The organism is Delftia sp. SD018 (assembly GCF_017355445.1).
In the GTDB taxonomy this organism is placed as follows: domain Bacteria; phylum Pseudomonadota; class Gammaproteobacteria; order Burkholderiales; family Burkholderiaceae_C; genus Comamonas; species Comamonas acidovorans.
This window is the reverse complement of sequence record NZ_JADDRN010000007.1, coordinates 54,612-108,129: the sequence shown is the minus strand read 5'-3', so window position 1 is coordinate 108,129 and position 53,518 is coordinate 54,612. Positions and strand designations below refer to the sequence as shown.

The 53,518-nt window shown below is 68.4% G+C and carries 59 protein-coding genes and 1 tRNA gene (2 of these 60 only partly in view); 25 read left to right on the top strand and 35 right to left on the bottom strand.

Features of this window, described 5'->3' with window-relative positions; translation table 11 throughout:
• The 3 genes from INR38_RS09660 to INR38_RS09650 form a co-directional block, all read right to left on the bottom strand.
• A protein-coding gene (locus INR38_RS09660; RefSeq protein ID WP_207442828.1) for a TlpA disulfide reductase family protein crosses the window boundary here: on the bottom strand, positions 1 to 978 show its 5' portion. 21 nt of this gene lie to the left of the window's left edge; only the first 978 of its 999 coding nucleotides appear in the window; it begins with the start codon at positions 976 to 978; its stop codon lies off the left edge, out of view.
• Between the two features lie 192 nt (positions 979 to 1,170).
• Positions 1,171 to 1,353: a hypothetical protein gene (locus INR38_RS09655; RefSeq protein WP_043821398.1), complete on the bottom strand. Its 183-nt coding sequence runs from the start codon at positions 1,351 to 1,353 to the stop codon at positions 1,171 to 1,173.
• 179 nt (positions 1,354 to 1,532) lie between these two features.
• Positions 1,533 to 2,762 carry an MFS transporter gene (locus tag INR38_RS09650; RefSeq protein WP_207442827.1) on the bottom strand — a complete coding sequence of 410 codons (1,230 nt, stop codon included), beginning with the start codon at positions 2,760 to 2,762 and terminating at the stop codon, positions 1,533 to 1,535.
• Between the two features lie 144 nt (positions 2,763 to 2,906).
• Here INR38_RS09650 and INR38_RS09645 point away from each other — a divergent pair, with 144 nt between their 5' ends.
• The 8 genes from INR38_RS09645 (at position 2,907) to INR38_RS09610 (ending at position 9,883) form a co-directional block, all read left to right on the top strand.
• A complete protein-coding gene (locus tag INR38_RS09645; protein WP_207442826.1) occupies positions 2,907 to 3,494 on the top strand; it encodes a TetR/AcrR family transcriptional regulator in 588 nt (195 codons plus the stop codon).
• 151 nt (positions 3,495 to 3,645) lie between these two features.
• Positions 3,646 to 4,308, top strand: a complete 663-nt coding sequence (locus INR38_RS09640; protein ID WP_012206042.1) for a response regulator transcription factor — start codon at positions 3,646 to 3,648, stop codon at positions 4,306 to 4,308.
• The gene (locus INR38_RS09635; protein ID WP_096916556.1) at positions 4,305 to 5,849 is read left to right on the top strand and encodes an ATP-binding protein; all 1,545 of its coding nucleotides are present in this window, start codon (positions 4,305 to 4,307) and stop codon (positions 5,847 to 5,849) included. Before INR38_RS09640 ends, INR38_RS09635 begins: the two co-directional genes overlap by 4 nt.
• 182 nt (positions 5,850 to 6,031) lie before the next feature.
• Positions 6,032 to 6,781: a c-type cytochrome gene (locus INR38_RS09630; RefSeq protein ID WP_207442869.1), complete on the top strand. Its 750-nt coding sequence runs from the start codon at positions 6,032 to 6,034 to the stop codon at positions 6,779 to 6,781.
• Between the two features lie 17 nt (positions 6,782 to 6,798).
• Positions 6,799 to 7,830: a c-type cytochrome gene (locus tag INR38_RS09625; protein ID WP_207442825.1), complete on the top strand. Its 1,032-nt coding sequence runs from the start codon at positions 6,799 to 6,801 to the stop codon at positions 7,828 to 7,830.
• Between the two features lie 303 nt (positions 7,831 to 8,133).
• Entirely contained in the window at positions 8,134 to 8,739 is a 606-nt protein-coding gene (locus INR38_RS09620; RefSeq protein ID WP_063325936.1) for a DUF2325 domain-containing protein, read from the top strand.
• Positions 8,736 to 9,239, top strand: coding sequence for a ferric iron uptake transcriptional regulator (fur, locus tag INR38_RS09615; protein WP_043821391.1), 504 nt, complete (start codon positions 8,736 to 8,738; stop codon positions 9,237 to 9,239). The genes INR38_RS09620 and fur overlap by 4 nt, the downstream gene beginning before the upstream one ends.
• Entirely contained in the window at positions 9,236 to 9,883 is a 648-nt protein-coding gene (locus tag INR38_RS09610; RefSeq protein WP_207442824.1) for a nitroreductase, read from the top strand. The genes fur and INR38_RS09610 overlap by 4 nt, the downstream gene beginning before the upstream one ends.
• Before the next feature lie 67 nt (positions 9,884 to 9,950).
• Here INR38_RS09610 and INR38_RS09605 read toward each other — a convergent pair whose 3' ends face one another.
• The 3 genes from INR38_RS09605 to INR38_RS09595 form a co-directional block, all read right to left on the bottom strand.
• Complete coding sequence (locus INR38_RS09605; RefSeq protein WP_207442823.1) at positions 9,951 to 10,838, bottom strand: class I SAM-dependent methyltransferase; 888 nt, start codon at positions 10,836 to 10,838, stop codon at positions 9,951 to 9,953.
• Between the two features lie 147 nt (positions 10,839 to 10,985).
• Entirely contained in the window at positions 10,986 to 11,594 is a 609-nt protein-coding gene (locus INR38_RS09600) for a cysteine hydrolase family protein (protein ID WP_207442822.1), read from the bottom strand.
• A gap of 227 nt (positions 11,595 to 11,821) precedes the next feature.
• Positions 11,822 to 12,328 (bottom strand): hypothetical protein, encoded by a 507-nt coding sequence (locus INR38_RS09595; RefSeq protein WP_043821388.1) that lies wholly within the window; start codon positions 12,326 to 12,328, stop codon positions 11,822 to 11,824.
• Between the two features lie 133 nt (positions 12,329 to 12,461).
• Between INR38_RS09595 and INR38_RS09590 the strand changes: the two genes are divergently transcribed.
• From INR38_RS09590 to INR38_RS09580, 3 genes are all read left to right on the top strand, one after another.
• Complete coding sequence (locus INR38_RS09590) at positions 12,462 to 12,824, top strand: hypothetical protein (RefSeq protein WP_197943614.1); 363 nt, start codon at positions 12,462 to 12,464, stop codon at positions 12,822 to 12,824.
• Between the two features lie 180 nt (positions 12,825 to 13,004).
• A complete protein-coding gene (locus INR38_RS09585) occupies positions 13,005 to 14,342 on the top strand; it encodes a hemolysin family protein (RefSeq protein WP_207442821.1) in 1,338 nt (445 codons plus the stop codon).
• On the top strand, positions 14,329 to 14,841 hold the full coding sequence (locus tag INR38_RS09580) for a hypothetical protein (RefSeq protein ID WP_097205134.1): 513 nt from the start codon (positions 14,329 to 14,331) through the stop codon (positions 14,839 to 14,841). Before INR38_RS09585 ends, INR38_RS09580 begins: the two co-directional genes overlap by 14 nt.
• Before the next feature lie 120 nt (positions 14,842 to 14,961).
• Here the strand turns inward: INR38_RS09580 and azu are convergent, their stop codons facing one another.
• On the bottom strand, positions 14,962 to 15,420 hold the full coding sequence (gene azu, locus INR38_RS09575) for an azurin (RefSeq protein WP_012206029.1): 459 nt from the start codon (positions 15,418 to 15,420) through the stop codon (positions 14,962 to 14,964).
• A gap of 328 nt (positions 15,421 to 15,748) precedes the next feature.
• Between azu and INR38_RS09570 the strand changes: the two genes are divergently transcribed.
• Positions 15,749 to 16,039, top strand: a complete 291-nt coding sequence (locus INR38_RS09570) for a hypothetical protein (protein WP_207442820.1) — start codon at positions 15,749 to 15,751, stop codon at positions 16,037 to 16,039.
• A gap of 28 nt (positions 16,040 to 16,067) precedes the next feature.
• On the opposite strand, the gene INR38_RS09565 is transcribed toward INR38_RS09570, so the two are convergent.
• Complete coding sequence (locus INR38_RS09565; protein ID WP_207442819.1) at positions 16,068 to 16,784, bottom strand: alanyl-tRNA editing protein; 717 nt, start codon at positions 16,782 to 16,784, stop codon at positions 16,068 to 16,070.
• A 392-nt stretch (positions 16,785 to 17,176) separates the two neighbouring features.
• On the opposite strand from INR38_RS09565, the gene INR38_RS09560 reads away from it, so the two are divergent.
• The 8 genes from INR38_RS09560 to INR38_RS09525 all read left to right on the top strand — a co-directional run bounded on the left by INR38_RS09560 (position 17,177) and on the right by INR38_RS09525 (position 32,866).
• Positions 17,177 to 20,119, top strand: coding sequence for a DUF4132 domain-containing protein (locus INR38_RS09560; protein WP_207442818.1), 2,943 nt, complete (start codon positions 17,177 to 17,179; stop codon positions 20,117 to 20,119).
• A 70-nt stretch (positions 20,120 to 20,189) separates the two neighbouring features.
• Positions 20,190 to 23,186 (top strand): DUF4132 domain-containing protein, encoded by a 2,997-nt coding sequence (locus INR38_RS09555; protein ID WP_207442817.1) that lies wholly within the window; start codon positions 20,190 to 20,192, stop codon positions 23,184 to 23,186.
• Positions 23,187 to 23,209: 23 nt separating this feature from the next.
• Positions 23,210 to 26,137, top strand: a complete 2,928-nt coding sequence (locus INR38_RS09550; protein ID WP_207442816.1) for a DUF4132 domain-containing protein — start codon at positions 23,210 to 23,212, stop codon at positions 26,135 to 26,137.
• Positions 26,137 to 27,261 (top strand): AAA family ATPase, encoded by a 1,125-nt coding sequence (locus INR38_RS09545; RefSeq protein WP_207442815.1) that lies wholly within the window; start codon positions 26,137 to 26,139, stop codon positions 27,259 to 27,261. The genes INR38_RS09550 and INR38_RS09545 overlap by 1 nt, the downstream gene beginning before the upstream one ends.
• Positions 27,251 to 29,653, top strand: coding sequence for a DUF5682 family protein (locus INR38_RS09540; protein ID WP_207442814.1), 2,403 nt, complete (start codon positions 27,251 to 27,253; stop codon positions 29,651 to 29,653). The genes INR38_RS09545 and INR38_RS09540 overlap by 11 nt, the downstream gene beginning before the upstream one ends.
• Before the next feature lie 47 nt (positions 29,654 to 29,700).
• Entirely contained in the window at positions 29,701 to 30,894 is a 1,194-nt protein-coding gene (locus INR38_RS09535; protein WP_199960394.1) for a VWA domain-containing protein, read from the top strand.
• Positions 30,891 to 32,555, top strand: a complete 1,665-nt coding sequence (locus INR38_RS09530; RefSeq protein ID WP_207442813.1) for an SWIM zinc finger family protein — start codon at positions 30,891 to 30,893, stop codon at positions 32,553 to 32,555. The genes INR38_RS09535 and INR38_RS09530 overlap by 4 nt, the downstream gene beginning before the upstream one ends.
• Complete coding sequence (locus tag INR38_RS09525) at positions 32,552 to 32,866, top strand: hypothetical protein (protein WP_043821378.1); 315 nt, start codon at positions 32,552 to 32,554, stop codon at positions 32,864 to 32,866. The genes INR38_RS09530 and INR38_RS09525 overlap by 4 nt, the downstream gene beginning before the upstream one ends.
• Here the strand turns inward: INR38_RS09525 and INR38_RS09520 are convergent.
• Together INR38_RS09520 and INR38_RS09515 are read right to left on the bottom strand one after the other, a co-directional pair.
• A complete protein-coding gene (locus tag INR38_RS09520) occupies positions 32,851 to 33,681 on the bottom strand; it encodes an isocitrate lyase/phosphoenolpyruvate mutase family protein (RefSeq protein ID WP_207442812.1) in 831 nt (276 codons plus the stop codon). The two genes, INR38_RS09525 and INR38_RS09520, sit on opposite strands and share 16 nt — an antisense overlap.
• A 20-nt stretch (positions 33,682 to 33,701) precedes the next feature.
• Entirely contained in the window at positions 33,702 to 34,871 is a 1,170-nt protein-coding gene (locus INR38_RS09515) for a hypothetical protein (RefSeq protein WP_207442811.1), read from the bottom strand.
• Positions 34,872 to 34,971: 100 nt separating this feature from the next.
• Between INR38_RS09515 and INR38_RS09510 the strand changes: the two genes are divergently transcribed.
• Both INR38_RS09510 and INR38_RS09505 read left to right on the top strand, forming a co-directional pair.
• Positions 34,972 to 35,298, top strand: coding sequence for a hypothetical protein (locus tag INR38_RS09510; RefSeq protein ID WP_225971107.1), 327 nt, complete (start codon positions 34,972 to 34,974; stop codon positions 35,296 to 35,298).
• A gap of 38 nt (positions 35,299 to 35,336) precedes the next feature.
• Complete coding sequence (locus INR38_RS09505; protein ID WP_207442810.1) at positions 35,337 to 36,302, top strand: hypothetical protein; 966 nt, start codon at positions 35,337 to 35,339, stop codon at positions 36,300 to 36,302.
• A 33-nt stretch (positions 36,303 to 36,335) separates the two neighbouring features.
• On the opposite strand, the gene INR38_RS09500 is transcribed toward INR38_RS09505, so the two are convergent.
• Positions 36,336 to 36,830 (bottom strand): hypothetical protein, encoded by a 495-nt coding sequence (locus tag INR38_RS09500; protein ID WP_207442809.1) that lies wholly within the window; start codon positions 36,828 to 36,830, stop codon positions 36,336 to 36,338.
• A 181-nt stretch (positions 36,831 to 37,011) separates the two neighbouring features.
• Between INR38_RS09500 and INR38_RS09495 the strand changes: the two genes are divergently transcribed.
• Positions 37,012 to 37,341, top strand: coding sequence for a hypothetical protein (locus tag INR38_RS09495; protein WP_207442808.1), 330 nt, complete (start codon positions 37,012 to 37,014; stop codon positions 37,339 to 37,341).
• 121 nt (positions 37,342 to 37,462) lie between these two features.
• Here INR38_RS09495 and INR38_RS09490 read toward each other — a convergent pair whose 3' ends face one another.
• The 7 genes from INR38_RS09490 to INR38_RS09460 all read right to left on the bottom strand — a co-directional run bounded on the left by INR38_RS09490 (position 37,463) and on the right by INR38_RS09460 (position 42,408).
• On the bottom strand, positions 37,463 to 38,641 hold the full coding sequence (locus tag INR38_RS09490) for a DUF1501 domain-containing protein (RefSeq protein ID WP_207442868.1): 1,179 nt from the start codon (positions 38,639 to 38,641) through the stop codon (positions 37,463 to 37,465).
• 68 nt (positions 38,642 to 38,709) lie between these two features.
• Positions 38,710 to 40,080 carry a DUF1800 domain-containing protein gene (locus INR38_RS09485; protein WP_207442807.1) on the bottom strand — a complete coding sequence of 457 codons (1,371 nt, stop codon included), beginning with the start codon at positions 40,078 to 40,080 and terminating at the stop codon, positions 38,710 to 38,712.
• Between the two features lie 48 nt (positions 40,081 to 40,128).
• Positions 40,129 to 40,686 carry a periplasmic heavy metal sensor gene (locus INR38_RS09480; RefSeq protein WP_242699020.1) on the bottom strand — a complete coding sequence of 186 codons (558 nt, stop codon included), beginning with the start codon at positions 40,684 to 40,686 and terminating at the stop codon, positions 40,129 to 40,131.
• Positions 40,687 to 40,688: 2 nt separating this feature from the next.
• The gene (locus tag INR38_RS09475; protein WP_207442805.1) at positions 40,689 to 41,216 is read right to left on the bottom strand and encodes a hypothetical protein; all 528 of its coding nucleotides are present in this window, start codon (positions 41,214 to 41,216) and stop codon (positions 40,689 to 40,691) included.
• Positions 41,213 to 41,821 carry an RNA polymerase sigma factor gene (locus INR38_RS09470; RefSeq protein ID WP_012206016.1) on the bottom strand — a complete coding sequence of 203 codons (609 nt, stop codon included), beginning with the start codon at positions 41,819 to 41,821 and terminating at the stop codon, positions 41,213 to 41,215. Before INR38_RS09470 ends, INR38_RS09475 begins: the two co-directional genes overlap by 4 nt.
• 41 nt (positions 41,822 to 41,862) lie before the next feature.
• Positions 41,863 to 42,126, bottom strand: a complete 264-nt coding sequence (locus INR38_RS09465; protein ID WP_207442804.1) for a hypothetical protein — start codon at positions 42,124 to 42,126, stop codon at positions 41,863 to 41,865.
• A 208-nt stretch (positions 42,127 to 42,334) separates the two neighbouring features.
• A tRNA-Gly gene (locus tag INR38_RS09460) sits at positions 42,335 to 42,408 on the bottom strand.
• A gap of 206 nt (positions 42,409 to 42,614) precedes the next feature.
• Between INR38_RS09460 and INR38_RS09455 the strand changes: the two genes are divergently transcribed.
• Positions 42,615 to 43,898: an integrase arm-type DNA-binding domain-containing protein gene (locus tag INR38_RS09455; RefSeq protein ID WP_207475934.1), complete on the top strand. Its 1,284-nt coding sequence runs from the start codon at positions 42,615 to 42,617 to the stop codon at positions 43,896 to 43,898.
• On the opposite strand, the gene INR38_RS09450 is transcribed toward INR38_RS09455, so the two are convergent.
• The 3 genes from INR38_RS09450 to INR38_RS09440 form a co-directional block, all read right to left on the bottom strand.
• Entirely contained in the window at positions 43,895 to 44,209 is a 315-nt protein-coding gene (locus tag INR38_RS09450; protein WP_207475931.1) for an AlpA family phage regulatory protein, read from the bottom strand. The genes INR38_RS09455 and INR38_RS09450 overlap by 4 nt on opposite strands.
• A complete protein-coding gene (locus INR38_RS09445; protein ID WP_207475929.1) occupies positions 44,206 to 44,343 on the bottom strand; it encodes a hypothetical protein in 138 nt (45 codons plus the stop codon). Before INR38_RS09445 ends, INR38_RS09450 begins: the two co-directional genes overlap by 4 nt.
• Before the next feature lie 84 nt (positions 44,344 to 44,427).
• Positions 44,428 to 46,266: a DNA cytosine methyltransferase gene (locus INR38_RS09440; RefSeq protein ID WP_207475927.1), complete on the bottom strand. Its 1,839-nt coding sequence runs from the start codon at positions 46,264 to 46,266 to the stop codon at positions 44,428 to 44,430.
• A gap of 91 nt (positions 46,267 to 46,357) precedes the next feature.
• On the opposite strand from INR38_RS09440, the gene INR38_RS09435 reads away from it, so the two are divergent.
• A complete protein-coding gene (locus INR38_RS09435) occupies positions 46,358 to 46,621 on the top strand; it encodes a hypothetical protein (protein WP_207475925.1) in 264 nt (87 codons plus the stop codon).
• Here the strand turns inward: INR38_RS09435 and INR38_RS09430 are convergent, their stop codons facing one another.
• The 14 genes from INR38_RS09430 to INR38_RS09365 form a co-directional block, all read right to left on the bottom strand.
• A complete protein-coding gene (locus tag INR38_RS09430; RefSeq protein ID WP_207475922.1) occupies positions 46,622 to 47,482 on the bottom strand; it encodes a DNA adenine methylase in 861 nt (286 codons plus the stop codon).
• Entirely contained in the window at positions 47,479 to 47,727 is a 249-nt protein-coding gene (locus INR38_RS09425) for a hypothetical protein (RefSeq protein WP_207475920.1), read from the bottom strand. The genes INR38_RS09430 and INR38_RS09425 overlap by 4 nt, the downstream gene beginning before the upstream one ends.
• A gap of 333 nt (positions 47,728 to 48,060) precedes the next feature.
• Positions 48,061 to 48,273, bottom strand: coding sequence for a hypothetical protein (locus tag INR38_RS09420; RefSeq protein WP_207475918.1), 213 nt, complete (start codon positions 48,271 to 48,273; stop codon positions 48,061 to 48,063).
• 170 nt (positions 48,274 to 48,443) lie between these two features.
• Positions 48,444 to 48,734 carry an H-NS histone family protein gene (locus INR38_RS09415; protein WP_207475943.1) on the bottom strand — a complete coding sequence of 97 codons (291 nt, stop codon included), beginning with the start codon at positions 48,732 to 48,734 and terminating at the stop codon, positions 48,444 to 48,446.
• Positions 48,735 to 49,074: 340 nt separating this feature from the next.
• Positions 49,075 to 49,257 (bottom strand): hypothetical protein, encoded by a 183-nt coding sequence (locus INR38_RS09410; protein WP_207475916.1) that lies wholly within the window; start codon positions 49,255 to 49,257, stop codon positions 49,075 to 49,077.
• The gene (locus tag INR38_RS09405) at positions 49,254 to 49,487 is read right to left on the bottom strand and encodes a hypothetical protein (protein ID WP_207475914.1); all 234 of its coding nucleotides are present in this window, start codon (positions 49,485 to 49,487) and stop codon (positions 49,254 to 49,256) included. The genes INR38_RS09410 and INR38_RS09405 overlap by 4 nt, the downstream gene beginning before the upstream one ends.
• A gap of 1 nt (position 49,488) precedes the next feature.
• Positions 49,489 to 50,691 (bottom strand): recombination-associated protein RdgC, encoded by a 1,203-nt coding sequence (locus INR38_RS09400; protein WP_207475912.1) that lies wholly within the window; start codon positions 50,689 to 50,691, stop codon positions 49,489 to 49,491.
• Positions 50,692 to 50,697: 6 nt separating this feature from the next.
• On the bottom strand, positions 50,698 to 51,111 hold the full coding sequence (locus INR38_RS09395; protein WP_207475910.1) for a hypothetical protein: 414 nt from the start codon (positions 51,109 to 51,111) through the stop codon (positions 50,698 to 50,700).
• Positions 51,112 to 51,173: 62 nt separating this feature from the next.
• Positions 51,174 to 51,461: a hypothetical protein gene (locus tag INR38_RS09390; RefSeq protein ID WP_207475908.1), complete on the bottom strand. Its 288-nt coding sequence runs from the start codon at positions 51,459 to 51,461 to the stop codon at positions 51,174 to 51,176.
• A gap of 5 nt (positions 51,462 to 51,466) precedes the next feature.
• Positions 51,467 to 51,763 (bottom strand): hypothetical protein, encoded by a 297-nt coding sequence (locus INR38_RS09385; protein WP_207475906.1) that lies wholly within the window; start codon positions 51,761 to 51,763, stop codon positions 51,467 to 51,469.
• Positions 51,764 to 51,869: 106 nt separating this feature from the next.
• Positions 51,870 to 52,181: a hypothetical protein gene (locus INR38_RS09380; RefSeq protein WP_207475905.1), complete on the bottom strand. Its 312-nt coding sequence runs from the start codon at positions 52,179 to 52,181 to the stop codon at positions 51,870 to 51,872.
• Positions 52,169 to 52,366: a hypothetical protein gene (locus tag INR38_RS09375; RefSeq protein WP_207475904.1), complete on the bottom strand. Its 198-nt coding sequence runs from the start codon at positions 52,364 to 52,366 to the stop codon at positions 52,169 to 52,171. The genes INR38_RS09380 and INR38_RS09375 overlap by 13 nt, the downstream gene beginning before the upstream one ends.
• Positions 52,367 to 52,624: 258 nt before the next feature.
• Positions 52,625 to 52,921: an excalibur calcium-binding domain-containing protein gene (locus INR38_RS09370; protein WP_207475903.1), complete on the bottom strand. Its 297-nt coding sequence runs from the start codon at positions 52,919 to 52,921 to the stop codon at positions 52,625 to 52,627.
• Positions 52,922 to 53,291: 370 nt separating this feature from the next.
• Positions 53,292 to 53,518, bottom strand: the 3' portion of a protein-coding gene (locus INR38_RS09365; protein ID WP_207475902.1) for a hypothetical protein. The gene runs 124 nt beyond the window's last position; 227 of the gene's 351 nt are visible here — the last part of the coding sequence; its start codon lies off the right edge, out of view; its stop codon occupies positions 53,292 to 53,294.

Below are 53,518 nucleotides of genomic sequence, written 5' to 3'. Positions count from 1 at the left end.
CTGGGCCAGGCTGGCGCGCGACAGCTCGCCCATGCGCATGCCGCACAGCCGGCCGTCGGCGCCATAGAAATAGGTGGAAGGCAGGCCCCGCTGGCGCCAGTGCCGGCCGGCCTGCTGCTGCGGGTCGAACAGCACCTGGGCCAGCGGCAGCGGGGCTGCTGCCTGCTCGCGCTGCAGGTAGCCCATCACGGCCTCGGCAGACTCGCCCTGATTGATCCAGATGAAGCGCACATCGGGCCGCTGCTGCTGGGCCTGGGCCAGCACCGGCATCTCGCGCCGGCAGGGCGGGCACCAGGTGGCCCAGAGGTTGATCACCATGGGCTTGCCATCGGCCTGCTGCAACTGCTGCAGCGAGACCGGCTGCGCCTGCCCGTTGACCAGGGTGAAGGCCGGCAGGGCCGGTGCATCTGCGGAGGGCAGCGCCTGAAGCAGGCTGCCCAGCACCAGCAGGGCCGCCCCCGCGCCCAGCGCCAGCCCTGTGGCGCGGCGCAGCACCGGGGAGCGGCGGCTGCGCCACAGCATGTACAGCAGCGCGGCCAGCAGGCCGGCCCACAGGTTCCATCCCCCGTCGCGGATATCGACGACACGGCCTGCGAAGGCCGGCATCCCGCTCCAATCCCAGGGGGCAGGCGCGACCTCGGTCCACCACTGCGCGACATAAGCCAGGCGCGCCGCCAGCAGGCCGGCCAGGGTGCTTTGCCACAGCAGCGCATCCACGGCCTGGCCTGTGCGCCTTTCGTTCCTGCGCGCCAGCCACTGCGCCAGCAGCCAGGCCAGCATGGCCACCACCACGCCCGTCGGCAGGACCAGCGGCCCCAGCGCCAGGCTGGCGGGCAGGTGCAGCCAGGCGCCCAGCGCCGATAGCGCTGACGGCCCGCCAGGCTCTGCCGCTCCGGCAAGAACAGGCGAAGGCGCCAGCAGCAGGCCGGCAAGCAAGGGCAGGAAGGACGAAAGAAGAGGGGATGACCGGAGATGCATGGAAGGGAGTTTCAGCCATGCGGGCTGACAGGCCGTGGATGCTGGCAGCGGGGAATTAACGGGGGGTTAACGGCCTCATGGCCTCACGGCCTCACGGCCTCACCTGGCTTGCCGGGCGGCAGCGCCACCTCTTGCGCTCGCAGGAAAAGGATTTTCTGCAATCGCAAGAAAATCCATCTCATCGATCGAGGGTCAGAACTTATTCCAGAGTGCTGCAAATGCCCCGAAAGAAATGGCAATGAAGAGGGATGCCTTGAAAACCAGCTTGTTTTTTGATGAAGTCGATGGCTTCACTATCTCGTATTTGGAAACGAGCATGACGACGACAAGGGTCAGCACGCACACGACGATAAGCCGTGTCTGAAGTTCGTTCATTGCATATCCTTCCATCAAGCGGAATACGGGGTCGCGAGCGATGCGAATCCGTGAGGGCAAGGCCTGGATTGTGCATTGGTAATTGCGCGAATTTCCGCTGTGGAAGACAAGGAGAATTCCGAAATATTTCAGGATATTTCCGAGGTGGCATAGGACTTGTCCTGAAGTTTCTGCGGAATTCAGACTTGGTGATTCTTTGCCTGTTGATGGCCGCAATCCGCTTTGCTTCCAGTCCCAACCAATCCCATGGCCGCAGACAGCAGCAAGGCCGCAGCGGCAAATCCGCCAGACAGCCAGAGCGTGGCGTGCAGCCCCCAGCCATCGACCAGTTGGCCGCCTGCCCATGAGCCCAGCGCAATACCGATGTTGAAGACGCCAACGTACAGCGCCGTGGCAATTTCCACGGCGCGTGGCGCAGCCTGCATCATCCAGGTCATCAGTCCCACCGATACGCCGCCGTAGGCCAGGCCCCAGACCAGCAGCACGGCGCCCCCACCGGTTGGCGAGTCGCCCACGGACAGGAACAGCACAGGCGCCAGCAGCAGGCCCATGGCGATCGCCGCCAGACTCGGCGCCGTGTGGCGCGCCGCGATGATGCCCGCCAGGAAGTTGCCCGCAATGCCCGCGATGCCGTAAGCCAGCAGCAGCGCGCTCATCCATCGCGCATCGAACCCCGACACCGTCAACAACAACGGGCGCACGAAGGTGAAGGACATGAAATGCCCGGCCACCAGCAGCAGCGTCAGTGCCAGCCCGGCCTGCAGCCTGCGGTTGGCCAGCTGATGGCTGAACTGGCGCAGGCTGGCCGAGCCTGTGGCAGGCAGGGCGGGGAGAACGGCCACGTGCAGCGCCAGCACCAGTGCGCTGAAGCCTGCCATGCCACCAAAGGCCCAGCGCCATCCCGCGAAATCGCCGATCAGCGCGCCCAGCGGCACGCCCAGCACCGAGGCCGCCGCCACGCCGCCAAAGATGATGGAGGTTGCCAGGCCCATCGACGCCTGGGGTACCAGCCGTGCCGCCAGCCCGCCCGCGATTGCCCAGATGCCGCCCATGCAAAAGCCCACCAGGACGCGCGCGGCCAGCAGCCAGATCAGCGACGGCGCCAGCGCCGAGGCCAGGTTGGCCAGCACGAGCAGGGCCAGCAGTCCGCACAGGATGCGGCGCCGGTCCATGCCGCCCGCCGCCATCACCACCAGCGGCGCGAACAGCGCGGCCAGCAGCGCCGGCAGCGAGAGCATCAGGCCGGCCCTGCCCATGGAGGTGCCCAGGCTGCCAGCAATGGATGTGAGCAGGCCGACCGGCAGCATTTCCGTGGTCACCACGGAAAAGGTGGCCAGGCCCACGGCGGACACGGCCAGCCACGGGCGGCGCGCGGCGGGTTCGGGCCGCGTGGAGGAAGACGAATTCATGGTCCAGATCCCTTCAAACAGGTGGGGGGTGTTGCACCGCCGTCGCGGGACAGAGAAAATACATACGCTGCGTATGAATAGAATCCTATATACATACGCGGCGTATGTAAATAATCATGCACGCCGTATGTAAGGAGATTGGCCATGGTTCGCCGCACCCGCGCCGAGATGGAAGCAACCCGCGCCACGCTGCTGGCCACGGCCCGCAAGGCCTTTGGAGAGCAGGGCTACGCCGATGCCTCCATGGACGATCTCACCGCGCAGGTGGGCCTGACGCGGGGCGCGCTGTACCACCATTTCGGCGACAAGCAGGGCCTGCTGGCGGCCGTGGTCGAGCAGATCGATGCCGAGGTGGATGAACGCCTGAAGGCCATCACCGCCCATGCCCAGGATCCCTGGCAGGGCTTTCGCAGCCGCTGCCGGGCCTACCTGGAAATGGCGCTGGAGCCTGAAATCCAGCGCATCGTGCTGCGCGATGCGCGCGCGGCTTTGGGCGGTGCGCTGCCGCAATCGCAGCGCCACTGCATTGCGTCCATGCAGGCACTGATTGCGGACCTCATGGCCCAGGGCATCGTGGCCCGGGCCGATCCGCAGGCGCTGGCATCGCTGATCTACGGCAGCCTGGCCGAAGCGGCTTTCTGGATTGCCGAGGGCGAGGACGCCGACCTGCGGCTGGAGCGCGGCGCGGCGGCGCTGGACCTGCTGCTGGGCGGGCTGCTGGCCCGGCCCTGAGCGGGCCGCCTGGCCGCATTCTTGTGCGCGTGCCTGCGAGATTCGGCATGCTGGCGCACACCTCGCTACAAATCTGCGATGCTCAGTCGCTTTTCGTTCCCGACTTGGATACAGACGGCGGGGCCTGGCGCCAGGCCCTGCGGACAACAACATGCATGTTCTCTTGGTGGAAGACAACGCGCTGGTGGCCAGCGGCGTGCGAGCCGGCCTGCAGCTGCAGGGCTTCGGCGTGGATACCGTGGCCTCGGCCGGGCAGGCGGATGCGGCCATCCGTTCCTCGCATTTCGATGCCTGCGTGCTGGACCTGGGCCTGCCCGACGAGGACGGCCTCTCGCTGCTGGCGCGCTGGCGCGGCCAGGGCCTGCAGGTGCCCGTGCTGGTGCTGACGGCGCGCGATGCCGTGTCACAGCGCATCGAAGGCCTGCAGACCGGCGCCGACGATTACCTGGTCAAGCCCTTTGACCTGCACGAACTGGCGGCGCGCCTGCATGCGCTGCTGCGCCGCGCGGCCGGCCGCAGCGTGGACTGGATCGAGCTGGGCGAGGTGCGCATCAACCCCGCTGCAGGCCACATCCAGCGCCAGGGCCGCACGGTGGAGCTGTCGCGCCGCGAGTGGTCGCTGCTGCGCGCGCTGCTGCAGTCGCCGGGCCGCATCCTGAGCACCGAGCAACTGCGCGACAGCCTCTACGGCTACAGCCAGGACGTGGAGAGCAATGCCGTCAACGTGCATGTGCACCACCTGCGCCGCAAGCTGGGCCATGAACTGGTGGAGACGGTGCGCGGCGAGGGCTATCGCCTGGGCCTGCACCCATGATGCGCAGCCTGCGCGTGCGCCTGCTGGCATGTCTGTGCCTGGCGCTGTGCACGCTGTGGGGCGGGGTGGCGGCCTGGATGTTCTCGGACATGCGCAACGAGCTGCGCACCGTGCTGGATGACCGGCTGATCGCCTCGGCGCGCATGGTGGCCGGCATCGTCCACCAGTTCCGGCCTGCCCGGGAGCTGCCGCAGGACTGGAGCCCCATGCTCAACGTGATCGCGCGCGACGGCGTGGCCTGCGAGGTCAGCCTGGTGCGCGGCGAGGTCCAGCCCGTGCGGCCCGAATCGGCCCTGCCGCAGGTGCTGGCCAAGACCGAGGGCAGTCCCGTGTTCCCGCAGAGCATGCCGCTGGGCTTCTCGACCATCATCAAGGGCGGCAAGCCCTGGCGCACCTATGTGCTGGAGGACCACGGCGTGCGCATTGCCACGGCCGACCGCATCGATGTGCGCGAGGGCCTGATCCACGGCTTTGCCTACACCATCGTCCTGCCCTTCGTGCTGGCGCTGCTGGCCAGCATGGGGCTGATGTGGTGGGCCGTGACCCAGGGCCTCAGGCCGCTGGAGGCCCTGCGGCGCGAACTGGCGCGCCGCCCGCCCGGCGACGACTCGCCCGTCGCCCAGGGCCTGCAGACGCGCGAGCTGGCGCCGCTGGTGGGCACGCTCAACCAGCTGCTGCACCGCGTGCGCGCCGCCATCGACCGCGAGCGCCGCTGGAGCGACGACGCCGCCCATGAGCTGCGCACGCCGCTCACCGCCATCAAGACCCATGTGCAGGTGGCGCAGATGGCGCTGGCGGCGCCCGGCATGCCTGCCGGCCTTCTGGCCGCGCCGCCCGGCTCCATGGCCCGCGATTCGCTGGCCCAGGCGGGCGAGGGCGTGGAGCACCTGCAGCACACGCTGGAGCAATTGCTGCTGCTGGCGCGGCTGGAGCAGCATGAACCTGGCGCTGCCTCCGTGCTGGCCTGCGGCGATGCGCCTGCCGATGCGCTGCAGGCGCTGGACAAGGCCTGGCAACTGGCTGTGAATGCCGTGAGCGCCCAGACCCCAGCGCCCGCGCTGCGCACATGGCTGGACAACGGCCAGCCCGTGCAGGACTGGCCGCTGGCCATCTCCGAGCCCCTGCTGGTCTCGGCCCTGCGCAATCTGCTGGAAAACGCCCTGCGCCATGCGCCGCAGCATCCCGTGGAACTGGCCGTGCGCCCCATTGGCGCCATGCCGGGCAAGACGCAGCAGCCGGGCACAGGCTATGTGGAGTTCACCGTGGCCGACCACGGCCCGGGGCTCAGCGCCGAGGAATGCGAAGAGGCCACGCGCCGCTTCTGGCGCAAGCGTCCCCAGGAGCATGGCAGCGGCCTGGGACTGCCCATCGTGCAGCGCATCGCCGAATGCGCAGGCGGCTGCCTGCTGCTGCAGCCGCGCAGCCTGTGGCGGCCCGAGGAAGGCCAGGCCAGCGGCCTGGTCGCGCGCCTGTACCTGCCGCTGGCGGACGGCCCGGGCCCGCAGGCCCCGGCCGCCGGCCCATTAGCGCCGGCCCATTAGCGCCGGCCCATTAACGCCGGCTTAATCTCGTTTCCGTATCGTGCGGGCCTGGCTGGCCAGCCCTGCGGGCATTGCGCCTTGCGGGGCGGCGGCCGGTATCCCTATTCGACCCTGTCCGCCGCAGCCGTGCGCCCCTGGGTGCGTGGCGCGGACGCATGGCAGGGCAAATGCCTCTTCCCACGATGATCCGCATGAACAAACAGACCCTGTCCCGGTCGTGCATCGCCATCGGCATCTGCATGCTGATGGGCAGCGCCTGGGCGCAAGACGCCGCGCCCAAGGCACCAGCGCCCGCAGCAGCGCCCACAGCTGCGGTGCAAGGCAGTGCAGCAGCCGGCCAGAAAATCGCCCAGTCGGGCACGCCCCAGGGTGCGGCGGCATGTGCCACCTGCCACGGCGCCAAGGGCGAGGGCATGGCGGGCTTTCCGGCCCTGGCCGGCCAGCACGCCGGCTATCTGGCGCGCCAGCTCCAGCACCTGGCCGACGGCAGCCGCCAGGCCCCCGTGATGGCGCCCATGGCCAAGGCCCTGTCGGCCCAGGACCGCGCCGATGTGGCCGCCTATTACGCCAGCCTGCCGCTGCCCATCCAGCCCGTGCGCGGCCCCCTGCCCAAGGGCAAGGACGATGACGGCGCCTGGCTGGTCGAGCGCGGACGCTGGGCGGACGGCATTCCCGCCTGTGCCCAATGCCACGGCCCGGGCGGCGTGGGCGTGGGCGCCGATTTCCCGGCCATCGGCCACCTGACGGCCGACTACATGCAAAGCCAGGTCGCCGCCTGGAACAAGGGCCAGCGCGAGGCCGGCCCGCTGGGCCTCATGGGCAAGGTCGCGCAAAAGCTCACGCCCGCGGACATCCAGGCCGTGGCGGCCTACTACGCCCGCCTGCATGGCACCAGCACCGCAGCCACGGCCTCCGCGCCAGCCAAACCCTGATGGACCGGGAGCCGAACATGTCCGACACACAACCCACCCGCGCCTCCAAAAACTCCAATACCGCCGAGTACGTCGTCGTCGCCTGCCTGTTCGCCGGCCTGGCGGGCGCGCTCGCCTATGGCATGTACATCAGCCAGCCAGACATGCCACCTGCGCCGGCCCGCGTGGGCGCGGTCCCCGCTGCGGCTGCCACCGCAGCCAGGGCCGATGCAAATGCGAATGCCCAGGTCACCTCCCAGGCCGTGAAAGTGGCTGCCGACGGCGGCGCCTTCACACCCCCCGGCGCCCGCGACATCCCCGACACGCCCATGGGCGAGTGGATTCGCCGTGGCGAGGCCATCTTCCTGCGCACGCCGGCCAACGCCGTGGGCTTTTCGGGCAACACCCTCAACTGCGTGAACTGCCACCTGGACGCAGGCCGGCTCAAGGGCGCCGCACCCATGTGGGGTGCCTACCCGCTGTACCCGGCCTACCGCAAGAAGACCAACCACGTGGACACCTTCGCCGAGCGCGTGCGCGGCTGCTTCATGTACAGCATGAACGGCAAGGCCCCCGACGACGGCCACGACATCCTCGTGGCGCTGGAGGCCTACGCCTACTGGATGGCCCAGAAGGCGCCCACGGGCGAGAAGCTGCCGGGTGCGGGCTTCACCAAAGTGGGCAAGGCCGCGCAGGAGCCCAGCTTCGAGCGCGGCGCCAAGGTCTACGAGGCCAAGTGCGCGTTGTGCCACGGCGCGCAGGGCCAGGGCCAGGAAACCGGCGGCGTGACCGTGTTCCCGCCGCTGTGGGGCAAGCAGTCCTACAACTGGGGTGCGGGCACGCATGAGGTGGACAAGGCCGCCAGCTTCATCAAGGGCAACATGCCCTACGGCAACCCCACGCTGGACGACCAGGAGGCCTGGGACGTGGCCACCTACATCAACAGCATGGAGCGCCCCCAGGACCCGCGCTTCACCGGCAACGTGGCCGACACGCGCAAGCAGTTCCACGACACCCCGTTCTCGCTGTACGGCACCGAGGTCAACGGCCGGCTGCTCAAGGGTCTTTGAACAGGTCGGACAGGCAACGGCAGGCCGGGCGCAGGCCTGCGTTGCCGTGCATGGCAGGGCGCTGACGGCCGCCCTGCAAGCGCATCTGCGCCGGTGCGGCCTTTGCACCAGACGGCGTACGGTCATCGGTTTGACGGCCGGCATTTCATGATTTAATAAGAATCATTCTCACTGATTTGCCAGCGCATCCGGCTTGCATCGCAGCACACCGCCTTGCCGGCAAGCCAGGTCCGTGCCGGACAGGGCCATGCGCAAAGGCCTTCGCGCGACCACCGCGCAATGCTCAGGTTTGCCGAGGAAACCATGACCCAGACCTTGGACGACATTCAGCAACTGGCGCATGAGCACCAGGTGCTGCTGCGTGGCTACGGCCACGCCCAGTTGCGCAGCAGCGAGCTGCTGTGCCTTCAAGCCCAGGAAATAGAGAGGCTGCAAAGGCTGGTGATCCGCCAGCGCGCGGCCTTGATGGCCAAGGAAACCCAGCTGCTGTGGGCGCGCGAGGAGCGCGAGGCGCTGGAGAAGGCCATTCCCGGCCTCTCGCGCCGCGTCACATTGGCACGGCGCGTGGAGTCGCTGCTGGTGCGCGTGCAGGACCTGTTGCGCGAGCGCGCACGCTGGCAGCGCCAGACGGCCGCGCCCGTGGCGCAGCCCGCCATGCCTGCGCGGGAGCCCGAACAGGACGCCGAGGCCTTCGAGGCCAGCCTGCGCGAGGCCGATCTGGTGATCTGCCAGACCGGCTGCCTGAGCCACGGCGAGTACTGGCGCGTGCAGGACCATTGCCAGCGCACGGGCAAGACCTGCGTGCTGGTGGAGCAGCCCGATGCGCTGCGCATCGTCCGCATACACCGGGGTGCCGAAGGCGGCGACAACCCCGCCATGACACTGACACACGGAGACACCACCGCATGACACGCAGCAAGATGCCCCTGAGCCCGGGCGGCGAACCCGAACTGCGCAGCGTCGGCTTGAAGGCCACGCTGCCGCGCATGCAGGTGCTGGAAATCTTCAGGCAGAGCGCATCGCGCCACCTGCATGCTGAGGACGTGTTCCGCCTGCTGGCCGAGCGGCGCGCCGAGGTGGGCCTGGCCACCGTCTACCGCGTGCTGTCGCAGCTGGAGGCCGCAGGCCTGCTGCTGCGCCAGACCTTTGAAAGCGGCAAGGCGGTGTTCGAGCTCAATGAGGGGCCGCACCATGACCACCTGATCTGCCTGCAGTGCGGACGCGTGGATGAATTCAGCAACGACCACATCGAGGCGCTGCAGCACCAGGTGGCCCAGGCCCACGGCTACCGCCTGGCCGACCACCGCCTGGCCCTGTACGGCCATTGCGGCGCGTGCTCGCAGCTGCCACCCGAATCACCGGCACAGCCCGAGCAGGCAAGACAGCCTGCGCTGCAGGACAACGAATGAGCACCAACGACAGATCCCTGACCCCCGAGCAGCGCGCCGCGCTGGACCTGCTGATGTCGCGCCAGTCGCGCTGGCCGCTGCAGGAGCCGGCGCCCGGCCCTGGCGTGATCGACACCGTCATCGACGCGGCCTTGCGCGCCCCCGACCACGGCCAGCTGCGCCCCTGGCGCTTCGTGCTGGTGCAGGGCGATGCGCGCCACGCGCTGGGCGAAGTGTTCGTGCAGGCCGCCAAGGCGCGCGATCCCCAGGCCGACGCCGAGCGATTCCGCGCCAAGGCCCTGTCGGCCCCGCTGATCATCGCGCTGGGCGTGCACCTGCAGCCCGAGCACAAGGTGCCTGAAAGCGAGCAGCTGCTGGCCGGTGGCGCTGCCGCCATGAACATGCTCAACGCCCTGCACATCCTGGGCTTTGGCGGCTTCTGGGCCAGCGGCGCCAACAGCCACGATGCGCGCGTGCGCGAGGCCCTGGGATTCGAGGCCCATGACCGGCTCGTCGGCCTGCTGTATGTGGGCACGCCCGTCTCGGCCGGCCGCGAAGCCCTGCGGCCGCCGCGCAACCGCTTTGTGCGCGAATGGCATCCCGGGCAAGACCTGGTGCAAGGCCTGGCCCTGGCCCTGTCCTCCAGCGCGGCCGACGAAGGCTGATCCTGGTTCCCTGAAACAAGGATGCCCGGCTTGACCGGGCATCCTTCGTTGCGGCTACGCAATCGGCCTAAGCCGCCGTCTCGACCGACTTCAACTGGTAGATGGCATAGAAGTGCACGCCAAAGGTCCAGCGGAATGCCGGCCCCACCAGCGAGTAGGGCGGGCCGTAGCCTTCCATCACCTGGTGCGCGGCCACCAGCTGCAGGCGCGGATGGGCTTGCGCCAGATCGGCCTCGCGGCGCAGGCCCCAATGGAACTGGGCCCGGGTGAGCCGGACCGAGGGGTGCTGGCTTGCGCGCCCGGCGGCCAGCCAGCACATGGCGTCGAACACCAGTTCCGAACCCGGCGGGCTGCATTGCGCAAACGTGGTCCACAGCGCCTGTATCTGCTCTTTTTGCAGGTACATGGAAACGCCTTCGGCCATCATGAAGACGGCAGGCCCTGACCTGTCGGCCGGCAGTCCCAGCCGCCGCCACCAGTCGGCGTCGGCCAGGTCGAATTCGCGGATCTCCTGGCGCTCCGATTGCCAGGGCAGCAACTGCCTGCGCAGTGCGACCACCGGCCCCAGGTCCGCATCCGTCATGCGCATCTGCCCGTTGTCCAGCCATTGGAAATAGTCGCTGAGGCCGCAGCCCAGGTTCACCACATGGCCCTGCGGCTGGCGCCGGAGAAAGTCCTGCGCCAGCGCGCGAAAGCAGTGCGTGCGCGCCAGCACGCCGTAGATGCTCTGCCTGTCCTGAAGCCAGCGGCTGCCGTCGTCGCCCAGCTGGGTCAGGGTGTCCAAGGCATGGGCATCGCTGACGGCCATGCCCGGAAACAGCCGGTCGCCCAGGGCGCGGGCGGTCAGCGGAATGCGCAGCGTCTCGCTGACGTCGGACAGTTTTTCCTGCCGGGGCGTGGAGGGCGGCGCATCGGTGAAAGCCGGGCCGGCCGACGGTGCAAGAGGTTCGGGCATTGCTCGCTCCTGTGGTGCGCTGCAGGCCAGCATGCCAGGCCTGCGCACGTCATGAACCAGTTAACGGGAATCATTCATATTGGCTTGATGCAAGGCTGCCACGGCACGACCCGCGACGCTTCCAGGGCCATCATGCGCGAAGTCCGTTCAGAACCGGCAGTCTGCAGTCTGCACCAGTTGCGCAAAGGCGCCGCCCAGCGTGCGGTTGTGGTGGCCGATGATGAGCTCGGCCTGCAGCAGCGGCGAATCGGTGGTGGTATGCGCATCCGCCACCAGCACCGGGCGAAAGCCCAGGCCGGCTGCGGCACGGCAGGTGGTGTCCACGCAGAACTCGGTCTTCATGCCGGCGATGACCAGTTCGGCAATGCCGGCTTCGGCAAGCCAGGTGGCCAGGCCGGTGCCCTCGAAGCAGCTGGGCCGTGTCTTGTCGAAGACGCGGTCCCGCTGCGCATCGATGCCCAGCTGCGGCAGCAGTTGCGTGAGCGGGCTGCCGGGGGCGATCGGCGAGCCTGCAGGGCCGGTGTGGCGCGCAGCGAAGATGGGCGCGCCGGCTTCACGGGCGCGGGCGATCAGTTGTCGGGTGTTCGCCAGCACGCGGTCCTTGTCGAACGGCGCATCGCTGCCGTTGAAAAGACCTTGCTGCATGTCGATGACGAGCAGGGCACGCCGTGGGCCGTCCGGTGCGGCCGTCGAGGATGGGGAGGAAGCGGCGGACGCGACGGAAGGGGCGGATGGGGCGGAAGGGGGAATCTGCATGAAGTCTCTCCGGTGATGCCCTGGATGCACGGAGAAACGCAAAGGCCCCGTCCATCGTGGGCGGGGCCTTGGGGGATGGTGGCTGCCTTGCGGCGCTCAGGTATCCGTCCACGGTCCGCCGTTGGCGGTCGTGGTGGTGGTCGTGAGGCGGTGCGTGGCAAAAACCATCCGCGCATCCTGAGGCCGGCGATGCGGCCTGTCAACCCTTGCGTGCGCGGGCCTGGCCCTCACGACTTGTTGACCTTGTGGTCCTCGCCCTTGGCTTCTTCCATGGCCTCGGGCTCCAGTTCCTCGGCGGAGCGGTTGAGGTGGATGAAGGCGCCCCAGCCCAGCAGCAGGATACCCACGGCGCTGACCAGGGCGGCGGGGTAGAGCAGGTGGGCGGGTTCTTCCTGCGTCTTGAAGGCGGCGACCAGGGCCTCCACGGCCAGCGCGACGACCAGCACCACCAGAAAGCGCGAGAGAAAGCGGCGCACGCGCGTGGGGCCGCTGATGTGGGCCTCGCGGATGACTTCCTCTTCGGTGATGGTCTGGGCGATCTGCAGTGCAACCACGCCGGAGGCCAGGATGCCCAGCGCCTCGACGATGCGCAGGCCCGATTCGCCATCCACGCCATGCGCCATGGCGTTCCAGCCCTTCAGGCCCGCGATCCAGAGCAGGGCCACGGCGGCCAGCGAAAACAGCAGCGCGATGAGGGCGTGCAACACGGTGAAAAGGGTATGGATGGCTTTCATGGCAGAGGGCGGAGAGTGGGCCGTGGCGCATGTTTCCACGGCGCCGGCGCGCCGCTTGTAGGAAGCGGCGAACAGCGGTGGACAGGCGGCCTGCCTGTCTGCGGGTCACGGGCATGGATAGAATCCGAAGACCATGTCCAGATGGTTCATCGCGGTTTTCTCCCTGCACTTCGTCGTCAGCGTGGCTTTGTCCACGCTGGGGCTTGCGCCATGGCGCGCCCTGCCGGACGAGCCATGCGAGCCCCCCGGTGTCCACTTGCGCGCGGCCTGCGCCGGCCCGGAGTGCGCGGCGGCGCCGCGGGTGGACACGGTCTCCCTGCTCGATGACTTCGACCACGCGCTGATGGACGATCAGCAGGACCTCCCCGATGTCGTGCACGCCGTGGACGGCATGCCGGCACCCCGCCTGCAGGCCGGGCGCCACATCACCGCCAGCCTGCGCGAAGGCCCTTGGCGCAGCCTGGCCCCGCCCGATCGGCCTCCCCGGGCAGCCTGATCCCCCATTGCCGTTTTTCTGACCTGCAGTGCCCTGCGCCTGCGGTGCCTCTGCCGCTTCGGGACCCTGTCCTGAATGCCCGGCGGCCGGGCTGGCCCCTGGCTTTCCTTCTTCCCGGACCCATCGCCGCATGGGCCCTTTCTGCCGCAGCTGCGGCTCCCGGTTCCCACAACACGCATCATGGAAATTGCCATACTTTTTGCGCTGATCCTGCTCAATGGCGTCTTCGCCATGTCCGAGATCGCGCTGGTGACGGCGCGCAAGGCGCGCCTGCAAAAACTCATTGACGAGGGCGATGCCGGCGCCGCCGCCGCCGCGCAGCTGGGGGCCGACCCCACGCGCTTTCTGTCCACCATCCAGATCGGCATCACCTCCATCGGCGTGCTCAACGGCATCGTCGGCGAGGCCGCGCTGGCCGCCCCGCTGGCCGAGTGGCTGCAGCGCCTGGGCGTGCACGCGCCCTATGGCGGCTACACGGCCACGGCGCTGGTGGTGGTGCTGATCACCTATTTCTCCATCGTCGTCGGCGAGCTGGTGCCCAAGCGCATCGGCCAGACCTACCCAGAGACCTTTGCGCGCCTGATCGCACGCCCAGTCAACTGGCTGGCCCATCTGACCAAGCCCTTCGTGGTGCTGCTGTCCGTGTCCACCCATGCGCTGCTGCGCCTGCTGGGCGTCAAGGAAAACAGCGGCAGCGTCGTCACCGAGGAAGAGATCCACGCCATGCTGGCCGAAGGCACGACGGCCGGCGTCATCGAATCGCACGAGCACACCATGGTGCGCAACGTGTTCCGCCTCGATGACCGCCAGATCGGCTCGCTCATGGTGCCGCGCAGCGACGTGGTCTGCCTGGATGCCGATGCGCCGTTCGAGGACAACCTGCGCGTGATCGAGCAGTCCGACCACGCGCGCTTTCCCGTGGTGCGCGGCGGCATGGACTCCATCATCGGCGTGCTCAACGCGCGCCAGTGGCTGTCGCGCGCGCTGCAGGGCAAGGAGCAGGGCCTGACCGACCAGCCCATGCAGACCGCGCTCTATGTGCCCGAGACCATCACCGGCATGGAACTGCTGGAAAGCTTTCGCCTGTCCGACGTGCACATGGCCTTCGTGATCGACGAGTACGGCGAGGTCCAGGGCATCGTCACCCTGCAGGACCTGGTGGAAGCCATCACGGGCGAGTTCCAGCCGCGCGATCCGCGCAACTCCTGGGCGCTGCAGCGCGAGGACGGCAGCTGGCTGCTGGACGGCCACATCCCCGTACCCGAACTCAAGGACCGGCTGGAGCTGGCCACCGTGCCCGAGGAAGAGCGCGGCCGCTACCACACGCTGGCCGGCATGGTCATGCTGCTCACGGGCCGGCTGCCGCGTGTCACCGACACCGTGCAATGGGAAGGCTGGCGCTTCGAGGTGGTGGACATGGACGGCAAGGCCATCGACAAGGTGCTGGCCATGCGCGTGGACGTGTCGCTGCAGGTGCCGGGTGGTGAAGACGGCGGTGCGGCCCATGCCGCGCGCTGAACGCCGGGGCCCGCGCGGCGCATGGAAACTGCTGGCATGCGCGGCGGCCGTGGTCTTCATGGCCGCCTGCCTGGACGGCGTGCAGGGCTACCCGCAGCAGCAGGCGCCCATCATCAGCCCCTACGACATGACCCAGGAGCAGCGGCTTGCCGAAATGAACGCCATGGGCGCGGCCGGCCATGCCGACCATCGCTGGACCTACGAACTGCGCCCCGGCTGCGTGCTGCGCGTGGATCTGGACGGCCCGCAGGGCCCCAGGCCTTCGCATGACATCGCCCTGCTGGGCAGCGTGGTGGCCGTCACGGCCCAGCGCGAACGCGGCAGTTTCCGCGTGGAGCTGCAGCCCGGCGACGGCCTGCAGGCCGCGCGCTCCCTGGTGCTGGAAAGCGCCAAATGGGCCGACGCCAGCTGGACCCAGCTGCTGTTGCGCCTGATGCAAAAGGGTTGCGTGGAAATGCAGGGCCGCCCGCATGGCAGGGGGGCCGCAGGCCGGCACTGAAGAGGTATGAAGCGCGGCGGGCAGGCTGCTTGCTCCGATCTCCACAAATGAAAAGCGGCACCGAAGTGCCGCCGGTTTGAACGCGGGACGAGAGCCCCGCGCACAAGGCAGATCGCCGGCTTACTTGGCCAGCGTCAGCGTGCCCTTCATCAGCGCGGAGTGGCCGGGGAAGGAGCAAAAGTAGCTGTAGGCCTCGCCGGCCTTCAGGGCGGCGGTGGAGAAGGTGACGGAATCGCTCTCGCCGCCGCCGATCACCTTGGTATGGGCGATCACGCGGGCATCCTTTTCCTTCACGAAGTCCTTGGCCGCACCAGCGGCGATGCCGTCATTGGCCACGGGCTGCAGGTCGGCCGTCTTGCTCAGCACCCAGTTGTGGCCCATGGCCGTCTTGGGCAGCTTGCCCACGTGCTTGAGCTTGACCGTGAACTGCTTGCAGCTGGCGGGCACGCTGATGGTGGGCTTGTTGAATTGCATGGCGTCGTTGCCTTCGATCTCGACGGCGCAGTCGGCGGCCAGCACAGGCGCGGCGACGGCAGTCATTGCGAGGGCCAAGAGGACGGGCTTCCATTGCTTTGCCATTGTTTTCTCCTTGAAAAGCGGGTGAGGTGGCTGGCATCCGAGGGCCATGGACCGGCAGGCGGTCTGTCGCCATGGATGCTTTGTATGGCTGCCTCAAGCATAGACAGGATCGGGGGCGGCAGGTTGATTTGAATCAAGTCAAAAGAGTTCGAAGACTTGCGCTTGGAGCATGCGGTATGGCGTTGCGCATGCAGGGCATGCATTCGGGCTGCCGCAGGAAAACGGTTTTGCCGACCGTGGTCTTTTGGCGACGGGCAACCCCACAGCTCGCATGCCTCTACTCACGTCAGTCACATTTGGGTACGATTGCAGTAAATAGAGGGAATGTATGAGATTGCTTGTTTTCATAGGTTCAGTCATTGGCGCCATCTTTCTGCTGACGGCGTTCTTCGTCGACAGCTCCCATCAACAGGCGGCGCTGGCGGCCATGGCCTGCGCCAGCGTCCTCATTCCGTATGTGCTGTTCAGATTGCACTCGATCGCCGTCGAGCATGACCAGCTCGACCAGATCCTGCAACTGGTGCGAAAGTCCGGCAGCCAGGGCGAGGGGCTGGCCCAGGGAGGCGATGGGCCCCCTGAGGCGAGCGGGCCTGTGGCGCCCAGGTCCTGGATGTCCTGAGGCCTGGCATCAACAGGTCTGGGGGGTGTCAGGCGAACTGCACCACCACGCGCCGGTTGGTGCGGCTTTTCTTCTCGATCTTGGTGACGGCCACCGTGCCGATCTCGGCCGTGCTGCGCACATGCGTGCCGCCGCAGGGCTGGCGGTCCAGGCCAGGGATGTCGATGATGCGGATCGTGGAGGTGCCGCCCGGGGGCGCGGCGCCTGCGGTGCGCACCAGGTCGGGCTGTGCAGCCAGTTGCTCGGGCGTGATGCGGTCCACGTTCACCGCATGGCTGGCGGTGATCAGGGCGTTCAGGCGCTCCGTCAGATCGGCCTTGTCCAGCGTGGATTCAGGCAGGTCGAAATCCAGGCGTGCCGAGTCCGGCGAGATGCTGCAGCCCGTCACGGGCACAGGCACCAGCACGCCCAGCAGGTGCAGGCAGGTGTGCAGGCGCATCAGCCGGTGGCGCCTGTCCCAGTCGATCACCACCTTGACACGTTCACCCACCTGGGGCGGGGCATCGGTCTGCAGCACATGCAGGATGCGCTGCCGGTCATCGGCATAGACGGTGTCGATCAGCGCCAGGCTGCGTCCGTCGGCCAGGGTCAGCGTGCCGGTGTCGCCGGCCTGGCCGCCGCTGCGGGCATAGCAGACCGTGGCATCGAGCTCGATGCCTTCGGGGCTGACGGCCGTCACGGTGGCTTCGCAGCGGTCCAGGTAGGCGTCGTCGTCAAAGAGCTTGTGCGTCTGGGACAGGGGCATGGGGTGTCTCTGGGGTCATGTCGCGGTCCATGGTATCGGCGGCATGGCGGGGCCGGGCAGTACGCCTGGGCGAAAAGTCCCCAGTACAGTCCATGGCCCGCAGCGGTGGCAGTCGCCTGCTTGACAGCCTGTCAAGTGGCGGTGCCCGCGACCTGACAAGATCGGCGCCCGCACCGCGTGCGTGCCGGGGAACAATGGCGTGGCCGTTGCGGATGGCGCTACAGATTTTTCCAAAGCTGACGACATACGCAGGGCATGAATCTGTGAGTTTTCCGAGGGACTGTCCGGATGGATCAAGAACTTCTGCTTCCGTCCGGTGCAGGCTTCACCCCCGTCTCCATCCCGGCAGGCCCTGGTTTGCGGCTGCCCACATTGTTCATCTCCTCATCTTTATGAGCACTACCGATCTTCACGCGGCTTCCCTGAGCGATCTCTATGACCGGCTGCATGAAAGCCTCAGCGACGAGGCCTTTGCCGCCGAACTCGACGCCCGCCTGCATGACGGGCGGGCCGACGAGGCACGCACCTTCCTGCGCGGCTGCGAGGAGCGTTGTCTCAACATCCTGGGGCATCTGAGCGGCAGCGACGCACCCTGGTCGCGTGACGGCGATCGTTGGCTGGCCTTTGCGCGGCTCACCGTGCCGCGCGGCCATGTGCTATCGGGCCGCAGCGAGGTGCTGACCAATGCCCATGTGGCTGCCGAAGTGCGCGTGCTGGCCGAGCAATGGCTGGCCCACGCCCGCAGCGCCGACCTGCCTGTGTACAAGGGCATAGGCCTGGTGCTCGGCAGCCTGCTGCCCTGGCTCAGCTATCCCGGCATGCCCTATGACGAGGTGACGTCCACGCTGGACTGGGCGCTGGCGCTGCGCGAGGAGGCCGGGTTCCGCCGCAGCCATGAGTACCACGCGGCCTGGAAGCCCCTGGTCGCCCAGCTGAACGATGCCGACCTGCAGCGCTACGCCGCCGTGGGCGGCAAGCTGTTCGACGATGTGCTGGACCACTACCGCAACGAGCGCCAGCCCAGGCAGCCCAAGGGCCAGGGCTGGAAGGACTGGCTGCCTTTCTTTGCCGAGCATCCCCAGCTCTTCGACAAATCCTACATAGATGATCCCGACCTGATCGGGCAGCGCTGGGCCAGTGCCGGCGCGCCCCGGCGAGAGGAACTGGCCGCGCTGCTGCTCAGCCAATTGACCTACTCCCAGCGCGCCGAGCGTACGAGCGCATTGCAATTGCTGGACCGCCTCGTGGCCGAGGATTCCGCGCCCTTTGCCAAGCAGCTGCGCGAGAATGGCCGCTACCAGATCAGCCTGGCGCTGGCCATGCATGCCATGAAGCAGGACGATGCCGCCTTGCTGCCCCTGCTGCTGCCCGCCATGGCCCAGCGCTGCGACCGCGAGGACGAGCTGCGCCGCTACCGCAGCGTGATCCGCGAACTGGTGACCCGCCGCCCGGCCGATCTGGCCGAGGTGCCTGTCAAGGATCTGGTCAATGTGCTGCCCGTGCTCGACACCGCCAGCCTGAAGGCCGCGCTGCCTGCGCTGACCGCCATCATCACCGGCAGCAGCGCAAAGGGCCTGCGCGCCGCCATGGCCGGTCTGGCCGCCCATATTCCGCTGGCCAGCTTGGTGGATGCCGGCTGGCTGAACAAACCGCCCAAGAACCTGCTGCTGACCTGCCGCGACGTGCTGCTGGCCCACCCCGACCCCGCTGTCGGTCCCTTGCTGGCGCAGTTGCTGGCCGGCGGCAAGCTGGATGCGGCCTCGGCCAGCAGCGTGCAGCAGCGGCTGCAGCAGTTGGGCCTGACAGGGCAGGGCGCCTCGACATCGGATGAAAGCCAGGCAGATGCCGCATCGCCAGCGTCTGCCGCTGGCGGCGTGGATCTGGAAGCCCAGCTCGCCTCCATCAAGCGCCTGAGCGCGGCCATCAAGCCCTTTGATACGCCCGAGCTGCTGGCGCTGTGCGCGCCGCTGTCCGAACACGCGGCCCGCGTGCTGCTGCATGTGTCTGCCATTGCCGAAGGCGGCCTGCCGCCGCTGGCCGGCGAGCTGCTGGCGCGCATTCCGGCCGACAACCGTGCCCGCCTGGCGCTGGCCCTGGTGCAGCAATGGATTGCTTCCGAGGGCGAGCCCAAGCAGCGCTGGGCGCTCAGGCTGCTGCCCGGCCATGCCGATGACCGCGTGGTCGATGCGCTGGTGTCCGCCGTCCAGGCCTGGAACCGCCCGCGCCTGCAGCGCGCGGCCGCCGCTGTCGAACATCTGGGCGAGGTGGACAGCCTCTACGCTCTGCTGCGCGTGCAGGAGATCTCCGAGTCGCGCTCGCTCAAGGACCAGGTGCAGCGCACGGCGCGCATCGCCCTGCGTGCCGCCGCCGCGCGCCGCAAGATGAGCGTGCCCGAACTCTTCGACGAGCTGACGCCGGACTTCGGCCTGGGCCAGGGCCTGACGGTCACGGTCGGGCCGCAGAGCTACCGCGTGGAGCTGCAGGGCGATCTGAGCCTGCGCGTCATCAACGACAAGAACAAGGCCAGCAAGACCATTCCTGCGGTCAAGGACGAGGCGCTCAAGCCCGAATGGGAGGCCGCCACCGCGCAGCTCAAGACCCTGACCACCAGCCTCAAGACCGTGGTCAAGCAGCAGGCGCCGCGCATGCTGGCGGCCCTGGTCAGCGGCAAGCGCTGGCCGCTGGATCGCTGGCAGCGGCTGTTCGTGGCCCACCCGCTGCTGCGCATCGTGGGGCGCAGCCTGATCTGGCGCGCAGAGGATGCGCCGGGCCTGGCGCGCACCAGCTTCCGCCTGGCCGAGGATTTCTCGCTGGTCGATGTGGAGGATGAAACCGTGACCCTGCCTGCTGGCTGCAGCATCAGCCTCTGGCACCCGGCCACGGCCCAGCCCGGCGAGCGCGAAGCCTGGCAGGCCTACATGGCCGACTATGAGCTGGAGCCCCTGGTTGACCAGTTGGGCGCCTGCGCCGAGCAGCCCGCGCCAGGCCAGTTCAAGAACGGCATGCTGCTGCCGCCCGCGCCGATCACGCTGGCGCAGGAGCAGCTTGGCGGCCTGCTCAAGAAGTTCGGCTACCGGCCGGGACCCGTGGGCGACGGCCCCAGCATCAACGAGCATGTGTGGCGCCTGCCCGCGCTGGAGCTGAACCTGGAGCTGTCGCACGGCTATTTCCCGCCCTATCTGGACCTGGGCCTGCCCGTGGCCGTCGAAGGCCTGCGCGTGCACGACCTGAGCAAGGAATACGGGGCCAGCGCCGACCCGGCCCGGCTGCCCAAGCCGCTGCTGGCCACGCTGCAAGGCCAGTGGCTGGCCCTGGCGGCCAAGGCGGCTGCCTGAGCCTTTGTGAACCTTTGCTCCCTTGAAACGTTGGCCGTCCGACCGCCCATCACCCAAGACCCCACAGACCATGAGCAACAACGAGACAGCAGTGCTTCCCCTGCAGGCTTTGTACGAACTGCACACGGCCGCGCCGGCCGGGCGCGAGGGCATGCCGGCCTTTGCCGCCGAACTGGCAAAGCGCCTGGCCCAGGGGCGCGATGCCGAGGTGGCGGACTTCCTGCGCGACAGCAGCAGCCTGTGCCAGGAACGGCTGCACCAGCTGCCCGGCGAGCATGCGCCCTGGCAGCGCGACCACGCGCTGTGGCTGGCGCTGGCGCGCATCAGCCTTCCGCTGGGACAGTTCTATGGGGGCAACTCGGGCGTGCCCCGGCGCAGTGCCGAGCTGACCGCAGAGCTGACGGCACTGGCCCGCGCCTGGCTGGATGACTGGGGCAGCCGCACCCACCAGCCCTGGAGATTGCGCGATGGCTACGACCTCGTGCTCAGGCAGGTGTTTGGCGTGCTGGGCCATGAAGGCATGTCCAGTGCCGAGATCATCGGCCTGCTGCGCTGGGCGCGGGAACTGAGCGCAAAGGCCGGCATTGCGCCCGGCGCGCAGTACTACTGCCACTGGCAGCACCTGCTGCACCAGCTGTCCGAGCCCGAACTGCTGGCCATGGCCATCGAGGACGGCGGCGGCCAGCTCAGCCGCGACATCGTCCAACGCCAGCTGCCGCTGCAGCGCACGCGGCCTGCAGCGCAGCGCTGGGCGCTGTGGCGAGATTTTTTTGCGCAATTCCCCGCCGTGCTTGACCAGCTGCGCCTGCCCGAGCCCGTGCTGATTGCATCGCGCTGGGAGACGGCCGATGCCGCGCGCCGCGACCTGCTGGCCCAGGACCTGTTCAAGGCCCTGTGCTTTGCCTCCGAAGAAGATTGGCCGCATGACCGTGTCCTGGTGGAGCGCATGCTGCAGACCGATGCCGCCCCCCTGGTCGCCTGGTTCAAGCAACTGGGCCACCTGGCGATCAATCCCGCCGTGGCGCAGCGGCTGTGGGACGCCCGGTGGCCGGCCCTGCTGCCGCTGCTATTGCCGGCCTGCGCAGACGGCTGCAAGCACGAATCCGACCGCGCCGGCTACGCCCCGGTGGCCGAGACCCTGCTGGCCGATCGCCCTGGCGACCTGGCCCGGCTGGCCGCCGGCCCGCTCACGCACCTGCTGCCCGCGCTGCGCGTGGACACGCTGCAGCGGCTGCTGCCGCAACTGGGCAAGGCCGCCTCCAGCAGTGCCTCCAAGGGCTTGCGTGCGGCGCTGGCCCAGGCCCTGTCTGCCCTGCCCGTGGATGCGCCCCAGGCCGCCGGCTGGCTGGCCAAGCCCAACAAGAACCTGGTGCTGGCCTACCGCGATGTGCTGGTGGCCCATCCTGATCCGGCGTCTGGCAGCCTGCTGTCGGCACTGCTGTCCGGTGGATTGCTGGACGTGGCCGAGCAAGGCCCGGTGCAGGCGCGACTGAAGGATCTGGGTGCCGCAGCCCCGGTTGCGGACGCAGCCAGGCCACCTGCCGGCGAGGCCGCGCCGGCAGGCAGCGATGGTGCCGGCTCCCTGGCAGAGCTTGAAGCCCAGGCCGCCAGCCTGCAGCGCCTGTCGCCCGCCATTGCCGCGCTGGACCAGCCGGCGCTGCTGGACCTGCTCGCGCCCCTGTCCGCCCAGGCCGCGCGTGCGCTGCTGCACCTGGCGGCCACCAGCCCGCAGGAGCTGCCGGGGCTGGCCAACCAACTGCTGGCCCAGGCCAGCGCCGAGAACCGTGCGCGGCTGGCCTTGGCCCTGGTCCAGCACTGGGTGGCTGCCGATGGCGCGCCCGAATCGCGCTGGGTGCTCAAGCTGCTGCCCGGCGCGGCGGACGACCGCATCGTCGATGTGCTGTCCTCGGCCGCCCTGGCCTGGCACAAGACGCGCAAGGAGCGCGCCGTGGTCGCGCTGCAGCAGCTCGGCCGGCTTGACACGGTCTATGCCCTGTCCTGCGTGCAGGCCCTGGCCACCGGCAAGACGCTCAAGCCCAGCGTGCTGGCTGCCGCGCAGGCCGTGCTGGCCGAGGCCGCCGCGCGGCGCGGCATGGCGCTGGCCGACCTCAGCGACGAGCTGACCCCGGACTTCGACTTGGGCCGGGGCGTGCAATTGCAGGTGGGCGCGCAGACCTATGACGTGCTGCTGCAGGGCGACCTGTCGCTGCGCCTGCGCACGCCGGCCGGCAAGCTGGTGCGCAGCCTGCCGGCCCTGGCCGACGAGGGCCTGCGCACGGAGTGGGATGCGGCCGACGCGCGGCTCAAGACGCTGTCCAAGGGCATCAAGGCCGTGCTGCAGCAGCAGGCGCCGCGCCTGCAGTCCTGCCTGATGCTGGGCCGGCACTGGCCGCTGGACACCTGGCGCCGCCTCTTCCTGGAGCACCCGCTGCTGCGCGTGGTGGCGCAGGGCCTGGTCTGGCGGGTGGAGCCCGCGGCCGGCCAGCCGTTCAGCCTGCGCATTGCCGAAGACCTGTCCCTGGTCAATGCCGAGAGCGATGCGGTGCAACTGCCGGCCGAGGGCCGCATCGCCCTGTGGCACCCCGCGCAGGCCACCGAACAGGAGCGTGCGCAGTGGCGCGAATGCCTGGCCGACTACGGCCTCAAGGCCCTGATCGAGCAGGTCGATGCGCCCGCCGACCTGCCGCTGGCCAGCCAGTGGCAGCAGGAACTGCTGCAGCCCCTGGCACCGATACGGCTCACGCAGCAGGCGCTGGACGGCCTGGCAGGCTCATGGCGCTTTCATGCCGGCCCCGTGTGCGATGGCCCCGGCATCTACCTGCACCTGCGGGACTTTGCCGTGCAGCGCTGGCGCGTGGAACTGCTGCACAGCGCGGCCATGCCGTACTACGAGCCCGGCCATGAGATTGACATCGAAGGCTTTGCCCTGCGCGACATGGCCGCCGACCGCCTGCTGCCCCCGGCCGAATGGCCGCTGCCGCTGCAGGCGTCGCTGTGCGCCATGCTCCAGGCCCTGGCTTCGCGCGCTGCGGGCGCTGCAGCCGCAGCAGCTGCAGCCCAGGTTTGACTCCCTCCAGAACCCCTGAATCCATGACCTCTTCGACCCTAGAACACACCGACCAGGCCACGCTGGAGGAACTGAGCGCCTCGCTGCCGCCCGCCGAACTGGTCCAGGTGCTGGCCAGCCGCATGCGCGCGGGCCGGCATGACGAAGTGGGCGCCTTCACGCGCAAGGCCTTCGACGACTATTCCAACCCCATCCGCGCCCTGGGCAACTTCGATCTGCCCTGGACCCATGACCATGAACTGTGGCTGGCCTTCGCGCGGCAGACCATCCCCTTCGGGCGCAGGATTGACGGCAGCCTGGACGGCGACATTCCACGCCACAGCCCCGAGCTTGCGGCCGAGTTCGAGCAGATGGCGCGCGCCAGCCTGGCCCGTCCACCTGCGCCGGACGGCGACAACGACTACCGTGAAATCCGCATCCTGGACATGTTCGGCTGGCTCTGGTACCCGGGCATCAGCCGCGAACGGGTGATGCAGCTGCTGGACTGGGCCGCAGAGCTGAACGTCCAGTCTGGCGCCAGGTATGACAGAGTCGACTGGAAGCTGCTGCTGGGCAGCCTGGAAGACCAGGACCTGATGGAGCTGGCCGAGCGCGGCGGCGCGCTCTATGCCGACATCCGCGATGTCTACATGACGCGGCACCGCGACGTTCCGCACCCGCAGCGCTGCGCGCCCTGGTACGACTTCTACCGCCGCCATCCCGACTGGTTCGACGACAAGCCCATCAACGAAGACCCGGGCCTGATCGCGCTGCGCTGGGACCTGGGCGCCGACGCCCAGCGGCGGCTGGAACTGGTCAACCTGCTGCTGGGCAGGGCGGACCGCGAGCCGGCTGATTACTTCATCCCCATATTCGACCGCCTGGTGCGGGAGGATGCCGCGCCCTTCGTCGCCTGGATCGAAGGATGGCAGCCCAAGTACCACTTCGATGCGGTGGTCGCCCAGCAGATCTGGAAGGCACGCTACCCGGAGCTTTTGCCCCATCTGCTGCGCTGCATATTGCAGGTATCGCGCATTGAGCCCTTCATCGGCCTGCTCAACCAGATGCTGGCCGAGCAGCCCGACTATCTGCGCGAGATTCCCACCGTGCGCCTGGCCCCGCTGCTGGCGCAGCTGGACCCGGCCATGCTGCATGCCCGGCTGCCCCTGCTGGGCGAACTGCTGGCGGCCAGCAGCTCACGGGCGCTGCGCGAAGCGGTGGCGCGCTTCATGCAAGGGCTGGATGCGCAGGCCGTAGGCGCTGTCTTCGAGTCCAACGCCTGGCTGCAGCGGCGCGAGAAGGCGATGCAGCTGGCCTGCCGCGACATCCTGCTGGCCCATCCCGATCCCGGGGTCGCGCCGCTGCTGCAGGCGCTGCTGCGCACGGGCCTGGACCTGGGCTCCGAAAGCATGGTCGAGGGCCGGCTGCTGGCCCTGGGTGTCCCAGTGCCGGGCGCTCTGACCGTGGCGCAGGGGGAGGGGGGCCGGGTCCCGCTCGATGCGCTGGAGGCCCGCGTGGCGCGCTTCAAGCGCTTTTCCAGCAGCATCAAGGCCTATGACCAGCCAGAGACCCTGGCGCTGTTCGCGCCGCTGTCCGGGCATGCGGCCCGCACCGTGCTGCACCTGGTGTCCACGGCCGAGGAAGAGCTGCCGCCGCTGGTGGAGCAGTTGCTGGCCCATGTGCCGGCCGAAAGCCGCGCCCAGCTGTCCCTGCACCTGGTCAATGCCTGGGTGGCCCTGGAGGGCGAGCCCAAGGCGCGCTGGGCGCTGCGACTGGCCAACGGCCATGTCGACGACCGCCTGGTGCAGACCCTGGTGGCCGCCGTGAAAGCCTGGGGCTGGAGCAAGAAGCTGCGCGCCATCATCGCCGTGGAGCAGCTCGGTGCGTTGGACACGCTGTATGCGCTGTCCCAGGTCCAGACCCTGTCCACCTCGCGCAAGCTCAAGGACCTGGTGATTGAAGCCACGCATGACGCGCTCAAGGCGGCCGCCCAGCGGCGCGGCCTGAGCCTGATCGAGCTGTATGACGAGCTGACGCCCGATTTCGGCCTGGGCGGCGAAGGCCTGGTGCTGGAGGTGGGCTCGCAGCGCTACCGCCTGCAGCTGCAGGGCGACCTGAGCCTGCGCGTGGTGGGCGACAAGGGCAAGGCCTCCAAGACCCTGCCTGCGCTCAAGGACGAATCGCTGCGCCTGCAGTGGAATGCGGCCCAGGCCGAATTCAAGACCGTTGCCGCTGGCGTCAAGGCCATCGCCAGGCAGCAGGTGCCGCGCCTGGGTACCGCCTTCATGACGGGACAGCGCTGGTCCGTCCCGCGCTGGCGCAGATTGTTCCTGCTGCATCCCCTGCTGCGCATCGTGGGCCGCAGCCTGATCTGGCGGTTGGAGCAGGGCGCGAGCTTTCGCATTGCCGAGGACTTTTCCCTGCTCGACGCCAAAGACGATGCCGTGGAGCTGCCCGACGATGCGCAGGTGCTGCTCTGGCATCCGGTCGATGCCGCAGCGGGCGAGGTTGAGGCCTGGCGCACCTGCCTGGCCGACTACGAGCTGCAGCCGCTGATCGACCAGCTGAACGCAGGCGCACAACTGCCCGAAGCCGGACAGTGGAAGAACCATGCACTGCACCCCGCCGGCCCGCTGCAGATACGCCAGGGCGCGCTGTCCGGCCTGCTGGCCAAGTGGAACTACCGCCCCGGCCCCGTGGGGGACGGCCCCGGCATCTACGAGCACAAGCTGGACCTGGCAGGCCCGCAGCTGTACATCGAACTCCACCACGGGCGCTACCTGCCGTTCATGGACCTGGACAACCGCGTGGACATCAACCATGCCGTGGTCTATGACAGCAGCCATCGCGGCGAAGATGGCCGCTGGCCCCGGCTGCAGCCGCAGCAGTGGCCGCGCGCGCTGCAGGCCACGCTGATGGCGCAGTTCGCGGCCATCGCCGCCAAATCGGCCAGCACCAAAGAGAGCGACTGATGGCCACCAAACGCATTGCAGCGGCCACCCCGGAGCCTGCCGCCCAGCGGCTGCCGGCCGAGATGGCCCACGCCCAGGAACTCGCGGCCCTGCAGGCCGCCGACCAGGGCCCGCGCCCCGACGGCTGGCGCCTGAGCCCGCGCTCCGTGCGGCGCTTCATCCTGGGCGGCCCGGCCCCGGATGGCGGCGGGCCGGCCATCGCGCGCAAGATCCACGGCAACGATGCCCTGGTCGAGCGCGCCATCGTCACCCTGGCCGGCCAGCGCGGCCTGATGCTGGTGGGCGAGCCGGGCACGGCCAAGTCCTTGCTGTCCGAGCTGCTGGCCGCCGCCATCAGCGGCGACAGCAAGCTCACCGTGCAGGGCGGTGCCGGCGTGGTGGAAGAGCAGATCCGCTACGGCTGGAACTACGCCCTGCTGCTGCGCGACGGCCCCGGCCCCGAAGCCCTGGTGCCCGGCCCGCTGCACCGCGCCATGGGGGAAGGGCGGCTGCTGCGTTTCGAGGAAATCACGCGCTGCTCCACCGAAGTGCAGGACTGCATGGTGCCCGTGCTCTCCGAGCGGCTGCTGCAGATTCCCGAACTCAAGCACGAGCAGCCCTGGCTGCTGGCACGGCCGGGCTTCAATGTGATTGCCACGGCCAACCTGCGCGATCGCGGCGTCAACGAGATGTCGGCCGCGCTCAAGCGCCGCTTCAACTTCGAGACCATGCGCCCGCTCGAAGGCGTGGCCGCGCAGGCCGCGCTGATAGGGCAGGAGGTGGACCGCGCACTGGCGCAGCAGCGCATCGGCACCACCGTCGCGCCCGATGTGCTGGCCCTGCTGGCCACGGCCTTCCAGGAGCTGCGCAGCGGCAGCGTGGAGGGGACGGCCGTGGAGCGGCCGGGCACCGTGCTGTCCACGGCCGAGGCCATCGACGTGGCCTTCAACGCCGCCTGCCAGTGCTGGTACTTCGGGCAGGAGCAGGTGGGACCCGCCCACCTGGCGCGCCACCTGCTGGGCACGGTGATCAAGGACGACGACGAGGACCGGCGCCGTTTCGCCGAATACCTGCGCGTGGTGGCACGCCAGCGCGCAGGGCAGCCGCAGTGGCAGGACTTTGTCGCAGGCGGCCGTGAGCACTGACCCTGCCGCGTGGCTGGCGCCGCTGCCGCAGCTGCGCCTGGTGCCCGTGCGCCACCACAGCCCGCGCTGCGCCCACCACCTGCGCGCGTTGATGCGCGAGTTCAAGCCCACCCACGTGCTGATCGAAGGCCCGGGCGAGCTCGATGCCCTGCTGCCCGCGCTGCAGCACGCCCAGGCGCGTCCCCCGCTGGCCGCCTACCTGCATGCGGCCATGGCCGGGCCCGGCGCGGCCGAGCAAGACTGGCGCTGCCGTTGCTACGTGCCCTTTGCCGCCTTCTCGCCCGAATGGGTGGCCCTGCGCGAGGCGGCGCGGCTGCGCAGCGCCGTGCGCTTCATCGACCTGCCCTATGCCGACAGGCTGGCGCAGGCCGCGCAGCTGGACTACTTCGCCTGTGCGCCCGAACCCCTGCTGGCCGACGAGCCCGCGCGGCGCGCGCCCGATGTGCTGGCCGGCCTCATCCAGGCCAGCGGCTGCCGCGACTTCGACGAATGGTGGGACCGGCATTACGAATCCGGCAACGAGGACGCCTCGCCCCAGGCGTACTTTGCCGGCGTGCTGGCCTTCAGCCAGCTGCTGCGCGAGCGCGAGCAAGGCGCGGGCGGCAGCGGCATGGATGCCGAGGACGTGGCCCGTGAGGCCCACATGGCCGCCCAGGTCAGCGCGGCCCTGGCCGAAGGCGGGCGCTGCCTGGTGGTCTGCGGCGGCTTCCATGTGCCTGGCATTGTTGCCGGCCTCTCGGCCCCCGCCCGGCCTGCGGACGCCAGGCCCGCCATCGATGTGGGCGTGCACCTCATTGCCTACACGCTGCAGCGGCTGGAGCGCGCCAGCGGCTACGCGGCCGGCATGCCCATGCCTGGCTACTACCAGGGCGTTTGGCAGGCGCTGGAGCAGGGCGCTTCGCAACCCGATGCCCAGGCCTGGCCCGAGATGGCGGCACGCACCGTGAACAGCCTGCGCGCCCGGGGCATGCCCCCCAGCCTGCCTGACGCGGCCGAGGCCGTGCGCCTGGCCCATGGCCTGGCCGCCTTGCGCGCCTGCCGCGGCGGCCGGGCCGAGCTGCTGGAAGCGCTGGACAGCGCCGTGTTCAAGGAGCATGCCCAGGCCCTGCGACCGCAGCCCATGGTGCAGCAGACCGGGCAGCAGATTGGTCAATGGCTGCTGGACGCCGACGACTACGGCCAGCTGCCACCCAACGCGCCGGCCGCCCCGCTGCTGGTCGATGTGCAGGCCTTCTGCCTGCGCCACCGCCTGCCCGTGCGGCCCGCCGCACCCGTGCGCAAGGAGCTGGACATCTACCGCAGCGCGCGCCACCGCCGGCTGTCGCAGGGGCTGCACCGCCTGTGCTACCTGGGCGTGCCCTATGCGCAGCGCTTGGCCGGGCCGGACTTCGTGGCGGGCACGGGCCTGGCGCGTGTGCGCGAGGTCTGGACGCTGGGCTGGCAGGTCGAGACCACGGTGGCCCTGACCGAGGCCATGTGCCACGGCTCCAGCCTGGAGGAAGCCGCGGTGCACCTCGTGCGCGAGCGCCTGGCGCAGACGGCCCACACGGAGCCCGCGCAGCGCGTGCTGGAGGTGCTGGTCATGGGGCTGGACGGCATCGCCCAGCAGGTGCTGGACACCGTGCAGGCCTGGATGGAGCGCAGCCACGACGCGCTGGCCCTGGCCCGCGCCACGTGCTGCCTGGCCCTGGCCTACGAGGCCCGCCATGCGCTGGGCGGCGTGGGCCTGGCGCGCCTGCTGCCGCTGCTGCGGCGTTGCTTTGCGCAGGCCTGCCTGCGCCTGCCCTGGCTGGGCGAGGGCGATGCATCCCAGCAGGCACAGTCCCTGGATGCCCTGGCCGATCTGCACGGCATGGTCTGCCGTCACGCGCCCTGGGCCGACGCCGGCCTGTTCCACGATGCCTGTGCCGCCCTGCATGAGGCAGGCGCCGACAGCACGCCCGCGCGCGTGCGCGGTGCCACCGCCGGCATTCTGAGCATGGCCGGCCGCTGGCAGATCGCGCAGACCGATGCCGCCCTGCGCGCCATGCTGGGCCTGGCGAAGGTCGATGGCGCCGCCATGGGCGAATACCTGCAGGGCTTTGTGCGCGTGGCCAAGGGCTGGCTGCTCAGCCATCCGCCGCTGCTGCGCCTGCTCAGTGACGGCATTGCGCACTGGCCGGAAGACGCCTTCCTGGCCGGCCTGCCTGCCTTGCGGCTGGCCTTTGCCCAGCTGACCCGTGCCGAACTGCGGCAGCTGGCCGGGCGGCTGGCGGGTCTGTCGGGCGCGGCCACGCCACCCGGCGCAACCACACTGGCCTCCGTGCACCTGCCATCGGACGAGGCCCTGGCGCACAGCCGCGCCTTGGCGGCCCAGGTGGGCCGGCTGCTGCAACCCTGGGGACTGTCATGAGCCGGGAAGATCCGCCAATGCACGAACCGCCAATGCACGAGCCGCCAATGCAGGAACAGGCAATCGATGCCGCCACCCTGCGGCGCTGGCGCCTCATCCTCGGGCCCGAAGCCGCCCAGCCCCTGGCTGCCGCGCAGCCGCTCGATGACGCCGATGCGCGCCGCGACGCGGCACTGGACTATCTCTACCAGCGCGAGCACCACCTGCGCGAGCAGGCGAACGCCTCGGGCACCGATGCGTGGCAGGGCGGGGGCGGGCAGTCCGCGCGCCAGGGCGGCAGCGGCGTGCCTGAGCCGCAGGCCGTGCACTGGCTGGGCGAGGTGCGCGACCTGTTCCCGCGCAGCGCCGTGGAAACGCTGCAGCGCGATGCGCTGTCGCGCTATGGGCTCCACGGCCTGCTCAGTGATCCCCAGGTCCTGGCCGAGGCCACGCCGAGCATCGAACTGGTGGCCGCCTTGATGGCGGTGCGCACCAGCCTGCCCCCCGAGGTGCTGGCCGAGGCCCGCCGGCTGGTGGCGCGCGTGGTGGCCGATCTGCAGGCGCGGCTGTCCTCGCGCGTGCACTCGGCCCTGGGGCGGCGGCGCAGGCGCCGCAGCAGCCGGGGCCAGGGGCAGATGAGCGATCTGGACTGGCCGCGCACCCTGCGCCACAACCTGCGCCACTACCAGAGCGAGGAGCAGGTGCTGGTGCTGGAGCGCCTGTTCTTCAGGGAGAACGAAGCACAGCGCCTGACCTGGGACCTGTGGCTGGTGGTGGACCAGAGCGGGTCCATGCATGAATCCGTCATCCACAGCGCCGTCATGGGCAGCATCTTTGCGCGCGTGCGCGCCCTGCGCACCCATGTGCTGCTGTTCTCCGATGCGGTGGCCGATGTCACCGGCCAGCTGCATGCGCCCGAAGAGCTGCTGCTGGGCGCGCAACTGGGCGGGGGCACCAACATCGGCGCGGCACTGGCGCATGTGGCCGGGCAGCTTGCCGCGCCGCGCCGCAGCGTGATCGTGCTGATCACCGACCTGTACGAAGGCCATGACGAGGCCCGCGTTATCGCCGAGACAGAGCGGCTGGTTGCCAGTGGCGCCCGCGTGCTGGTGCTGGCTGCGCTCGACCGCCGCGCCCACCCCGACTATGACCGCGACCTGGCCGCGCAACTGGTGGCGCGCGGCGCCCAGGTTGCCGCCATGACGCCCGACCATCTGGTGGACTGGCTGGCACGTGCCATGCAGGGAGGGCGATCCTCATGATGCAGGAATGGCTGCGCACCCTGGACGATGACGCCATTGCCGATTGGGCCAACAAGGGCCTGCTCAAGCGCGGGGGCAAGGCCCTGGCGGCGGTGGATGCAGGGCAGTGGGAACTGGCGGCCAACCAGGCCCGCGCCGGCATCGAAGGCCATGTCCAGACCCTGGCCGGCGCGGGCTTTGCCACGCTGCAATGCAGCTGCCCCGCCTTTGGCCCCTGCCACCATCTGTGCGCCTTGCTGCTGGGCCTGCGGGCGCGGCTGGCCCACGAGACCCCGGCCGATGGCATGGCCCAGGCGCCCGCTGCCCCGTGGCTCGACGGCGATGCCGGCGCCGTGGCCCAGGCCTTTGGAATGGCCGCCCAGCGCAAGGCCCTGCGCTGGATGGCCCAGGGCTTCGAGGCGGTGCTAGAAGAGGCCCCGGCCACGCTGATTGGCGAACTGTCCAACCCCGACGAAGTCACCGTGCGCCTGCCGCGTGCCGGTGGCCTGGCGGCGGCCAGTTGCAGCTGCAAGGCAGCGGCCTGCGCCCACCGCGCCCTGGTGGCATTGCAGGCCCGGCGCCTGGCGGGCGCACCCATGCCGGAGCTGCCGGCGCATGTGCTGGAAGCCGGCGCACTGCAGCGGCTGGCCCAGGCGCGCCAATGGCTGACCGGCTGGGTACTGCAGGGCCGTGCAGGCATGAGCCCTGCCTTTCTGGACCAGGGCGAAGCGCTGGCCACCGAACTGCGCCAGGCCGACCTGCCGCGCCCTGCCAGCGTGCTCAACCTGCTGGTACGCGCCTTGCGTGACGAGCGCGCAGGGCGTGCCGGTGCGGCCGAACGCGTGGCGCCCTTGCTGGCCGCGCTGTGGATGCTGCTGCGCGGCCTGGCGCAACAGCCCATGCCACGGCCCCTGAGCGAACTGGCGGGCGTGCACAGGCGCAGCTACCGGCGCGTGCAAGGCCTTTGCCTGCACGCCGTGGCAGCCGAGCTATGGCATGCGCGCGGCGGGCAGCGCGGGTTTTCCGTGCATTTGCAGGACGCGGCCAGCGGTCGGTATCTGACCTGGTCCGCATCGCGCGCCGAAGGCTTCGACCCGGAGTGGGAACCGGCCGGGGCGCTGGACTCGGAAACCCTGGGCGGCCTCACCGCCAGGCAACTGCTGCAAGGCCCCCATGTGCTGCTGGATGGCTGGGCCAGCGACGATGGCCGCCTGTCGGCGCGCGACGCCACGCGGCTGGCACCGGCCCAGGAGACAGGCGCACAGCCGGGGGCCGACGATCCCCAGGCCCTGCTGCAGCGCCATCTGCAGGAGCTGCATGCCGACCCCTGGCGTCAGCAGCCGCCCCTTTGGGCACGGCTGCAGGTGGCCGGCAGCGGCCTGGCGCAGCGTGACGAGCTGCTGCAGCGCTGGACGATTGCATTGCAGTCGCCGGTGCCCGGGCCTTCCCTGTCCCTGGTGGGCGATCTGCACGGCATGCAGGGCAGGGCGGGTGAGGCATTGCGCAGGGAGCTGGCGCGCGGCCGCGTGCTGCGGGAAGTCTTTGGCCGCGTGGAATTCGTGGCCGGACGATTGCAGATGACCGTGGCATCGGTGCGCTGGCGGGACGGCGCGGACTGGCACCATCCCAGCACGGCCTGGAAGCCGCCGCTTGCCGAAGTCGGTGTGGAGAAGGCGCCATGAGCAATTCAAGCAAAGCAAGCAACGAGAGCACCACCGCGCCGCTGCGCCATTGGCTGGCACAAGGCCAGGCCTGGCTGGCCGACATGCAGGCCGCAGGCCTGGCAGGCGCGGGCATGCCGCTGCTGGCCGCCGGCCGGGCCTGGGCCGATGAGGGCGCGCTGCTGGGCTGGGGCGCCCTGGCTAGGCAGATGGACGGCGTGCTGGACCCGCAGCTGCCGCCGGCGGAGCGCGCGGCCGCCCTGCTCGATATCGCGGTTTGGGTCATGACCGCGCAGCGGCTGCAGGCCGGTGCGGATCAGTCCTTGCCCTGAAAAAAAAAGCCATTGAGTTCGGCGCCCGGCGTGGCCTGGGCGAACGCGTCGAAGCGCCCCGTCTCGGCAATGGAGCGCGCCGCATGCAGAAAGCCGCCCCAGGCTGCGCGCGCCAGTGCGCCGCCCACGCTGATGCGGCGCACGCCCATGGCCTCGGCATCCTGCAGGCTCCATTCGCTGGCCCCTCCGATCAGCAGATTCACCGGCTTGGGTGCCACGGCCGCCACCACGGCACGGATCTGCTCGGCGCTGCGGATGCCGGGTGCGTACAGGCAGTCAGCGCCGGCCTCGGCATAGGCCTTGAGCCGGGCAATGGTGTCGTCCAGATCGGGCCGGCCCACGAAGAAATTCTCCGCACGCCCGACCAGCAAGGTGCCGCCACCGGCCTCGTCGATGGCGGCACGGGCGGCGCGCAGCCGGGCCACGGCTTCCTCGATGCTGCGCAAGGGGTTGGCTGCATCGCCCGACGAGTCTTCGATGGACAGGCCCGCCACGCCGGTGTCCACGGCCATGCGCACGCTTTCGGCGACCTCCTGCGGGTCCAGGCCGAAGCCGCTTTCAAAGTCCGCATTCACGGGCAGATCGGTGGCCGCGACCAGGCTGCGCAGATGCTCCAGCGTCATCTCGCGGGAGATGGCGCCATCGGGCTGGCCCAGCGACCAGGCATGGCCCGAGCTGGTGCTGGCCAGCGCCTTGAAGCCCAGGCCCTGCAGCATGCGGGCGCTGCCCGCATCCCAGGGATTGGGCAGTACAAAGCAGCCCTGGCGGTGCAGGGCGTGGAAGGTGGCGCGCTTTTGTTCGGTGGTGGGGGTCATGGGGGCACTCCGTTGCAGGGTCAGGGCGCTGGTGGAAACAGCAGGGGCCGCGCGGCCAGGGACGGCAGCACGCAAGCCACATCATGGGCGCAGTCCGGCACCACGACGAAGCGGCGTGGCCGCTGCGGCGCCAGCAGCTCGCGCTCGTAGGCCGCGAAGGCGTGGCCTCGCTGCAGCCGGAACGGGCCTTGCAGCATGGCGGCGCAGGACTTGTCGAGGATGGGATAGAACGCCCCCTTGTCCGCGCTGCTGTCCAGGGCGCCTTCCAGGTAGTCGATCTGCGCGGCCGCATAGCGGGCCCGCGCGGCAGCCGCATTGCGCCCCAGGTGGCCGGGCAGGTCCTGCAGGCCGTACTTCCAGCGGTCATGGCCTGGACAGGCGCTGGCGGCGGGCGGCACCTGGAAGACATAGCTGCACGCCCCCGGAAACGCCGCGCCTGTGCCGCAGGCTGCCCAGTCGGTGCTCTGCCCGGCCATCTTCGGCTGTGGCCGCACGGGATCGAAATACAGCCAGGTGCCCGGATCGGCGATCACATAGCGCAAGGTCACGGAACCCGGCGCATCGGCTGCAAAGGCCACGCTGTGCTGCAGCATCTGCGCCCCAGCCGAAAACCCCGCCAGGGTCACGCTGCGCAGGCCGGGCCAGCGCTGCACGAGCTCGGCCACCAGCGCATCCAGCGCGGCGAAAGAACCTATCGGATGCGGCCCCAGCGAGGGCTCGCCGGCCAGCCAGCCCGCGCAGGTCCATACCGCGTCTGCGCTCCCGGCTGCTGGCACGCCACGGCTGTGGCAATGCGCAGCCTGGTCCTCGGGCACCTGGTACAGCGGGGCGATGACCAGGGTGTCCTGCAGCCGCTGCGCGCCTTCGGCGGCCCGCAGGCCGGCCTCGAAGCTGCGGTTGGCATCGCGCGGATGCCCGTGCATCACCACCAGCGCGGACCGGGGCATGGCGCCGTTGCTGGCCCCCGGCGCCTGCGATGCGTAGTAGCGCATGCGCCCCGCATCGCCGGGCAGGTTGAAGGATTGCAGGCAGGCGGTGTCGGCCCGGTGCCTGCAAACGGAAGCATCGGCGGATGCAGTGGCAGACGCAGCCGCGGTGACAGGTTCGGGAGCTGGCGCTTGCGCCAGCGCCTCGACCGAGATCGCCAGAAACAGCAACAGCAGGGGGCGCAGAGGACGGATGGACGGCATGTGCGGGACGTCATTCGCAGGGGTGGGTCGGCCTGCTAGTATGCGGGCGGCCGCAAGCCATGGCCTGGCTTGTTTCTCAAGACCCACTCCCTTGTCGCATATGCCACTTCTGCCGCGTTTCAGCCTTGTCCTTGCCTGTCTCGCACTGCCGGCCTTCGTTCACGCCGCAGACTTCGACAAGAAAAACTGCACCTACAAAGGCATCCGCCTCTACGGCAAGGTCCAGATCGTGCACTCCTTTCCCGACATCAAGGTCCAGGCCACCAGCTCTTTCCCGGACCTCAAGGTCAAGGTGGTGGACTCCTTTGCAGACAGTTGCGGGGAGTGGAAGATCGTCACCTCCTTCCCCGACTTCAAGGTCCAGATGGTCAGTTCCTTCCCGGACCTGAAAGTCGACATGGGCAGCTCGTCGCCCGGCGTGCGATAGCCGCCTGGCGCTGTCCAGCATTGCCCCATCGCAGCACCGTGACCTCCTCCACACCCGACGAATTCGAAGCCCTGCACGATCAGGCCTATGCCGACATGGAATGCGGCGCGCTGGCCGAGGCCGCCCAGGCCTTCGAGGCGCTGGCAGCCCACATGCCGGACAACCGCCACTACCACTACATGCTGGGCCTGGCGCGCAAGTACCAGCGCGATTGGCAGCCATCGCTGGACCACAACCTGCGCGCGATTGCACTGGCGGGCGAAGACGATGAAGCCAGCCTCTGGAATGGCGCCATCGCGGCCACGGCGCTGTCCGACTGGGCCACGGCGCGCAGGCTGTGGAAGGCCTGCGGCATCCAGGTGCCCGGCGAGCAGGGCCCCATCGAGGGTGACTACGGCGTGGCCGTGGTGCGCCTGCACCCCTGGCAGGGCGGCGAGACCGTGTTCATGCGCCGCATCGACCCCGTGCGCGCCCAGTTGCTCAATGTGCCGCTGCCCGAAAGCGGCCATCGTTTCGGCGACATCGTGCTGCACGACGGCGCGTCCACCGGCCAGCGGTTCAACGGCCAGCGCGAAGTGCCGGTCTTCAACGAGCTGCAGCGGCTGGAGCCCTCGGCATTCCAGACCTTCGTGGTCTTCATCACCTGCGCCAATGCGCAGGACTTGCAGGAATTGCTGGGTACCGAAGCCCGGGGCATCGGCTATGCCGAGGACTGGACGGCCAGCATCCGCCACTACTGCATGCGCTGCAGCTACGGCACGCCCCACCAGCATGCCGAGGAAGCTTCGCCACGCGAGGGCGAACCGTCCTGGCAGACCGATCGCAACCTGGGCATCGCCGCAGTGGACCGCGCCGCCGTCGATGCCTTGCTCAACGCATGGCAAGCCGGTGGCGCCGGGCGCCGTATCGACGCAGTGCAGACCCGCGAACTGCCCGTGCCCGACGAGGAAGAAAGCTGGGCCTGGTGGGTAGGGCCCGAGGGCGCGGAGGATGAGGCGCCGTAGCTGAGCAATGCGAGCGAGCATGGCCCGCATCGATCACCGACCCTGTGCGCGGGCCCCCTCAAGTCCGGGCGCGTGAAGCCGGACCCTGAAGCCTTCCGACACGCTGTAGCGAGGAATGCCGTGTCCCTCATACCGCCGCATCAGGCCAAGAAAGCGGTGCTTGAGCTGCATGGCCGCGCTGAACTCTTCCCAGGCGATCAGGGCACAGGGTGAGTCGCCGTAGGTACTGCAGATGCGCACCTGGCGCTGGTCCGTCTCCATCTGCGCCCAGCCGTCCTCGCGCAGGCTGACGGCGCGCACCTGAGGATTGCGCAGATCCAGAAGCGCGGCGAGATAGGGCAGGTCCAGGTCGTTGAGCCAGTGGTAGTTGAAGAAGTGGTGCATCACGTCCAGTGCATCGGGCGAGCCCCTGGCCTCGAGATCCATGTGCATGCGTGCGAAGCCATCGCAGACGCTCATGCCCCGCACACGCACGGCGCTCAGCTGGATGTCTTCGGTGGTGTTCTCGCAAGAGAGGGTGTGCTGCATGCTGCCTGGTGAGGTGGGACGGATACGGTGCTTGCCAATGTAGCGTGCACGGCCCCGGATGGACGATGGACTTGCTTGATCCGCGACGGATTGGCCTTGGCCGTGCGTTGAAGTGATGTGGCAAGCCGACATCGGCTTTCTGCAAGCCACGTCCATCCACATCCTTTCAAGGAGAAACACCATGTCCCTGCGCAAAGCCTTCATGCTCGTCATTGCCACTGCTTCGTTGGCCGGCCTCGGCAGCGCCGCATCCGCCGCCACCTGGGACCAGGCCCATCCGCGCCGTGCCGAGGTCAACGGCCGCCTGGCCAACCAGGACCGCCGCATCCACAACGAAGTGCGCAAGGGCGAGATCAGCCATCGCCAGGCGGCTGCGCTGCACCAGCAGGACCGCAAGATCCGCCAGGAAGAACGCCTCATGGCCAGCCAGAACGGCGGTCATATCACGCGCAGCGAGCAGCATGTGCTGAACCAGCAGGAGAACCAGGTCAGCCGTGAGATTGGCCACTGAGCAGGCATTGAGCGGCCACTGCGCGGCCGCCGGTCAGATCTCGCCAGATCTTGCGCACATGACACAAGGGCCGGCCGCCTTGAGGCGCCGGCCCTTTTTCATGTTGGCGTGGGGCCCGCGTTCAGGCTCTCAGCAATGGCGGCAGCGACCGCGCCGGGGCACCGCCTGGCAGGGCATGGCCTTGGGGGAACAGGTTGCGCGCCAGCCGCTGCGGGTCGATGCCGAAGCACTCGCCGGCTGCCGAGGCAATCAGCGCATCGACGCTGGTGGTCGGTTTCAGATCCCGGTTCTCCAATAGCTGGCCGGGCTGCAGGCCAGGCCAGTCGGCCAGCACGCGGCCGCCCTGAACCGCGCCGCCCATCAGCATGGCGACGGCGCCTGTTCCGTGGTCGGTGCCGCCGGTGCCGTTGGCCGCGGCCGTGCGGCCGAACTCGGTGGCCACCAGCACCACGGTCTGCGACCAGGCATCGCCCAGGCCGTCATGCAGCGCCGCAATCAGTGCATCGAGGTTCTTGAGCTGGGCCGCCAGCCGGTTGTTTTGTGCACTGTGCGTGTCCCAGCCGCCGGTTTCGATCATGGCGATGCGCGGCCCGTCCTGGCGGGCAAGAAAGCCGGCTGCCAGCTTGCCCAGGCTGGCGCCATCCAGGCGCGGCCGGTTGTTGCCACCGTCCATGGCCACGCCGCGCGTGTCCATGGCGGAAGTCCAGAGAGCATGCAGCTGCGCATCGCCCTCGTAGAGCCTGGCCACGCGCAGCAGCAGGTCGTCACTGGCCTGGGGCAGGGAGGAAGGCGCGTAGGAGGCCACTTCCGCCGGCCCGCGCAGCGCCATGGGCACGGTGGGCGCGAAGGCAATGGCCTCTTCCCGGTGCGGCAACTGGGCGACCAGGCGGTTGAGCCAGCCGTCCTTGACCTGGTAGGGCGCGCTGCCTCCGGTTTCCAGTACGTTCTGGCCGTCGAAATGCGAGCGGTCGCTGTAGGGCGATGCGACCGCGTGCACGAACAGCGCCTGGCCCTGGGCGTAGAGCCTGCCGGTCTCGGCCAATGAGGGATGCAGCGCGAACATGCCGTCCAGCCGCGTGGCCGCAGCCGTGTCCACGGCGATGGCGCCGCGCAGGCGGGCGTAGCCGGGGTCGGCATAGGGAATCAGGGTCTCCAGCCCGTCGGCCGCGCCGCGCTGGATGATGAACACGAAGCGGCGCTCGGTGGCAGCACGCGCCAGCGCCAGGTGGGGCGCGGCCAGTGCCAGCCCGGTTCCTGCGGCCAGCAGGCCCAGGAAATGTCGGCGATTGCGCCTGGCCATCGTGGTGGCCGCGATCGCCGTGCTGGTCGCGATGTTCGTGGCGGTCGTATGGATCGTGGTCATGGTGTTCACCTGCGCAGGAAGTCGGGCGAGACCAGCAGCAGCGCGAGTGCGCCGCTGCCGCTTTCGGATCGGGCAATGGCCTCGGCCGTGCCCGCGCCCAGTGCATCGCCGGGCAGCAATCGGGGTGCCAGCGCGCGCGCATCGACGCTGTTGCCGGCCTGGGCTGCGAGCCGCTGCGCCAGCTCGACACGGCGCACCAGCGCATCGGGCGCAGCCCAGCTGGCGGCGATGTCGTCGTAGCCGGCCGGCGAACCGGGGCGCCACACCGGCTGGCCGAGCTGGTTGAACAGGCCGGCGGCCTGAGCACCCTTCAACTCGCGCCGGCCCAGTGCGCGCATGGAAGAGACGGCCCATTCCCAGGGTGTCTTGAACTTCGTGGCTGGCGCGGCCCAGGGTTCTGGCGAATCGATCAGCGCGCGGTAGACGGCTGGCAGGTCCCCGCCGCTGCGCTGGTAGGCGGCCGCAAGGCGCTGCACCAGCGCGGGCGGCGGATCGTCGGCGACGAAGTGCCGTGCCAGCTTGGTCGCGACATGGAGCGCGGTAGCGGGGGAGGCCGCCAGGTCGCGCAGGATGGCCAGCGCCTGCTCCTGCCCGCCTGCGGCATAGCTGCGGCCCAGCAGGCGGCGCGGTCCGGGCTCGTGCAATGCCGGTCGGTACTGGAAGCCAGCGCTGGCGGTCGGACTGCCTGCGTCATTGCCCAGGCTCCAGCCGGTGAGCGCGCGGGCGAACTCGGTCACGTCCTGCTGGGTGTAGCCGCTGCGCACGCCCAGGGTGTGCAGCTCCATGATTTCCCGTGCCAGGTTTTCGTTCAGGCCGCGTGTCTTGTCCGGGTTGCGCCGGGCGGCGCGCTGTGCAGCGGGGCTGGCGGGTCCCACCGACTGGGCCTGGTCCAGATAGACCAGCATGGCCGGGTGGCGCACGGCGGCAAGCAGCAGGTCCTCGAATCGGCCCAGCACGTGCGGGCGTATGGCCTCGGCCTCGTAGGCGCCTGCCAGGTCGAGCACCACAGGCTTTTCCACCGAGACCGCGAAGTGGTTCGACCAGAAATGCACCAGGCGTTCCACAAACGGCGCGGGTGTGTCGATGGCGCTGGCCAGGCGCGCGTTCACTGCGTCCAGGTAGCCGCTGCGTGCGCCACGGCGCAACTGCTGGCGGGCGGCGGCGCGCTGGTCTTCAGGCAGGCTGCGCAGCTCGCGCTGCCGGGACTGGTAGTCGGACAGCAGCGCGTCCGTGTCCGTGTGACCGGCCCAGGCAGGGGGCTGGGGCTGGTAGCGCGCGAACTGGTCCAGCAGCCAGCGCTGCGGGTCGGCGGACAGTGCGTCGTCAGGGCGGGCACCCAGGCCGAAGCGGTTCAGGACGATGGCGGCAGAATTCATGGCTTCACCTCGAAAAATCGCGGGCGTGGCGGGCGTGTCCTGTGCTCCTCAGCGCCTGGCCGGAGATGCGGGCACATGGAAGGGGCCTTGCTGCGCTGCCAGCCCCTGCACCAGTGTCTGTCGCTCGGCCGGCGTGAGCTGGGCCGCGAAGTCGACCACGTGCGCTTCCACGCGCTCGCGCACCGCCGTGTCGGCGGCCCGGGTGCGTGCCAATGCAGCGTCGACGGCAGCGCGATCGAACTGCGGCGCAGCCAGCAGTCGAACCACCTCGGCGCGGCCTTCGCGGCTGCCTTGGGTCAGCGCAGCAGCCTCGCGCCGCACTTCACGCAGTCCTGTGCGGAAGGCCTGGCGCCGCTCGGGCGGCAGACCGTCTGCGGCAAAGCGCAGTCCGCGCGCAGTGGCCGGGGAGCCGCCTGCCGGTGCTCCGGTGGGTGTTCCTGTCTGCATGGATGTGGCTATCGACCTGGCCTCGGCCTGGTGTGCCCACCAGCGCCAGGTGCCACCGGCAATGCCGCCCACCAGAAACAGATTCAGCAGGGCAGAGGCCCACAGCCAGCGGCGCAGGTGCGTCGTGCGGGGGGCATCGCCGATGGGGGATTCGTTCATCGTCATTCCTCGCTTCCTTCCACCAAGGCGCCGCCCGTGTCGAAGGCGGTGCCCGGCCACCAGCCGCCTTCGGACTGTGCCGGCCGGGCCGTGGGCAAGGCCGTGCCTATCAGCAAGGCCACGGCCAGGGCGCCTGCGGCCACACCGGCCAGGCCCGCACCGGCGATGCTGGCGCCGGACCACCAGCCATGCCAGGGCTTGCGGCCGCTGGCGCGCACCGGCCGTGCGGGCGCGGTACCACGGGGCTGCGGCCATGCATGTGGCGATGGTTGGCCTGGCGCAGTCGCCAGGCCTGGGCAAGCTTGCAAACCGGCCAGCACCGCGCTTGCCAGCGCTGCGCTGGGGGGCGCGACGGCATGGCTGCCCAGCAGCGTGTCGAGTTCATTCGCACGGGCGAGCAAGGCCCGGGCCGCAGGCGCAAAGGTCGGCTGTTCCATCAGCGCGCGTGCCGCCGCCTGCTCCTGTGCCGGCCAGCGCCGCAGGTCGGCGCCCCAGGCGTCGGCCAATTGTTCAAAGCGATCTGGCGTCATGGCGGTGATCCTCCAGGGTCTGCGGGTGCGGCGATTGCGCTCGTGCTTGCGTCCTGCAGGCGGGCGCGCAAGCTGCGCCGCGCACGGGCCAGCAGGCTTTCCAGGGCATCCACGGAGACGCCCATGAGTGCTGCCGCCTCGGCCTGGGGCAGCGCCTGGTAGTAGTGCAGCACCAGCGCCTCGCGCTGGCGCGGCGGCAATGCATCCAGGGCAGCGGCGACCCGGGCGCTGTGCTGCGCGTGGTCCAGCTGCTGCTCCGGTGTGGGGCCGGGGTCGGCGAAGGCGGCGGCTTCGGCGTGCTCGTCCAGCGCTTCTTCGCGCCGCACCGCGCGCCGGCGGAGCCGGTCGCGGCACAGGTTGAGCACCACCTCATGCAGCCAGGTGTCAAAGCGGGCCTGGCCCGGCCGCCAGTGGCCCACCTGCTGCCAGGCGCGCACCAGGCCTTCCTGCGCCACCTCTTCAGCCTCGGCCCGGTTGCCCAGCAGGCGCTGGGCCAGACCCAGCAGGCGTGGCAGCTTGCGCTCCACCAGTTCGCGGGCGGCCTGCGGCTCACCGCGGGCCAGTCTCGCCAGCAGGTCGGCATCCGGGTCATCGATTTCAGCCAAAGGGCATCGGTGTAGTGGCGGGGCAGCCAGCGTCGCGCGGCTCAACGCCAGCCGCGATGCCAGCCGTAGACCGGATGGTGCCAGCCCCAGCCGTAGCGCGGGTGGTATTGCCACACGAAGCCGACGCTGGGCATCGGATAGGCAGGCGCCACATAGGCGACGCCCGGCGGCACCACATAGGGCCCAGGCGCCACGGGCGCAACAGGCGCTACCACGCAGCCGGCCAGCGCGGCCAGGCTGCCGGCGGCAAGCGCCAGCGCAAGCGGATGGATAGCGCGGCGAACAGTCAAACGCAATGAGGACATGAAAGACTCCTGCATCGGCCACATCAGGCGGCCTTATTGCGTTCAACGCGCGGGCAGCACGGATCCGTTGCGGGGGAGCGAAAAAATGTCGCGGAGAAAAGCGGGGAGAGGTCGGAGGCGGGAGAGATCGGGCCCGCGCGGAAGGCGGTCCGTGGGATATCAGTGGCGGATGTGTATCCGGGACTGATGGACTTTGCTCCAGGAAATCTGGAGCGGGCGAAGGGAATCGAACCCTCATCATGAGCTTGGGAAGCTCAGGTCCTGCCATTGAACGACGCCCGCTTTAGATAAGTCATTGTCAAAGCACGAATTTCTTCGCTAAGTGCTTGTTTTTCTTCGAAATCTCGCGCCGTTTTTGCCGCAAAACTTCAACTTAGCATCCAACGAAATCTATCTACACTTAGGACTTTGGCGTAGGTTTTGGCGTAGGTTTTTGCTCCCTGCGCCTTTGGCAATCAAACCTACGCCATGACTCTGGGGGGATTCTAGTGCTATTCGATTCACGGTCCGCAAAGCAGCTTCAGCCAGGCTCGCATCTGCTAGTCCAGGGGTGTGATGGATTGCGATTGGTCGCGTCCCAATCGCGCAAGACCTGGACCTATCGCTACAAGGATTCTGCTGGCCTCATGAAGCAGGTCAGGCTCGGCCATTGGCCGGAGATGTCGCTGGCTGAAGCCGTTTCGGCTTGGGGAGAAAAGCGCGATGGCCGCAGTGCTGGAGTTGATCCAGTTGCAGCGCGTCGCCAAGCAACCATGGCCAAGAACGGCCCAGCAGTGGCGACAACCGTGCGTGCGCTGCTGGAAGGCTTCCGCGATCACCTGGCGGGGCTGCGTCAAGCCGAGGGCGCGGCCCGGGCTTGGAGCGCTTTGGAGCGAATGCTGGATGAGGAGCCGGAGCTTGCGAGGACAGCGCCGCGTGACGTGACCCGCGCCCAAGCCTACGACGTGCTCGACAAGCGGCGAGACCTTCCTGCGGCAGCCAAGAAGCTACGGGCACTGCTGGGGCAGGCGTGGGATTGGGGGCTCGATGCAGGGAAGATCGATGGCGCGGCGCCGAACTGGTGGCGTAGCCTTCTCAAGGGCCAACTGCGTTCAAAGGGGAAAATCGTCGGGGGGGAGCATGTGGGGTTTCGGCGCCGGGTGCTGTCTCAGGCGGAGCTGCGCAAGCTCCTGCCCTGGGCCCGGGCCAATATGTCGCAGAGCGCGCTGGATGGGCTGCTGCTGTACCTCTACACCGGCATGCGGGGTGTCGAGATTTTTGCATTGCGCACTGAGTACGTGGCGCAGGAGGAGGATGGCTGGTGGATCACGTTCCCCGCCCACCTGCTCAAGATGGAACGGGATGCAGACACTGTGGACCACCGTGTTCCGCTGTTCGGTGAAGCGCTGGAGATCGTGCAGCGCCGCGTAGCCGGAGCATGGGAGGGATGGTTGTTCTTCACAGGCCGGGGTGGGAAGTTCCGGCCGTACCACCGCAACACGTTCTCCAGCTACGTCTATTCGTTGATGCCGGAGTCCGCCAAGGCCAAGCGGCGTGCCGGCGATGGCCTGATCTGTCCTGTGGTGGATTGGTCGCCCCATGCCTTGCGGCGCACTGCGCGCACGCTGCTCAGCGCAATTGATTGCCCGGAGGATGTGGGCGAGGCCATCATCGGCCACAAACCCGGGGTCATGGTGGCCAGCTACAACCTACACACCTTCGATACCCAGAAGCAAGTCTGGGTGAAGCGGCTGTACCAAGCCGTGCGCAAGCTTGAGGGCCTGCCCGCTTAGCCAGGCGGTGGTGGGGCTGACTTGCCGGGCTTCCCTGCGCGGCCGTAGCCGCTGTCTGGCGCCGGCAGGCACTCGGATGGTGGCCGCGACATCACCCAGGCCTCCACCTCTGCAACGATGAAGCCCACGCGGCGCGCACTGAGCTGCCGAGGCCTGGGGAAATCGCCGGTCTGCACCAGCTTTTGTATCTGCGACTCGGACAGATCCACCGCCCTCGCTGCCTCCTGAAGGCTGATCGAGATGGGGCGCATCGTCACGATGGCCAGCGCATCGCCGCCGCTGGCAGCTTCGATTTTTTCTTTCTTGGTCATGGCTTGTTCCTCCAGTGCCTGCGGCTGGTGCCAGGCGTGAAAAGGCCCGCGGGTGCGGGCCAGGTGGGTGGTTCGTCGTTGTCGGGGAGCGGCGCGCGCTTGTCGCGCCAGTTCTTGGGCTTCTTGCTGGCCATGATCAGGTTTCCTTGTTGTCGTGGGCGCGCTCGTAGAACCGCGTCATGGCGGCGGCCAGCGCGTGGCGGGCCGGGTTGGAGGGGTCAGGCGGCCCGCCGCAGTTGCCAGGCCGTGGACTCGGGTGAGTTGAGCGAGACGATTTGCCGCATGGGCACGGGGCTCACGGAGTTGCCCACCATCCGCACCTGGGCGGTTTTCGTCAGGGGCTTGCCAGAGGCCGTCCGGTCGATGACGTAGCCAGGGGGAAAATCCTGGGCGTTGTAGAGCTCGCGAGGCACCAGCATGCGCAGCGTGATGTCCACGATCACCCAGGGCTCGCCCTTGAGCCACACGGTCACGAGCGCCAGGCGGTCGCGCGTGGTGATCGTGGTCATCGGGTCGCGCAGGTCCGCCCACTGGCCACCGCTGGCGTGGTAGCGCATCAGGAAGGCGGCGCAGCGCAGGGCGCCGGCCTCCTGCTCGGGCGACAGGTGGTACTGGATCAGGGCATGGTGCTCGGCCCCGGCCGTGACGGTAGGCACGGGCTCGCGCATGTCGCGGCCCACGCTGTTCCTGCGCAGCGTGCACAGGTGCGCGGCGATCAGCTGTTGCTGGCTGCCGCTGGTGGTCACGGTCGATACGGGGTCGCGCAGGTCGCGGGCCGGTGTGCTGTTGAACCCACCGTTGGCCTGGACCATGAACGCGGATGCCAGGCTTTGCCCGCCGCCGCTGGCCGTCACGGTGCCCAGCGGCCCCCGGATGTCGTTGGAGCCGTGGCTCCAGCGCTTGCCGCCGTCCTTGCCCTCGCCGTGCCCGGCCTGCACCAGGTATGCCGCGCTGACGGCGTGCTTGATGCCGCCGGCCATGACCGTGCCCAGGGGGTGGGACAGATCCAGCACGCGCGGGGCCTGGCCCTTGGCTTCGCCGTAGCCCATCTGGATCAGGGTGGGCGACACCAGGGCGCGGCAGCCACCTTTTTCCGTGGCGATGGTGCTCATGGGTCGGTCGAGCTTTTCGATTTTCCCGCCGTGGGCCATGTTCACGATGAACGGCTGGGGGCTGTTCAGGACGAACTTGTCCAGGCCGTGGGCGATTCGCCGCATGGTGGCCGGCACCAGTTCCTTCTTGCGCCCGAAGATGCTTTGCCCGGGGATGCTCCAGTCGATGCACTCCGCTGCCTGGCGGAATGGCTTCTGGCCCGCTTTCGGGTTCTTCCAGTGCGTCTGCGCCGGCCACACGATGGGCAGGCCGTCGCGGCGCGCGATCAGGTAGAGTCGTGTGCGGGTGCTGCGGGAGCCCAGGGTGGCGTTGCAGATCACCCGCCATTCCACCTTGTAGCCCAGGTCGCGCAGCGCCTGGATGAAGTGGCGCCAGTTGCGGCCCTTGTGCTTGGGGTTCGGCACCAGGAACTGATTGCCACGCGGCACCACCTCGCCGGGTTCGGCCACGCGGAAGGTGGCTTTGCCCGTGGCAGGGTCCGTGATGCGGTCCAGCGTGATGGCGCGGCCGGTGGCGGGATCGCGCTTCGCAATCAGCGGAGACCACTGCATCATCTGTTCGACGTTCTCCAGCGTGATGACGTCGGGCTGGGTCTTGCCGGCCCAGCGGATGACGATCCACGCGAGCGACCGGATTTCCCCATTGCGCGGCTGGCCGCCCAGGGCCTGGCTGTGGTGTGTGCAGTCCGGGGATGCGTGCAGCAGGCCCACCAGCTCGCCCTTGGTCACGGACAGCGGGTCCACCTCGCGGATGTCGGCGCGGTAGTGCTTGGTCTGCGGGTGGTTGACTTCATGCATGCCGATGGCGTCGGCATCGTGGTTGACGGCGGCATCGACCGGGCGGCCGATGGCCTGCTCGATGCCTGTCGATGCGCCGCCGCCGCCGGCAAACAGATCGATCACAAGCTTGGCCGCGAGTGGTAGGAGAAATTGAGGGGTGAGCATGCTGGTCCTCAGAAACAGAAAAGCCCGCTCAGGGGCGGGCTTAGGGTGAAGTGGAGGGGGTAGGATCTGAGCTCCAAATGGAGGATCGACCATGAGCAATAGCACCGAACCGGTGAGTCTGAACCCCTGGCGTGAGGGGGAATACTGGGTGTATGCCGATGCGGAGCGAATGCCAAAAGGTGGCTGGGCCGGATTTTTTCGGATTGACCACCACCCAGAAGGTCAGCCCCTGGTGAAGACGGTCATGTCGCGAAGGATAGTGAGCCACGAGGGGCACAAGACGGCGGACCTTGCCCGGCTGCACGCCATTTCCTATGGGCAGCAATTCATTCGGTCAGCCCTGGGAGAGGTCTGACTAGATCCCGAGCGCTTGCTGGATGGCGGGCGGCGTGGCCAGGCGCTGCTGGCACGCGGCGTTGAGCCACAGCACTTCGGTCTTGACCGCTGTGCCACGGCCGGCAGAGATGCGGGCGCCCGTGGTGTGGACCTGCCAGTCGGCCAGCTCGCGCTCGTACAGCGCCGATGGGTAGCCGCTAAGCACGACCATGCCCTGCAGGCTGCGCAGCACGGCCAGCAGCTCCAAGTGCTGCTCATCGGTCATCTCGTGCCTGTAGCAGCCCTGGGCCACGTTGCGCAGTGAGCGCGTGCTGAAGACATAGGGCGGGTCCACGAAGTGCAGCGTGTCGGCGGTGTCGTGCTGTTGCATGACCTCGATCGCGGGCCTGTTCTCGATCAGCACGCCCTGCAGGCGTTCGATGATGGGCGGCAGCTGGCCTGGGTAGCGGCTCCAGAGGTGCTGTGCCGTGCCGTAGGGCCGGGCAGTGTCGATGCGAAACCCCGTCACGCCCTTGGTGGCGCCGGCCGAGCCAAAGCCCATGCATGCCCGCACGGCGGTGCGCCTGGCGCGCTCCACGGGCTCGTCGCAGTCTTGATAAGACAGGTCGAACTCGGCCCGCGCGTATGGCGTGAGGTGCAGCAACTGGATGAGCCGTTCGGACTGGCCAGGGTCGCGCAGCACGCGGAAGAAGTTGGCGATGTCGTCGTCCAGATCGTTGTAGACCTCGGCGTAGGCCCGGGGTTTCTGCAGCAGCACGCCGGCCGCGCCGCCGAAGGGCTCGACGTAGCAGCGGTGCTCGGGGAAGTGCTGGAGCACCCAGGGCGCCAGCCGGAACTTGGCGCCGTTGTAGCGCAGGGCGGGGGATGTGACTTTGCTCATGCGCTGACCGCCTCAGCCATCCGGGCGGCCGCGCGCTGCAGCCTGGCGTTGAACCAGCGGCGCAGCACGTATTGGCGAGTGATTGAGATGGCTGTGTAGATCAGGCTGATGGCCACGTTCTCCCCTGCTGAGGGCGCGAAGCCGAATCGGGGGAACACCAGGGCGTTTGCCACGATGCTGACCAGCAGCCCGATGGCCACGTTCATCAGGGTCTCGATCAGCGAGCCCAGGCGGGTTTGGTTCATGGGAGGCTCCAGAAACGACAAAGCCAGCTCGGTGGCTGGCTTTGGAAGGGGAGGTATCAGGACAGCGCCCATGCGCTGTGCTCATGCCTCGAAAAAAAGCCACTATTTAGTGGCTTTGATTTGGCTAACGAAGATTTTCTATTTGTTTAATTAGGCATCTCGATTTATTTGCTTTTCTTCTTCATAAATCCTCCGATCCTCTCTCGATAACGAATCACTCTTCTTTTTGCTATCAATCGCTTCTATCTGGACGCCTGGAGAAAAGATACTCTTGACAGAATCCCAGAAGACTTCCCAAGGGGTGCGAGGTTGCGAAAGCATATTGAACTCCAATCATCGCCCATTAAGGTAGGGCGGAGGTGTTTCCTGCTGTACACCAGCATCCAGATCTATCAGCGATTCCGTGTCCCAGTCGCTGCGCATTTTTTTGCGTGGCGGGTCAGGAGTGCGGAAATAGTCATCGTTAGATACAGCATGACTATCAACATCTGGAAGAGAGGATTTATGGCGACGGTTTAATGAATCCTTTGTGTCTTTGAATTTCATGTGGACCTCCGGTCCTGTGCGCGTTGACCGAAAATGACCAACTTTTTCACACTACTCTGATTTGCTGAGTAAAACCGTTTGGGTAACAACAATTACCTATATGTAGAAGCGCATCAGGGGCAGCGAAAAGCCTCGGGAGGGAGCGCTTCTCGCGCCCTGTGCTCATACCCTCAGGAAATGATCAGGAAACTTTCCCGGACCTTCCCACTGATCCAGTTCGGCGGCTTGCCGCGGCCCGTCCAGGTGGCGCCGGTGGCGGGGTCGCGATACTTCGGGGCGCTCACGCTGCCCTTGGCCTTCTTGCCCTGGGCCGGGAAGACATCGGCAGCGGTCAGGCCGTGCTCCTGGATCAGCGCGCGGGCCGCGGCGACGGCTTGTGCCTTGGCCTCTGCCTGAGCAGCTGCGATCTGGGCTTCGAGTTCGGCCTTGCGGGCCAGTAGGTCCTGATATGTAGAGGTCATGGTCATGGATTGCGCTGTGGCGCTGTTGAGGTAAATTTGCTCCCACCAATCAACACTGGAGCAATGAAGGAGCGGGGGCTATGGATGTTCGGATCACCGAAGCGGAACTCGATTTCGCCGATGTTCAGTTCGTTCGGCGAGTTCTTCTTGTAAGGCGCGAGGGCGAAGACCCAGGGGTCTCCGTCTACGAAGTCGGCGCTTTGGCTCCGCCAGGGCCACCGCCGTCGGATGACGATGCAGCCCGGTTTCACATGCTGCTGGTGGAAGTGGAGGAGCCGGAGCACGCAGGCACTCAGGTGCGTGTGCGCTCTAAGTTCTTGGAGCGCTTGCACGTATAGCTTCAATGCCCGCAGGGCAGGGAATCGCCGCGGCGGTGGTCGTCGGGCAGCTCAGCGCCGCAGCCGAAGCAGTGCGTGGGCTTCTGCTCTTCCCACCACAGTGCACGGGCACGTTCGGCGGCGCGGCGCGCGGCCGGCAGATCGCGCTCGGCGCGTGTAGGCTGGTGTTCGGTGTCTTGGTTCATGCTGTCGAGGCAGTGGCCCCCGGGCGCTGCATCCAGATGCTGGCGAGCACATCGGTGGCGCGCGGGCGGGAGGGGTTGCGGATGCGATAGCGGCGGTACTTGTCACACACGCAGGCGTTGCACTGGTCGGCCAGCCCGTCGGGGCTTTTGACCAGGGCGCGGAAGAAGCCCACGTCGGCGGGCCAGGGCTCGCCGCAGGTGGTGCAGACCTTTTCGGAGGCGGTGGCCATGTCAGAACGGCACATCACCTGCCTGCAGGCCAGGAGCTCCAACGGCTTTCACGCCATGTCCTTGTCCTGGGAGGACAGACCTACGGCCATCAGCGTCCTGCGCGGAAACCACGCCCTCCTTCTCCATGCGCTCCAGCAGACGGGCCGCGCGGTTGTAGCCGATGCGCAGGTGCCTCTGCAAAAAGGAGATCGACGGTTTGAGGTGCTGGTGCACCAGTCCCGCCGCCTGCTGATAAATCGGGTCCGGGCCGTCCGCCTCATAGTGCGCGGCTGGCTCGGACGACGCAGCGAGCGATGCCGGCAGGGCTTGCTCCACGCCTGTTCGACCCTCGCCGCCCAGCGCTTCAATCAGGGCGGGGATGAGCTTCGACAGCTCGCCCGTCGTGATCGCCACGTCGGCATCGAAACCGCCATCGCCATCCTTGGATTCGGTCACGACATCCAGCATCGCAACCTTGCGCAGCTGCAGGCCTTGGGTCAGCACGAAGCTCACGCGGTCGTCCCAGGTCATGGCGACGCGCGTGGGCAGTTTCCCGTGCTCGATGTGCTGCTGCACCTCGGCGATGTCCAGCGGGTGGCGTCCGTAGCGCACCACGGCCTTGGATTCGTCGGCGGCCTTGAGCTCGCATTCGCGGTCAATCGAAAAACCGGCCGGGCTCTCCTGCGTGGTCAGCCAGTGCGCCATGGCGGCCTGGGCGCTGGTCTGCGTATCGACCAGGGCCAGCGCAAAGCCTGTGAGGCCCTCCACCAGCGAGCTGACCACCTCATCGGCGCGCGCCTGGCTGCCCGTGTCCAGCACCAGGGTGCGGGCCTGCGGGTCCAGCCAGACCCACATGGCGCCCTGCTTGGTGAAGGCCATGGGCAGCAGGTCCAGCTTGGCCTCGTCCTTGAGGTCCTTCTTTTCCTTCTTGCCGGGCTTGCGGCCTTCGGTGGCCTCGATGTGGGCAGCCTTTTCGTTGACGCGGCGGTTGAGCACGCTGGCCGGCAGCATCTTGGCCTCGGTCATGAAGCGCATCACCCACTGATTGGCCACGGACTCGGCCAGCGGGCCATGGGGCTCGCCGCGCGGCGGCACCCAGCCGGCGCTGCGCTCCTGCGTGGCGCCGCACTCAGCAAACGGCGACTTGGCCAGGGCGGCCTCGACGGCCTGCAGGTCAGGAGACCAGGAATCGGCGATTCGGTAAATGATCAGGTTCGTAAGCACGGTGTGTCAGGCGAGGGATTTCGGATGCTTGGGCAGACAGCCCAGGCGGTTTGCTTCTGTGTCGGTCCAAGTCGCGTGGCCCAGCAACAGGGTGTGGGCCTGGGTGGCCAGGGCCAGGTTGGGTTGCACGCGCTTTGACTGGGACACGAGCAGGTCCAGCAGCTTGGTATAGGCGCGGGTCTTGAGAATCCCCCAGCCGCCGAACTCGGGCGGCATGCGCTTCACCATTTGCTCGGCCTGGATCTCTATGCCCTTCACGGCTTCCTTGTGAACGAGCTTGGCCTCGTTGCGCAGCTGGGCAGCCTCGCCCGAAAGTGCTTTCGCGCGTGCACGCAGGTTGTAGGCTTCGACGGCGCGTTTTTCGGCCTTAGCTTCAACGCGCAGAGCGGCGGCCTCGGTGGCCTTGGCCTTGGCACGCATGATCATTTCTTGCGCGTAGAGATCTGCCGGTGTTTGCGACATGGGGTTCTCCAAACGGTGGGTTACAGGGCGCCGCCTTCGGTGTCGTCGGCGGGCAGGTGCTGGATGGCGGGTGCAGGAGGCGCTGGCGCACGCGGCGCAGGCCCGGCCAGGAATTCCTCGCGCTTGGCATACAGCTGGTCGATCAGGGCGTCGGCCAGGCGGGGCAGGTCGCGGGCGTTCATCAGCACTGCGTTGCGGTCCTTCTCGAAGGGCACGCCCAGGGCCACGAGGTTTGCGGCGCTGAGCTGCAGCACGGGTGCGAAGGCGGCGCAGATCTGCGAGAGGTTGAGCTTCTCGGGGTTCGGCATGGCGATCAGTGGGCCTGTGCCTTCGCCTGGGATTCGCGCATCGCCTGGTAGCCGGCGAGCATCGGTTCGAGCTGCTGACGCAGATCCACGCCGGGCTCCAGGTTCGCGCCGATGCTGGCCAGGGCGCATCCCATGGCATATAGCCCGCCATAGACGGCGAACGCGTTGCCATTGCGCTGGCCGTAGCCGCTCAGGATTTCGATGATGGGTTCGGCCACATGCGTCATTGCATGGGCGTGGTGGTTGGACGTGATTTCGCGGGTGACGCGCGCGCCTTCGATGGGGTCCGTGGAATGGCTCATGAGCTGGTGCTCCAGGTTCAGAAAAGGGGTGCTCCGGAAATGGCGACCGCAGCAGCAATGCAGAAGGCCGAGTAGGCCGACCAGAGGAAAAAGCCGAAAAGTTTGCTCATGGCACCTCGCGCAGGCATTCCATGGATTGCGGGCCGATCCAGACCACGGCATGGCGGGGCGGGCAGGCCTGGGCGGCGCTGTGCGCGCGCTGCACGTCCGCTGCGCTGGCCACGGGTTCCTGGGCCGCTCCGGCATCCGCGCAGGCGCTGAGCACCAAGGCCGAGAGCACGACCAAGCACAGCAGAAGCCAGCCGCCGGGCGTGGGCGTAGGGCCTGGCTTGACCACAGGACCAGGGCGGGAGGCAGTGCGCAGAAAGCGCGCGTCGGGGTCAGGATTGAAGGGCTCGGATGGGATCACTCGTTGCATTTGGGCTCTCCAGAAACAGCAATCCCGCCAGAGGGCGGGATCGGGGTGGTGGCTGCTTGCCGCTGCAGGCGCTGAGCCTCCTGCTCGGCAATGAGGCGCTCTTCTTCGCGCCAGTCGGCATAGGTCTGAGGCTCATACGCGACGCGGCCGCGTTCGCCGCGCAGGCGGTTGAATCTGGATCTCATGGTGAACCTCAAAAAAGCGCCCGCCCCAACATTGCTGCAGGGCGGGCCAAGTGCCGCACAAGGCGACCCACGAAACAAAAAAGGCCCTGCAACTGGTGAAGCTGCAGGGCCTTGGTGGAAAGTGCCGATGCCTTGAAGGCGTGCCTGGGAATTAGAGAGGGAGGGAGGAGGAACCCAGGCTCGGCGTGAAACTGTTGAAGTCAGTATGGCCCGGACATGATCAGGAAAACATGTACAGGAGGTAAAAGATCGTTGGCATCAGTTGCAGAGTTGACGCTCGCAAGGGATGCCATCGTTGTCCCCGTCCATCTTCGTGTTGGGGCAGTTGCGTAAGAAGAATTTTGCCTCCTCGCAGGAGGTCATCTGCGAGCAGTGCGTGCGCCCGTCGCAGGTGTATTTGGGCGTGCTGGAGGCGCTGCTGCCGATATCGATACTGCGCGTGCGTGGCTCGGTGAGCAGCAGGGTTGGTGATAGGCCGCCAGTCTTGGCTTGATATGCCGTGTACGCTTTCCAGGCCGCCACCGCGAGCAGCACGTAAACAATGAGCCTCAGCATTGAATGCCCCTCTCTTGTTGTGATTGATATGGCGGGCATCGTATCGCAGTCGGAAATGAAGATGGCCGGCCGTATTCGCCCCGGCTTTCCCTCTACAACGGTTTGGCAAGACTCTCACTGCTTGCAGGCGGGCAAATGCCTGTCACGATTGGCCATCACAGATAAGGACCGGATGCGATCCCGGCACAGAAGCGAGCGCTGTTTTTCATGGCAGCCGTCTGGCCCTCGCGGGTACGGCCTAGGAAGTCTGTCGCTCCGGTTGCTCCCATTCCCCGCGCGTCGCCCGCGCATTCCCCATCTGTGATGGCCCCGGCACGTGGCCGGGGGGCGTTTGGATCCCGCAGTCAATCCGCTCAATCGGGATTGAAGATCACAGCGCTAGGCGCCGCTCCAGGTCCTGCAGGGCTGCGCAGGATTCGCGCAGTTGGTCCGACAGGTCTTCGACGTGGCCCACCAGCGGGGCAGGCGTGGCGGGCAGGGGGCCTTTAACAGCGCGGTTGCTGTCGATGCCCAGCGGGTTTAGCACAGGGCCCAGCCGCGTGGTCAGGCGCTGGATGGTTGCCTGGAGGTCGCGCACATTGACCGAAACCTGGCCGA

Bases quoted from the DNA above. Each gene is read 5' to 3' on its own strand.
- azu (WP_012206029.1), bottom strand. From the start codon at position 15,420: ATGGCAAAGCAATGGAAGCCCGTCCTCTTGGCCCTCGCAATGACTGCC.
- INR38_RS09595 (WP_043821388.1), bottom strand. From the start codon at position 12,328: ATGAAAGCCATCCATACCCTTTTCACCGTGTTGCACGCCCTCATCGCG.
- INR38_RS09415 (WP_207475943.1), bottom strand. From the start codon at position 48,734: ATGACCTCTACATATCAGGACCTACTGGCCCGCAAGGCCGAACTCGAA.
- INR38_RS09370 (WP_207475903.1), bottom strand. From the start codon at position 52,921: ATGCTGAGGCTCATTGTTTACGTGCTGCTCGCGGTGGCGGCCTGGAAA.
- INR38_RS09500 (WP_207442809.1), bottom strand. From the start codon at position 36,830: ATGCAGCACACCCTCTCTTGCGAGAACACCACCGAAGACATCCAGCTG.
- INR38_RS09435 (WP_207475925.1), top strand. From the start codon at position 46,358: ATGAGCAATAGCACCGAACCGGTGAGTCTGAACCCCTGGCGTGAGGGG.
- INR38_RS09445 (WP_207475929.1), bottom strand. From the start codon at position 44,343: ATGGCCAGCAAGAAGCCCAAGAACTGGCGCGACAAGCGCGCGCCGCTC.
- INR38_RS09380 (WP_207475905.1), bottom strand. From the start codon at position 52,181: ATGCAACGAGTGATCCCATCCGAGCCCTTCAATCCTGACCCCGACGCG.
- INR38_RS09550 (WP_207442816.1), top strand. From the start codon at position 23,210: ATGACCTCTTCGACCCTAGAACACACCGACCAGGCCACGCTGGAGGAA.
- INR38_RS09610 (WP_207442824.1), top strand. From the start codon at position 9,236: ATGAGCACCAACGACAGATCCCTGACCCCCGAGCAGCGCGCCGCGCTG.
- INR38_RS09495 (WP_207442808.1), top strand. From the start codon at position 37,012: ATGTCCCTGCGCAAAGCCTTCATGCTCGTCATTGCCACTGCTTCGTTG.
- INR38_RS09585 (WP_207442821.1), top strand. From the start codon at position 13,005: ATGGAAATTGCCATACTTTTTGCGCTGATCCTGCTCAATGGCGTCTTC.
- INR38_RS09545 (WP_207442815.1), top strand. From the start codon at position 26,137: ATGGCCACCAAACGCATTGCAGCGGCCACCCCGGAGCCTGCCGCCCAG.
- INR38_RS09560 (WP_207442818.1), top strand. From the start codon at position 17,177: ATGAGCACTACCGATCTTCACGCGGCTTCCCTGAGCGATCTCTATGAC.
- INR38_RS09480 (WP_242699020.1), bottom strand. From the start codon at position 40,686: ATGAACGAATCCCCCATCGGCGATGCCCCCCGCACGACGCACCTGCGC.
- INR38_RS09555 (WP_207442817.1), top strand. From the start codon at position 20,190: ATGAGCAACAACGAGACAGCAGTGCTTCCCCTGCAGGCTTTGTACGAA.
- INR38_RS09430 (WP_207475922.1), bottom strand. From the start codon at position 47,482: ATGAGCAAAGTCACATCCCCCGCCCTGCGCTACAACGGCGCCAAGTTC.
- INR38_RS09515 (WP_207442811.1), bottom strand. From the start codon at position 34,871: ATGCCGTCCATCCGTCCTCTGCGCCCCCTGCTGTTGCTGTTTCTGGCG.
- INR38_RS09420 (WP_207475918.1), bottom strand. From the start codon at position 48,273: ATGAAATTCAAAGACACAAAGGATTCATTAAACCGTCGCCATAAATCC.
- INR38_RS09375 (WP_207475904.1), bottom strand. From the start codon at position 52,366: ATGAGATCCAGATTCAACCGCCTGCGCGGCGAACGCGGCCGCGTCGCG.
- INR38_RS09490 (WP_207442868.1), bottom strand. From the start codon at position 38,641: ATGGCCAGGCGCAATCGCCGACATTTCCTGGGCCTGCTGGCCGCAGGA.
- INR38_RS09395 (WP_207475910.1), bottom strand. From the start codon at position 51,111: ATGCGTGCCAAGGCCAAGGCCACCGAGGCCGCCGCTCTGCGCGTTGAA.
- INR38_RS09630 (WP_207442869.1), top strand. From the start codon at position 6,032: ATGATCCGCATGAACAAACAGACCCTGTCCCGGTCGTGCATCGCCATC.
- INR38_RS09410 (WP_207475916.1), bottom strand. From the start codon at position 49,257: ATGAACCAAGACACCGAACACCAGCCTACACGCGCCGAGCGCGATCTG.
- INR38_RS09465 (WP_207442804.1), bottom strand. From the start codon at position 42,126: ATGTCCTCATTGCGTTTGACTGTTCGCCGCGCTATCCATCCGCTTGCG.
- INR38_RS09390 (WP_207475908.1), bottom strand. From the start codon at position 51,461: ATGCCGAACCCCGAGAAGCTCAACCTCTCGCAGATCTGCGCCGCCTTC.
- INR38_RS09565 (WP_207442819.1), bottom strand. From the start codon at position 16,784: ATGCCCCTGTCCCAGACGCACAAGCTCTTTGACGACGACGCCTACCTG.
- INR38_RS09605 (WP_207442823.1), bottom strand. From the start codon at position 10,838: ATGCCCGAACCTCTTGCACCGTCGGCCGGCCCGGCTTTCACCGATGCG.
- INR38_RS09530 (WP_207442813.1), top strand. From the start codon at position 30,891: ATGATGCAGGAATGGCTGCGCACCCTGGACGATGACGCCATTGCCGAT.
- INR38_RS09510 (WP_225971107.1), top strand. From the start codon at position 34,972: ATGCCACTTCTGCCGCGTTTCAGCCTTGTCCTTGCCTGTCTCGCACTG.
- INR38_RS09635 (WP_096916556.1), top strand. From the start codon at position 4,305: ATGATGCGCAGCCTGCGCGTGCGCCTGCTGGCATGTCTGTGCCTGGCG.
- INR38_RS09450 (WP_207475931.1), bottom strand. From the start codon at position 44,209: ATGACCAAGAAAGAAAAAATCGAAGCTGCCAGCGGCGGCGATGCGCTG.
- INR38_RS09425 (WP_207475920.1), bottom strand. From the start codon at position 47,727: ATGAACCAAACCCGCCTGGGCTCGCTGATCGAGACCCTGATGAACGTG.
- INR38_RS09570 (WP_207442820.1), top strand. From the start codon at position 15,749: ATGAGATTGCTTGTTTTCATAGGTTCAGTCATTGGCGCCATCTTTCTG.
- INR38_RS09645 (WP_207442826.1), top strand. From the start codon at position 2,907: ATGGTTCGCCGCACCCGCGCCGAGATGGAAGCAACCCGCGCCACGCTG.
- INR38_RS09520 (WP_207442812.1), bottom strand. From the start codon at position 33,681: ATGACCCCCACCACCGAACAAAAGCGCGCCACCTTCCACGCCCTGCAC.
- INR38_RS09440 (WP_207475927.1), bottom strand. From the start codon at position 46,266: ATGCTCACCCCTCAATTTCTCCTACCACTCGCGGCCAAGCTTGTGATC.
- INR38_RS09405 (WP_207475914.1), bottom strand. From the start codon at position 49,487: ATGGCCACCGCCTCCGAAAAGGTCTGCACCACCTGCGGCGAGCCCTGG.
- INR38_RS09590 (WP_197943614.1), top strand. From the start codon at position 12,462: ATGTCCAGATGGTTCATCGCGGTTTTCTCCCTGCACTTCGTCGTCAGC.
- fur (WP_043821391.1), top strand. From the start codon at position 8,736: ATGACACGCAGCAAGATGCCCCTGAGCCCGGGCGGCGAACCCGAACTG.
- INR38_RS09600 (WP_207442822.1), bottom strand. From the start codon at position 11,594: ATGCAGATTCCCCCTTCCGCCCCATCCGCCCCTTCCGTCGCGTCCGCC.
- INR38_RS09580 (WP_097205134.1), top strand. From the start codon at position 14,329: ATGCCGCGCGCTGAACGCCGGGGCCCGCGCGGCGCATGGAAACTGCTG.
- INR38_RS09640 (WP_012206042.1), top strand. From the start codon at position 3,646: ATGCATGTTCTCTTGGTGGAAGACAACGCGCTGGTGGCCAGCGGCGTG.
- INR38_RS09625 (WP_207442825.1), top strand. From the start codon at position 6,799: ATGTCCGACACACAACCCACCCGCGCCTCCAAAAACTCCAATACCGCC.
- INR38_RS09650 (WP_207442827.1), bottom strand. From the start codon at position 2,762: ATGAATTCGTCTTCCTCCACGCGGCCCGAACCCGCCGCGCGCCGCCCG.
- INR38_RS09475 (WP_207442805.1), bottom strand. From the start codon at position 41,216: ATGACGCCAGATCGCTTTGAACAATTGGCCGACGCCTGGGGCGCCGAC.
- INR38_RS09385 (WP_207475906.1), bottom strand. From the start codon at position 51,763: ATGAGCCATTCCACGGACCCCATCGAAGGCGCGCGCGTCACCCGCGAA.
- INR38_RS09535 (WP_199960394.1), top strand. From the start codon at position 29,701: ATGCAGGAACAGGCAATCGATGCCGCCACCCTGCGGCGCTGGCGCCTC.
- INR38_RS09525 (WP_043821378.1), top strand. From the start codon at position 32,552: ATGAGCAATTCAAGCAAAGCAAGCAACGAGAGCACCACCGCGCCGCTG.
- INR38_RS09655 (WP_043821398.1), bottom strand. From the start codon at position 1,353: ATGAACGAACTTCAGACACGGCTTATCGTCGTGTGCGTGCTGACCCTT.
- INR38_RS09485 (WP_207442807.1), bottom strand. From the start codon at position 40,080: ATGAATTCTGCCGCCATCGTCCTGAACCGCTTCGGCCTGGGTGCCCGC.
- INR38_RS09620 (WP_063325936.1), top strand. From the start codon at position 8,134: ATGACCCAGACCTTGGACGACATTCAGCAACTGGCGCATGAGCACCAG.